53 protein-coding genes and 1 pseudogene (2 of these 54 only partly in view) are annotated in these 57,671 nt (G+C 34.3%); 38 read left to right on the top strand and 16 right to left on the bottom strand.

Annotated elements, in window-relative coordinates:
- The 11 genes in view from CHSO_RS20550 to rfbC are tightly spaced (at most 37 nt apart) and all read left to right on the top strand, a layout consistent with a single transcriptional unit that may run on beyond the window.
- Positions 1–423 carry the final stretch of a glycosyltransferase family A protein gene (locus CHSO_RS20550; RefSeq protein WP_045500315.1) on the top strand. Its footprint begins 444 nt before the window's first position, so the window shows 423 of its 867 coding nt (coding positions 445–867); its start codon lies off the left edge, out of view; its stop codon occupies positions 421–423.
- On the top strand, positions 420–1,490 hold the full coding sequence (locus tag CHSO_RS20545) for a glycosyltransferase (protein WP_045500312.1): 1,071 nt from the start codon (positions 420–422) through the stop codon (positions 1,488–1,490). Before CHSO_RS20550 ends, CHSO_RS20545 begins: the two co-directional genes overlap by 4 nt.
- 11 nt (positions 1,491–1,501) lie before the next feature.
- On the top strand, positions 1,502–2,542 hold the full coding sequence (locus CHSO_RS20540) for an EpsG family protein (RefSeq protein ID WP_045500310.1): 1,041 nt from the start codon (positions 1,502–1,504) through the stop codon (positions 2,540–2,542).
- A gap of 2 nt (positions 2,543–2,544) precedes the next feature.
- Positions 2,545–3,708, top strand: a complete 1,164-nt coding sequence (locus tag CHSO_RS20535) for a glycosyltransferase family 4 protein (RefSeq protein ID WP_232509103.1) — start codon at positions 2,545–2,547, stop codon at positions 3,706–3,708.
- Positions 3,701–4,339: a sugar transferase gene (locus tag CHSO_RS20530; protein ID WP_084221039.1), complete on the top strand. Its 639-nt coding sequence runs from the start codon at positions 3,701–3,703 to the stop codon at positions 4,337–4,339. The genes CHSO_RS20535 and CHSO_RS20530 overlap by 8 nt, the downstream gene beginning before the upstream one ends.
- Before the next feature lie 3 nt (positions 4,340–4,342).
- Complete coding sequence (locus CHSO_RS20525) at positions 4,343–4,903, top strand: GNAT family N-acetyltransferase (RefSeq protein WP_045500309.1); 561 nt, start codon at positions 4,343–4,345, stop codon at positions 4,901–4,903.
- Positions 4,904–4,905: 2 nt separating this feature from the next.
- Positions 4,906–5,922 carry a hypothetical protein gene (locus CHSO_RS20520; protein ID WP_045500307.1) on the top strand — a complete coding sequence of 339 codons (1,017 nt, stop codon included), beginning with the start codon at positions 4,906–4,908 and terminating at the stop codon, positions 5,920–5,922.
- Entirely contained in the window at positions 5,915–6,937 is a 1,023-nt protein-coding gene (locus tag CHSO_RS20515) for a GNAT family N-acetyltransferase (RefSeq protein ID WP_045500305.1), read from the top strand. Before CHSO_RS20520 ends, CHSO_RS20515 begins: the two co-directional genes overlap by 8 nt.
- A 12-nt stretch (positions 6,938–6,949) precedes the next feature.
- Positions 6,950–8,086, top strand: a complete 1,137-nt coding sequence (locus tag CHSO_RS20510; RefSeq protein WP_045500303.1) for a DegT/DnrJ/EryC1/StrS family aminotransferase — start codon at positions 6,950–6,952, stop codon at positions 8,084–8,086.
- 11 nt (positions 8,087–8,097) lie between these two features.
- Entirely contained in the window at positions 8,098–8,667 is a 570-nt protein-coding gene (locus CHSO_RS20505; RefSeq protein ID WP_045500300.1) for a sugar transferase, read from the top strand.
- A gap of 37 nt (positions 8,668–8,704) precedes the next feature.
- Positions 8,705–9,250: a dTDP-4-dehydrorhamnose 3,5-epimerase gene (rfbC, locus tag CHSO_RS20500; protein ID WP_045500298.1), complete on the top strand. Its 546-nt coding sequence runs from the start codon at positions 8,705–8,707 to the stop codon at positions 9,248–9,250.
- Between the two features lie 146 nt (positions 9,251–9,396).
- Here the strand turns inward: rfbC and CHSO_RS20495 are convergent, their stop codons facing one another.
- Positions 9,397–10,734, bottom strand: a complete 1,338-nt coding sequence (locus CHSO_RS20495) for an IS1182 family transposase (protein WP_045500296.1) — start codon at positions 10,732–10,734, stop codon at positions 9,397–9,399.
- A 158-nt stretch (positions 10,735–10,892) separates the two neighbouring features.
- On the opposite strand from CHSO_RS20495, the gene rimO reads away from it, so the two are divergent.
- From rimO to CHSO_RS20475, 4 genes are all read left to right on the top strand, one after another.
- A complete protein-coding gene (rimO, locus tag CHSO_RS20490; protein ID WP_045500293.1) occupies positions 10,893–12,194 on the top strand; it encodes a 30S ribosomal protein S12 methylthiotransferase RimO in 1,302 nt (433 codons plus the stop codon).
- A gap of 387 nt (positions 12,195–12,581) precedes the next feature.
- A complete protein-coding gene (locus CHSO_RS20485; protein ID WP_045500290.1) occupies positions 12,582–13,262 on the top strand; it encodes a hypothetical protein in 681 nt (226 codons plus the stop codon).
- A 19-nt stretch (positions 13,263–13,281) separates the two neighbouring features.
- A complete protein-coding gene (locus CHSO_RS20480; protein ID WP_045500285.1) occupies positions 13,282–14,034 on the top strand; it encodes a hypothetical protein in 753 nt (250 codons plus the stop codon).
- 1,040 nt (positions 14,035–15,074) lie between these two features.
- Positions 15,075–15,446: a septal ring lytic transglycosylase RlpA family protein gene (locus tag CHSO_RS20475; protein WP_045500281.1), complete on the top strand. Its 372-nt coding sequence runs from the start codon at positions 15,075–15,077 to the stop codon at positions 15,444–15,446.
- Positions 15,447–15,515: 69 nt separating this feature from the next.
- On the opposite strand, the gene CHSO_RS20470 is transcribed toward CHSO_RS20475, so the two are convergent.
- The 4 genes from CHSO_RS20470 to CHSO_RS20455 all read right to left on the bottom strand — a co-directional run bounded on the left by CHSO_RS20470 (position 15,516) and on the right by CHSO_RS20455 (position 20,000).
- The gene (locus CHSO_RS20470; RefSeq protein WP_045500278.1) at positions 15,516–16,280 is read right to left on the bottom strand and encodes an exodeoxyribonuclease III; all 765 of its coding nucleotides are present in this window, start codon (positions 16,278–16,280) and stop codon (positions 15,516–15,518) included.
- Positions 16,280–16,570 carry a YciI family protein gene (locus tag CHSO_RS20465; protein WP_045500275.1) on the bottom strand — a complete coding sequence of 97 codons (291 nt, stop codon included), beginning with the start codon at positions 16,568–16,570 and terminating at the stop codon, positions 16,280–16,282. Before CHSO_RS20465 ends, CHSO_RS20470 begins: the two co-directional genes overlap by 1 nt.
- A 112-nt stretch (positions 16,571–16,682) precedes the next feature.
- Positions 16,683–18,227, bottom strand: coding sequence for a bifunctional response regulator/alkaline phosphatase family protein (locus CHSO_RS20460; RefSeq protein ID WP_045500272.1), 1,545 nt, complete (start codon positions 18,225–18,227; stop codon positions 16,683–16,685).
- Positions 18,228–18,359: 132 nt separating this feature from the next.
- Positions 18,360–20,000: a S41 family peptidase gene (locus CHSO_RS20455; RefSeq protein ID WP_045500269.1), complete on the bottom strand. Its 1,641-nt coding sequence runs from the start codon at positions 19,998–20,000 to the stop codon at positions 18,360–18,362.
- A gap of 287 nt (positions 20,001–20,287) precedes the next feature.
- On the opposite strand from CHSO_RS20455, the gene CHSO_RS20450 reads away from it, so the two are divergent.
- From CHSO_RS20450 to CHSO_RS20415, 8 genes are all read left to right on the top strand, one after another.
- A complete protein-coding gene (locus tag CHSO_RS20450) occupies positions 20,288–21,514 on the top strand; it encodes an HD domain-containing protein (RefSeq protein WP_045500266.1) in 1,227 nt (408 codons plus the stop codon).
- Positions 21,515–21,585: 71 nt separating this feature from the next.
- Entirely contained in the window at positions 21,586–22,617 is a 1,032-nt protein-coding gene (lpxD, locus tag CHSO_RS20445; protein WP_045500263.1) for a UDP-3-O-(3-hydroxymyristoyl)glucosamine N-acyltransferase, read from the top strand.
- Positions 22,610–24,007, top strand: coding sequence for a bifunctional UDP-3-O-[3-hydroxymyristoyl] N-acetylglucosamine deacetylase/3-hydroxyacyl-ACP dehydratase (locus CHSO_RS20440; protein ID WP_045500260.1), 1,398 nt, complete (start codon positions 22,610–22,612; stop codon positions 24,005–24,007). Before lpxD ends, CHSO_RS20440 begins: the two co-directional genes overlap by 8 nt.
- Positions 24,008–24,802, top strand: coding sequence for an acyl-ACP--UDP-N-acetylglucosamine O-acyltransferase (lpxA, locus tag CHSO_RS20435; protein ID WP_045500258.1), 795 nt, complete (start codon positions 24,008–24,010; stop codon positions 24,800–24,802).
- Positions 24,803–24,841: 39 nt separating this feature from the next.
- Positions 24,842–25,408 carry an elongation factor P gene (gene efp / locus CHSO_RS20430; RefSeq protein WP_045500255.1) on the top strand — a complete coding sequence of 189 codons (567 nt, stop codon included), beginning with the start codon at positions 24,842–24,844 and terminating at the stop codon, positions 25,406–25,408.
- Positions 25,409–25,475: 67 nt separating this feature from the next.
- Complete coding sequence (locus CHSO_RS20425; RefSeq protein ID WP_045500252.1) at positions 25,476–26,378, top strand: LpxD N-terminal domain-containing protein; 903 nt, start codon at positions 25,476–25,478, stop codon at positions 26,376–26,378.
- A gap of 90 nt (positions 26,379–26,468) precedes the next feature.
- Positions 26,469–27,341: a succinate--CoA ligase subunit alpha gene (gene sucD, locus CHSO_RS20420; RefSeq protein ID WP_002977143.1), complete on the top strand. Its 873-nt coding sequence runs from the start codon at positions 26,469–26,471 to the stop codon at positions 27,339–27,341.
- 16 nt (positions 27,342–27,357) lie between these two features.
- A complete protein-coding gene (locus CHSO_RS20415; protein WP_045500251.1) occupies positions 27,358–28,029 on the top strand; it encodes a porin family protein in 672 nt (223 codons plus the stop codon).
- A 402-nt stretch (positions 28,030–28,431) separates the two neighbouring features.
- Here CHSO_RS20415 and CHSO_RS20410 read toward each other — a convergent pair whose 3' ends face one another.
- The 3 genes from CHSO_RS20410 to CHSO_RS20400 form a co-directional block, all read right to left on the bottom strand.
- Entirely contained in the window at positions 28,432–29,742 is a 1,311-nt protein-coding gene (locus CHSO_RS20410; protein WP_045500247.1) for an ABC transporter permease, read from the bottom strand.
- A 4-nt stretch (positions 29,743–29,746) separates the two neighbouring features.
- Positions 29,747–30,658 (bottom strand): ABC transporter ATP-binding protein, encoded by a 912-nt coding sequence (locus CHSO_RS20405; RefSeq protein ID WP_045500245.1) that lies wholly within the window; start codon positions 30,656–30,658, stop codon positions 29,747–29,749.
- Between the two features lie 104 nt (positions 30,659–30,762).
- Complete coding sequence (locus tag CHSO_RS20400; RefSeq protein ID WP_045500240.1) at positions 30,763–31,113, bottom strand: T9SS type A sorting domain-containing protein; 351 nt, start codon at positions 31,111–31,113, stop codon at positions 30,763–30,765.
- Positions 31,114–31,231: 118 nt separating this feature from the next.
- Between CHSO_RS20400 and hemB the strand changes: the two genes are divergently transcribed.
- Both hemB and CHSO_RS26050 read left to right on the top strand, forming a co-directional pair.
- Positions 31,232–32,221, top strand: coding sequence for a porphobilinogen synthase (hemB, locus tag CHSO_RS20395; RefSeq protein WP_045500237.1), 990 nt, complete (start codon positions 31,232–31,234; stop codon positions 32,219–32,221).
- Positions 32,222–32,361: 140 nt separating this feature from the next.
- Complete coding sequence (locus tag CHSO_RS26050) at positions 32,362–32,505, top strand: bacteriocin-like protein (RefSeq protein ID WP_171817673.1); 144 nt, start codon at positions 32,362–32,364, stop codon at positions 32,503–32,505.
- Between the two features lie 78 nt (positions 32,506–32,583).
- Here the strand turns inward: CHSO_RS26050 and CHSO_RS20390 are convergent, their stop codons facing one another.
- Both CHSO_RS20390 and CHSO_RS20385 read right to left on the bottom strand, forming a co-directional pair.
- Entirely contained in the window at positions 32,584–32,760 is a 177-nt protein-coding gene (locus CHSO_RS20390) for a bacteriocin (RefSeq protein WP_144428999.1), read from the bottom strand.
- Between the two features lie 67 nt (positions 32,761–32,827).
- Positions 32,828–33,124 (bottom strand): TM2 domain-containing protein, encoded by a 297-nt coding sequence (locus CHSO_RS20385; RefSeq protein WP_045500224.1) that lies wholly within the window; start codon positions 33,122–33,124, stop codon positions 32,828–32,830.
- A 153-nt stretch (positions 33,125–33,277) separates the two neighbouring features.
- Here CHSO_RS20385 and lptB point away from each other — a divergent pair.
- Positions 33,278–34,003, top strand: a pseudogene (gene lptB, locus CHSO_RS20380) (LPS export ABC transporter ATP-binding protein); the annotation flags it as partial.
- A gap of 548 nt (positions 34,004–34,551) precedes the next feature.
- On the top strand, positions 34,552–36,279 hold the full coding sequence (locus tag CHSO_RS20375) for an ABC transporter ATP-binding protein (protein ID WP_045503065.1): 1,728 nt from the start codon (positions 34,552–34,554) through the stop codon (positions 36,277–36,279).
- A gap of 139 nt (positions 36,280–36,418) precedes the next feature.
- Here the strand turns inward: CHSO_RS20375 and CHSO_RS20370 are convergent, their stop codons facing one another.
- Positions 36,419–36,883, bottom strand: coding sequence for a carboxymuconolactone decarboxylase family protein (locus CHSO_RS20370; RefSeq protein WP_045500221.1), 465 nt, complete (start codon positions 36,881–36,883; stop codon positions 36,419–36,421).
- A 165-nt stretch (positions 36,884–37,048) separates the two neighbouring features.
- The gene (locus CHSO_RS20365) at positions 37,049–37,621 is read right to left on the bottom strand and encodes a Crp/Fnr family transcriptional regulator (protein WP_144428998.1); all 573 of its coding nucleotides are present in this window, start codon (positions 37,619–37,621) and stop codon (positions 37,049–37,051) included.
- Between the two features lie 96 nt (positions 37,622–37,717).
- Between CHSO_RS20365 and CHSO_RS20360 the strand changes: the two genes are divergently transcribed.
- Positions 37,718–38,674: a helix-turn-helix transcriptional regulator gene (locus CHSO_RS20360; RefSeq protein ID WP_045500215.1), complete on the top strand. Its 957-nt coding sequence runs from the start codon at positions 37,718–37,720 to the stop codon at positions 38,672–38,674.
- Positions 38,675–38,751: 77 nt separating this feature from the next.
- Here CHSO_RS20360 and CHSO_RS20355 read toward each other — a convergent pair whose 3' ends face one another.
- Positions 38,752–39,243, bottom strand: a complete 492-nt coding sequence (locus CHSO_RS20355; protein WP_045500212.1) for a DinB family protein — start codon at positions 39,241–39,243, stop codon at positions 38,752–38,754.
- Between the two features lie 176 nt (positions 39,244–39,419).
- Between CHSO_RS20355 and CHSO_RS20350 the strand changes: the two genes are divergently transcribed.
- The 6 genes from CHSO_RS20350 to CHSO_RS20325 all read left to right on the top strand — a co-directional run bounded on the left by CHSO_RS20350 (position 39,420) and on the right by CHSO_RS20325 (position 46,847).
- Positions 39,420–40,004, top strand: a complete 585-nt coding sequence (locus CHSO_RS20350) for a hypothetical protein (RefSeq protein ID WP_144428997.1) — start codon at positions 39,420–39,422, stop codon at positions 40,002–40,004.
- 330 nt (positions 40,005–40,334) lie between these two features.
- On the top strand, positions 40,335–42,752 hold the full coding sequence (locus tag CHSO_RS20345) for a TonB-dependent receptor plug domain-containing protein (RefSeq protein WP_045500206.1): 2,418 nt from the start codon (positions 40,335–40,337) through the stop codon (positions 42,750–42,752).
- Between the two features lie 193 nt (positions 42,753–42,945).
- Positions 42,946–43,515 carry a cob(I)yrinic acid a,c-diamide adenosyltransferase gene (locus CHSO_RS20340; RefSeq protein WP_045500203.1) on the top strand — a complete coding sequence of 190 codons (570 nt, stop codon included), beginning with the start codon at positions 42,946–42,948 and terminating at the stop codon, positions 43,513–43,515.
- Positions 43,505–44,152 carry a thiamine diphosphokinase gene (locus CHSO_RS20335; RefSeq protein ID WP_045500200.1) on the top strand — a complete coding sequence of 216 codons (648 nt, stop codon included), beginning with the start codon at positions 43,505–43,507 and terminating at the stop codon, positions 44,150–44,152. Before CHSO_RS20340 ends, CHSO_RS20335 begins: the two co-directional genes overlap by 11 nt.
- 302 nt (positions 44,153–44,454) lie before the next feature.
- Positions 44,455–45,330: a tyrosine-protein phosphatase gene (locus tag CHSO_RS20330; protein ID WP_045500196.1), complete on the top strand. Its 876-nt coding sequence runs from the start codon at positions 44,455–44,457 to the stop codon at positions 45,328–45,330.
- A 122-nt stretch (positions 45,331–45,452) separates the two neighbouring features.
- Complete coding sequence (locus tag CHSO_RS20325; protein ID WP_045500193.1) at positions 45,453–46,847, top strand: decarboxylase; 1,395 nt, start codon at positions 45,453–45,455, stop codon at positions 46,845–46,847.
- Between the two features lie 111 nt (positions 46,848–46,958).
- Here CHSO_RS20325 and CHSO_RS20320 read toward each other — a convergent pair whose 3' ends face one another.
- Positions 46,959–47,618: an HAD family hydrolase gene (locus CHSO_RS20320; RefSeq protein ID WP_045500190.1), complete on the bottom strand. Its 660-nt coding sequence runs from the start codon at positions 47,616–47,618 to the stop codon at positions 46,959–46,961.
- Positions 47,619–48,023: 405 nt separating this feature from the next.
- On the opposite strand from CHSO_RS20320, the gene speB reads away from it, so the two are divergent.
- The 4 genes from speB to CHSO_RS20300 all read left to right on the top strand — a co-directional run bounded on the left by speB (position 48,024) and on the right by CHSO_RS20300 (position 51,877).
- Entirely contained in the window at positions 48,024–48,884 is an 861-nt protein-coding gene (gene speB / locus CHSO_RS20315) for an agmatinase (RefSeq protein ID WP_045500187.1), read from the top strand.
- A 69-nt stretch (positions 48,885–48,953) separates the two neighbouring features.
- Positions 48,954–49,796, top strand: coding sequence for a bifunctional helix-turn-helix domain-containing protein/methylated-DNA--[protein]-cysteine S-methyltransferase (locus CHSO_RS20310; RefSeq protein ID WP_045500184.1), 843 nt, complete (start codon positions 48,954–48,956; stop codon positions 49,794–49,796).
- 134 nt (positions 49,797–49,930) lie between these two features.
- Positions 49,931–51,205, top strand: coding sequence for a toxin-antitoxin system YwqK family antitoxin (locus tag CHSO_RS20305; RefSeq protein WP_045500181.1), 1,275 nt, complete (start codon positions 49,931–49,933; stop codon positions 51,203–51,205).
- Between the two features lie 60 nt (positions 51,206–51,265).
- Positions 51,266–51,877, top strand: coding sequence for an alpha-ketoglutarate-dependent dioxygenase AlkB family protein (locus CHSO_RS20300; protein WP_045500178.1), 612 nt, complete (start codon positions 51,266–51,268; stop codon positions 51,875–51,877).
- 1,412 nt (positions 51,878–53,289) lie between these two features.
- On the opposite strand, the gene CHSO_RS20295 is transcribed toward CHSO_RS20300, so the two are convergent.
- The gene (locus CHSO_RS20295) at positions 53,290–55,149 is read right to left on the bottom strand and encodes a CocE/NonD family hydrolase (RefSeq protein WP_045500175.1); all 1,860 of its coding nucleotides are present in this window, start codon (positions 55,147–55,149) and stop codon (positions 53,290–53,292) included.
- Positions 55,150–55,540: 391 nt separating this feature from the next.
- Positions 55,541–57,671 carry the 3' portion of a TonB-dependent receptor gene (locus tag CHSO_RS20285; protein WP_045500169.1) on the bottom strand. It continues 578 nt past the right edge of the window, so only the last 2,131 of its 2,709 coding nucleotides appear in the window; its start codon lies off the right edge, out of view — the gene reads right to left on this strand; its stop codon occupies positions 55,541–55,543.

Raw genomic sequence — 57,671 nt, 5'->3', positions numbered from 1 at the left:
ACTTATAGGATGAAAGGAGACATGGCTGAAGTAATAAGAACAGAGATCATCAGAAAATATCCTTTTCCCGTAAAAAATGAAAAATTTTGTACAGAAGGCTTACTATGGTTCAGAGTTGCTCTGGATTATAAATTTCTTTGGTTTAATAAAATTATATATATTGCTGAATACCTGGAAGGAGGATTGTCAAATAATATTTTTAAAATAAGAAAAAACTCTCCTGAATATGCTACTCTTTTTTATTCAGAGTTGTCAAAGATGCCTGTTCCTTTTACTCAAAAAATAAAAGCAAATATGAATTACTGGCGATTTGCCAGGTTCTCTCCAAAAACATTTTCAGAGAAGTGGAATAATATAAACCCTTTTCTTTCTTTGATAGGACTGCCGTTAAGTTTAATATTTTTAATAAAAGATCCTAAATGAAAATCTTGCATATTATAGACAGTCTGGGGGCGGGCGGTGCAGAAAAATTAATAGTTGATACAGTTCCGTTATTGGTAGAAAGAAGCAATGAAGTTGATGTACTTTTGCTGAATGGAGAAAAGACCCCTTTTTATGCTGAATTGGAAGAGAAAAACTGCTGTAATATATATTCACTCGGAAGATCGTTTTATAATCCATTTTATATTTTAAAAATTATCCCTTATCTGTTTAAATATAATGTAGTTCATGTTCACCTTTTTCCTGCACAATATTTTGCTGCATTAGCAAGAATTTTTTGCTGGAAAAAACAAAAATTTATATTTACAGAACATAATACTTCTAATAGAAGACTGAAAAATAATAAACTGAAAACTCTGGAGCGGTTTATCTACAGCTTTTATGATAAAATAATATGTATTACGCCAGAAGTAAAAGAAGTTTTAATAAATAAACTGGCGATTAAGGAGAATAAGTTGATCGTTATAGAGAACGGTGTTGATATTGCTAAAATAAATAATGCAAAACCACATAATAAAGAAACATTCAGATTTAAGGAAACTGATATTTTATTAATGATGGTGGCGGGTTTCCGTGAGCAGAAAGATCATGATACACTTATCAAGACATTATCTTCTTTGCCAGAAAAATATAAATTAATTTTAGTGGGAGGTGGAGAGCGTGAAGATAAACTTAAACAATTGGTTGAAGCTCTCGGCTTACAAAATAGAGTGCATTTCTTAGGAATAAGATCAGATGTATATTCTTTATATAAAATGAGTAATATTGCTGTGTTGAGCTCACATTATGAAGGGTTTGGAATTGCCGCTGTAGAAGCAATGGCTTGTGGAATACCTCTTGTTGCTTCTGATGTTGAAGGGCTTGCACAGGTAGTCTCAGGAGGAGGAATAGTATTTGAAAAAGGAAATACTGATGCTTTGAAAGAACGTATTTTGAGTTTGGAGAATGAAGCTTATTACAAAGAAATTGCTTTTAAAGGAAAGGTTAAGGCTCAACAATATGATATTAAAAAATTGGTAGATAGAACGATAGATATTTATTGTAATTGAAAAAAAGTTTAATGGACATCAACAAATACATATCCAGTAAGCCAGATTTTTTATTATACTTTATTCCCGGGCTTTTTGCTTTAATATCTGTATCCATTACAAATCCTCCGGCAGCGTATGACGATTTGTATCGTTTCTATACATTTTATAATTATTTTAAAGATTTTTCAGTCAGTGAATTTTTTACTTTTGTAAAGAATCTTCCAGATTTTCTAATTCCAATATACTTATACATTTTCAGTAAACTTGGAATTTCTGTAAATGTATTTCTGGGATTTATAACTTATACAACTGTATTGATTATTCTTAAACTCAGTTTTCTGATTTTGGGAGACCAGAAGAAAAATGTATTTTCATATTTGTTTTTACTTTCTGCTATTAGCTTTTCAGGTCTGCTTTCAGGGGTAAGAAATCTGCATAGTATTGCATTTATATATCTTGCTATTTACCTGTACCTTGAAAACAAAAGAATAAAAGCTTTAGGGAGTTATTTGATCTCGGTTCTCACCCATTTTAGCTCCTGGATGTATGTTGTACTTTTTGTATTCTTAAAATTTAAAATGCGATGGATTTATGTGGTATGGATTGCTTCATTTGTTGGACTTCTATTTCCATTTATTTTATTTCCATACCTGAAAGATGAGATAGAGTATAGCCCGATTCCTATCATTGGTAAAATTCAACATTATGCCCTTGTTAAAGATTATTATTATACCCTTACCCAAAAAGATGGTAAAATCATTTTTGCCAGCTTTTTAAAATTCAGCTGGTACATCTTTATGATACTGTTTTTGTTTTTCAAGTATAAAAGAAATAATGAAAGCGTATGGGTGAAAATTCTTTTCATTGTTTCTATATTGATGAACATATTTCTTATCCAGCTGACAGTCTTTGAAAGAATTTCACTTTTTGCTAAAATTCTTTTTGTAGTATGTCTGCTTGGAGACAGGCTGATCCCCTATAAAATTAAAAAATGGACTCTTGCCTACTTTTTATTTTTATTTGTGATTCAGATAACTTTATATATGAAAGGACTTTTATTGTTAGAATAAATATGATTAAACTTATTAGAACCTCAACAATTCCTGAATCAATGAATATTTTACTTAAAGGACAGCTTAAGTTCTTGGGGAATTCTTTTGATATCACAGCAGTTTCTGGGGAAAGCTCTTATCTGGAAGAATTAGTAGAACGTGAAAATGTTAAGATTTTTCCAATAGAGATGCAGCGTAAAATATCACCTCTCAAGGATCTTGTATCGTTGATAAAATTATATTTTTATTTAAAGAAGGTAAAACCCACCATTATACACTCTATTACACCTAAGGCAGGGCTATTGTCTATGTTAGCTGGGAAAATGGCAGGAGTTCCCATACGTATGCATACCTTTACAGGGCTTATCTTTCCAACAAGAACAGGTCCCATGCAGAAACTTCTTATAAAAATGGATCAACTCCTGTGCTGGGCTGCAACCAATATTTATCCTGAGGGAAAAGGTGTTGAATCTGATTTGAAAAAATTTAATATAACGGCTAAACCTTTAAAGGTTATTGCCAATGGAAATGTAAATGGTATAGATTTAGATCATTATAGCGAAAAAAAAATCAGCGGTAATGTTACAGATCTGTTAAAAAAAGAATTGAATATTGAAAAAGATGATTTTGTCTTTATTTTTGTTGGAAGAATTGTAGGAGATAAAGGTATTAATGAACTTATTAAAGCCTTTACAGGAATAAAAAATAGAAATATCAAGCTTTTGCTGGTAGGGACATTTGAAGAAGAGCTTGATCCTTTGGATAAAGATACTTATGAAGAAATACAAAGCAATGAAAATATTATTACAGTAGGTTTTCAAAAAGATGTAAGACCTTACTTTTTAATTTCGGATGCTTTGGCTTTTCCCAGTTACAGAGAAGGGTTTCCTAACGTAGTAATGCAGGCTGGGGCTATGGAACTTCCCTGTGTAGTATCAGATATTAATGGATGCAATGAAATTATTGTTCAACAAGAAAATGGATTGATTGTTCCCTCCAGAAATGTTGAAAAACTTCAGGAGGCCATGGAACAAATGATTAATAATAAAGAAAATTATTTGAAAATGAAGTCAAAGGCAAAAAAGATGATTGAAGAAAGATATGATCAGAATTTTGTATGGAAGGCTCTTTTAGATGAGTATAACAGATTGTTGGTAAACGAAAAAATAAACACAAATGTATAAATTGTTTTTCAAGAGAGTTATTGATTTTACTTTTTCATTAATTTTTTTAATTGTTTTTAGTCCTGTTTTCATTTTTGTAATGTTAGGGTTATTGATCGTTAATAACGGAAAGCCATTTTTCTTTCAGAAAAGAGCAGGGAAAAATGATAAAATCTTTGAAATTATCAAGTTCAAAACAATGAACGATAAAAAAGATGATAATGGAGATCTCTTGCCGGATACGGAAAGACTAACATCATTTGGTGCTTTTGTAAGAAAAACGTCTTTAGATGAGCTTCCTCAGCTTTTTAATATCTTTAAAGGAGAAATGAGCCTTATAGGACCAAGACCATTACTCCCGGAATACTTGGAATTTTATTCAGATTTTCATAAAAGAAGACATCTGGTACGTCCTGGAATTACCGGGCTTGCTCAGGTTAAAGGAAGAAATCAGATGAAATTTTCTGAAAGATTTAACAATGACGTTTATTATGTTGAGAATATTTCTTTTGGACTTGATATTAAAATAATATTTTTGACTGTAAAATCAGTTTTGTTCAAATCATCAACAATTGTAAACGGACAGACAGTAGACGAGGTTGATGATCTCGGAATAAGTAGAAATTTAAGTAAAAATCATTTTAAAAAATAAAATATGAACATCAGAGGGAAGAAAGTTGTGCTAAGAGCAATAGAAAGAGAAGATTTAGAACTGCTTCATAAATGGTCGAATGATCCTGAAATTAATTATATGTTAGGTGGATGGCATTTTCCATCAAATAAGAATGATCAGGAAAAATGGTTTGAAACATTATCATTAAATTCCAATAATCAAAGATTTGCAATCGATACTGAAGATTTAGGTCTTATTGGAATGGCCAATCTTGTAAATGTAAACTGGAAAGACAGAAACGGTTTTCATGGAATGCTATTAGGAGATAAAGACATGAGGGGAAAAGGATATGGTGTAGATACCATCATGGCTATGAACCGTTATGCTTTTGAAGAATTGGGACTTATGAGAATGAACGGTTCAATGATCTCTTATAATGAAGCATCCATCGGAGTATACACAAAAAAATGTGGTTGGGTAGTAGAAGGAATCAAAAAAAATCATTACTTCAGAAAAAATGAATGGTGGGACGAAGTTGTAGTAGGAATTACCCGTGATGATTATTTCAAACTTATTGAAGAAAATAATTATTGGAAAAAATAATAATGAATAAAGAATTTGGTTCAGACTTTCATTTTATTTATTCAGAAAAAAAACAAAGTCAATTTCTTAGCCAAAGTAATTTGACTTTGTTTTTTTCCGGAAGAGTAGCGATCTATAACCTGCTTAAATTCGGTATATCAAAATATGGCTGGAAAAAAGTAGGGTTTCCCAGTTATTATTGTCATGAAGTAGTAACATTTTGTAAGGACTTAGATGCTGAGATTACTCTTTACGAATATAATCCTCTGGAAGATCATGAAATTATTTGGGAAGATAATCCCGGATCAGTAATCGTTAATGTTAATTTTTTTGGAATCAAGAAAGCGAACCTTGATTTTCTTAAAAATACAGTGACCATAGAAGATATAACCCATGATTTATTGAGCAGTAATCAATCATCTGCAGATTATTATTTTGGATCATTACGAAAACAAATCCCTATAGGAGCGGGTGGTTTCTGCATATTAAAAGAAGGAGAATCTTTTTCAGACGATTTACAAGTTACACAAACAGCCGTACAAACCTATCAAAAGAAGTTAACAGCAATGTTTCTCAAAACAGAATATCTGGAAGGTAAATTGGAGCATAATGATCTGTACAGAAAATATTATCAAGAGGCAGAACATATTTTTGAAGACCATGCTACGGATTCTCTTTTACCTGATCAGGCAATTGCTCAGTTACAGACATACTCTATAGAGAATTTAATTGCAGCCACTAATGAAAACATTATCCTGGGAGTTGAAACACTTTTGCGATCTGAACAGTTTAAAGTAGCTAATAAAAACAATGGGTTTTGCCTTATTCTTTATTGTGAAAACCAAGAAATAAGAGATCAATTAAGAGAATATCTGATTAAAAATAAAATTTTTCCGGCTGTTTTATGGCCTGATCAAATTTTTGAAAGAGATAAAAACTTACAGAATAGAATATTATGTGTTCACATGGATTTTAGATATTCTTCTGAAGAAATTAAACATATAGCTAACAAAATAAACAGTTTTTTTGAAAATGTATAGATTTGAGATTATTGATCAATTACTGCCTGAATGGAATAAAGTGGTTAAGTCCTCAAATGTCTATGATTTCCATCATACTTCATTTTATCATTCAATAGATAATACTTTTAACAGTAAACTTTTTGTAGCTTATAACGATCAGGAATTTATTGCATTACCTTTGGTTATAAGACCAATAGGAGAAACAGGTCTCTTTGACTGTACATCAGTGTACGGATATGCAGGGCCAGTCACAAACAAAGAAGATTTTAATTTTGATCCAGAGTTCAGCTCTTTTTTCAAAGAATCATTTAATGCATATTGTGAAGAGAACGGTATTGTTTCTGCATTTTCTAGATTGCATCCTTTGATTGAGCATTCTTCTTTTTTTGAAGATTTTGGAAAAGTAATTGACATTAACAAAACTATTGCGATTGACCTTACTCTTTCTCCAGAGCAGCAAAGAGCTCAATACAGAAAATCAAACAAATCTGAAATCAATCAGCTGAAAAGAAAAGAGTTTTATGTGACTGAAGCTCAAGACCAAAATGATATTGATGCTTTTGTTTCCATTTATTATGAAACAATGGAACGTGTAAATGCTTCTCCGGGGTATTTTTTTACAAAAGAATATTTCAATTCTTTTCTTAAAAATGATAACTTTGACAGTAAATTGCTCTTGGCTAAATACAATGAAGAAGTTACTGCCGGCGCAATCTTTACAATGACAAAAAAAATAATGCAGTATCATCTGGCGGGAACCACTGAACAGTATATAAGAGAAACTCCAATGAAATTAATATTGGATGAAGCTAGATTGTTGGGAAATAATGCAGGTATGGAAGCTTTACATTTAGGTGGCGGCGTAGGAGGAAGTGATGAAGACTCACTTTTTAGATTTAAATCCGGTTTCTCTAATAAACAATGTGAATTTAAAGTATGGCAATATATTATTAATGAGAAAAGATATAACGAGCTGTCAGAAAAAATAGGTAACAAAAACAGTAGCTTTTTCCCATTATATCGCAGTGAATAAAAATACGTAAACATGAATAATAAAATCTGGCTTTCCTCACCACATATGGGAGGCAACGAGCAAAAATATATCAACGAAGCATTCAAAGAAAACTGGGTTGCACCGTTAGGTCCTAATGTGAATGGCTTTGAAGAAGATTTAGAAAATTTTTTAAATAAAAACGTAAAAGTTGCAGCTCTATCTGCAGGAACAGCGGCCATTCACCTTGCGTTAATTGAATCAGGTGTTCAATACGGCGATGAAGTGATCTGTCAATCTATGACATTTTCAGCATCTGCCAATCCTATTGCGTATTGCGGAGCAACTCCTGTTTTTGTTGATAGTGAAAAAGAAACCTGGAACATCTGCCCAAAAGCATTAAGAGAAGCTATTGAAGTCAGGATTCAAAAAGGTAAAAAACCTAAAGCTATCATTGTTGTTCACCTATACGGAATGCCTGCAAAAATGGATGAGATTACTGCTATTTCTAAAGAGTTTGGAATAGACCTTATTGAAGATGCTGCGGAAGCTTTAGGATCAACATATAAAGGACAGGCTTGTGGAACTTTCGGGCGTTTCGGAGTTTTGAGCTTCAACGGAAATAAAATTATAACGACTTCAGGTGGTGGAGCATTAGTATGCCACACAAAAGAAGATCAAGATAAAATTGTTTTTCTATCAACTCAGGCGCGTGACAATGCTCCTCACTATCAGCATTCTCATATCGGGTTCAATTACAGAATGAGTAATATTGTGGCCGGAATTGGAAGAGGCCAGATGGAAGTATTGAAAGATCGTATAGAAGCGAGAAGAGGAATGCATAGCTTTTACGTTGATATTTTTAAAGATATTGACGGAGTAGATGTTTTCTCTGAGCCAAATACAGACTTTTATTCCAACCATTGGCTTTCTGCAATTATTGTTAATCCAGATATTACAGGAAAAAACCGTGAAGATCTAAGGCTTGCATTTTTAGAAGATAATATTGAATCAAGACCGCTTTGGAAGCCTATGCACTTACAACCTGTTTTTGCTGACGCTCCTTATTATGGAACAAATATTTCTGAGAAATTATTTGAGGATGGATTGTGTCTGCCATCGGGATCTAATCTCACAGAAGAAGAAAAAGAAAGGATTGCAACTATAATCAATAAGTTTTTTAAAGGTTAATATTTTTTCTGATGAATTATAGAAGGTTTGGGAAAATTATTTTTGATTGTGTTTTATCAATTCTTTTATTATTTCCCTTATTTCCTCTATTAATTCTCTTATTTATAATATCAAGCCTGGATACCCGGTCTAACGGCGTTTTTTTTCAAAAAAGAGTTGGGCAGAATGGAAAGGTTTTTATTATCTATAAATTAAAAACAATTGACCCCCAAAAAGGAAAAAGTTCCCCAATAGGATTAATACTCAGAAAGTATAAACTTGATGAACTTCCTCAGCTCTTTAATATTTTAAAAGGTGATATGAGCTTTGTAGGACCTCGTCCTGACATTGAAGGATATTATGATAGCCTTGAGGGAGAAAATCGGAAAGTCTTACAATTAAAACCCGGATTAACCTCAGAAGCAAGTATTAAATATAGTAATGAAGATGCTTTGTTAAAATCTCAGAAAGATCCTTTGTCATATAACGATAATATAATATTTCCGGATAAAGTAAAGATGAATTTGAACTATCTTGAAAATATTTCTTTCAGAGAAGATCTGAGAATTTTATGGAGAACAATTTTCAAAATATTAAAATAAATTTGAACCCCTATAATTAATAAGGATCCAATAAATTATGAAAATTAAAGAAACCCCACTTAAAGACTGTTATATTATAGAACCTACCATTTTCGAAGATGATAGAGGTTACTTTTTTGAAAAGTTCAACGAAAAAAGGTTTGAAGAACTTACAGGAATGAACGGGCATTTCGTTCAGGATAATATTTCTAAATCATCTTATGGCGTATTAAGAGGATTACATCTTCAGAAAGGGGAGCACGCCCAAGCAAAACTAGTTTCTTGTCTTGAAGGTAGCGTTTGGGATGTGGTGGTAGATCTTAGAGAAGATTCTCCTACATTCGGACAGTGGTTCGGAATTGAACTCACAGCAGAAAATAAGTTGCAGCTTTATGTACCAAGAGGTTTTGGACATGGTTTTTCTGTATTAAGTACAAATGCGGTATTCTCTTATAAATGTGACAATTTTTATAATAAAGAATCAGAAGGAAGTGTAAGATTTAATGATCCCGACCTGAATATAGATTGGCAGATTGATGAAAAAGACGCTGTCCTTTCAGAAAAAGACCAAAATGCCCCTGGCTTTAAAGAAAAAAACTTTTAAAGTATACTATTGAAAAGAGGCTGTCTCAAAAGACAGTCTCTTTTTTATTGCAATTTTTTGTGAGGGACTTAGTTTTGTATTTTAATTATTTAGGATTTAGTTTTTTGATGAGTTGTGGATGTATTTTTTTTAAAAAAGAGCAGATTTTACCCTGCAAGCGCTAATTTTCTTAGATTGTGAGCAATAGCAACCAGGCCGATTTCTATTTCGACTTTATTTTGTCCTCTAAGCATAAATCTTTTAAATCCTTTGTTATGTTTGATCTGAGCAAAAACAGGTTCTACATCGTGGCATCTTTGTTTTCTAAGCTTTACTCCACGTTTGGTATTAAGAAGCTTATGAGCCTTATGCCGGAGCTTTGAAAGTTTTGGATTAGAAGGTGAAGAAGTTATGGTTTTAGTTTTCTGGTCTTTATCAAAGTAATTATACTTGATATAGGCTTTGACTTTTCTCTTTTGAAGAAAAATATAATTCTCTTCTGATCCATATCCTGCATCAGTCACTATCTCCTTGGGAGTTTTACGATAAAGATGTTCAAAATTATCAATATGAGGGAGCAGTGTTTTAGTGTCCCCAGGATTAGGATGCAGCGTATAGTTAAGGATAAACTGATTCTCGGTACTGAGCTGAAGATTGTAAGCGGCTTTAAGCTGTCCGTTACCCATATGATCCTCTTTCATACGCATGAAAGAAGCATCAGAATCTGTTTTTGAATAGCTGTTCCTGCCCCGGAGAATTTCCTGCTGTTTCTCATATTTTTCAAGGTTATCCGGCCAGTTTTTTTTTGCATAATTAATCTTCTGACGGACTTTAGGACAGATTTTCTTCTTTCTCAAAGTAGAGTCTATCGTTTCTATAGCAGATTTTATTTTTTCTTTATCCATAGACTTAAAGGTTACCTCAGAAGTATCTTTCATTTCTTCCCCAGCTATTTCCTGAGTGTAATTCCACAAATCTTCAAGCTGGGACTCTATACGTTCTTTATTCTTTTTGATCGCCTTTCCCCATACAAATGTATAACGATTGGCATTGGCTTCTATTTTGGTACCATCGGTAAAAATAGTCTGAAGGCTTACCAGCCCTTCTTTCTCTAAATACACTACAATTTGTGCGAAGATCTCTTTGAGTTCTCCTTTTAATCTTTCACTTCTAAAACGGTTCAAAGTATTATGATCAGGACGATTCATGGCACTGAGCCACATAAAATGAACATTTTCTTTGAGAGCCTGTTCCAGCTTTCTGCTAGAATAAATATTACACAAATAGCCATACACCAATACTTTCAAAAGCATTTTCGGGTGATACACCGATGTGCCCCCTGGTTTATAATTACGGATTAAATTACTGATATCCAGACCGTCTATAATTTCTGAAACAATTCGTACAGGATGATTAGCTTCTATTAACTCCGATAAATTCGGAGGAAATAGAAAATTTTGCTTGGGATTGTAATCTTTAAAGACTACCTTTGAATTACTTAACACACAGCAAATTAATCAATTTGCAAATATTAGGAAAGCAAAAGCTTTCCTTTTTTTATGCTTGCAAAAAAAGACTGCCTCACTTTTGAGACAGCCTCTTTTTATTTTTGTAATCTTTACTCTTTAATATTTTGTATCTTTGCAGACTCAAAATCAAAAAGATGCGTACAAAATCGGTAGGGAAGAAAAAAATCAATGTAGTTACACTTGGATGTTCCAAAAATGTATATGACTCTGAAGTATTAATGAGCCAGCTGAAAGCCAATGGAAAAGAGGTGGTTCATGAAGACCGTGGAGATATTGTTGTTATTAATACCTGCGGATTTATTGATAATGCTAAAGAAGAGTCTATCAATACCATTTTAGATTATGTAGAGGCTAAAAATAGAGGTGAAGTAGAAAAAGTATTCGTTACAGGTTGTCTTTCCGAAAGATACAAACCAGACTTGGTTAAAGAAATTCCAGATGTAGACCAGTATTTTGGTACAAGAGATCTTCCTATGTTATTAAAGCATCTTGGTGCAGACTATAAGCATGAATTGGTAGGAGAGAGATTAACTACTACTCCTAAACATTATGCATACCTTAAAATTTCAGAAGGATGTGACAGACCATGTTCTTTCTGCGCTATTCCTTTGATGAGAGGAGGTCACGTTTCTACTCCTATTGAGAAGTTGGTTTCTGAAGCTCAGAAATTGACCAAAAAAGGAACCAAAGAATTAATTCTTATTGCTCAGGATCTAACGTATTATGGGTTGGATATTTATAAAAAACGAGCATTGGGAGATTTGCTGAAAGAGCTAGTAAAAGTAGAAGGAGTGGAGTGGATCCGTCTTCATTATGCTTTCCCAAGCGGTTTTCCTGAGGATGTTTTGGATATTATCCGTGAAGAACCTAAAGTTTGTAATTATATAGATATTCCTCTTCAGCACATCAATTCTGATCTGTTGAAATCAATGAAAAGAGGAACAACCCATGAGAAAACAGATGCACTTTTAGGAAAATTCAGAGAAAAAGTTCCCGATATGGCAATCAGAACAACCCTGATTGTAGGATATCCGGGTGAAACTGAAGAACGATTTCAGGAACTTAAAGACTGGGTAAAAGAGCAGAAATTTGACAGATTAGGATGCTTTACCTATTCTCACGAGGAAAATACCGGTGCTTATGTATTGGAAGATGATATTTCACAGGAAGTAAAAGAAGCAAGGGTAGAAGAAATCATGGAAGTGCAGTCTCAGATTTCTTGGGAAAAGAACCAGGAAAAAGTAGGGAAAGTGTTCAGATGTATCTTCGATCGTAAAGAAGGGAACTATTTTGTCGGAAGAACAGAATACGACTCTCCGGACGTAGATAATACAGTTTTGGTATCCGCTGAAGATACTTATATTTCCATCGGAGAATTTGCAGACGTGAAGATTACTTCAGCAGAAGAATTCGACTTATACGGTGAATTATTATAGAAATATAAAACATTATTAATCAGGAATAAAAGTTTTGCTTTCTGAGAGGTGAAAAATCAGATATTAATAGGATTTAACATAAATAATTTCACGCTATCTTTTTTTAAACAATTGTATTTCAATTAGTTGCATCTTTTAAATATTAAGATTTTTTAATTTTCTGTCATAAAGTATGTAAATTAAAAAATTATGTCTTAAATTTGCGGCATAAGCAATGTTTTTAAATCATATGCTATCAATAAGTTATTTATTAAAATTGGGGCTAAAACTCAAAAAATATATTTTTTTTATTTATATTAGCCTTAAGATAATAATCGCAAGTTGAGATACATTTTCCTTTTTGGAAATTTTGATGAAAAATAATGTAATTAAAATCTTTAAAAACTTATGAAAAAATTTTTATTAACAGCAACTATGCTCGTTGCCTTTACGGCTCTTTCCAAGGCTCAGCAAGGGAGAGTGGGGATTAACACGTCCACACCTGCCGCAACTCTAGATGTAGTAGCTAATACTACAGATGCTTCTAGACCTGATGCCGTTTTGGTCCCTCGTTTATCAAGACTAGATTTAGAAAACAAAGCTAGTGCATACGCTAATGGTTCACCAACTGGAGCAAGTGCCCAGAATGGTGCACTTGTGTTTGTTAACGCACTGGGTGGAACAGGAACTGGTAAGACAGTTAATATTACTGCAACAGGATTCTATTACTATGATGGTACAGACACTAATAACGTCTGGAAACCTGTAGGTGGTGGAGGTGGAACTCAAAGATACGAAGGTATCGTAGGTACTACTGCATCAGTTACTGGAGCGGCTTATACAGTTGCTAATAGTGATTTCTTTATTGTAACAGCTGCTGCTGCAGGAGTTACGATTACTTTACCTGCTGCTACTCCTGCAAATGCTGGTAGAGTAGTGGTGATTTCCAATCAGAATACATCTGCAACTACAGTTTCTGTAATATCTGCGAATGCTGTTCCCGTTGCAGGTACTGCTACTGTTTTACAATTTAGAGGAAAACAATTTGTGTCTGATGGTACAAAATGGGTTTCAATATCGTATAACTAATATTTAAAAATCCAATACAATGAAAAAAATAGTATTATTTAGCATATTTTGTTTCCTATCATCTAATTTATCTCATGCTCAGATAGCAACCAACCAAACACCTGTTTCTACAGTTACAGATGAAAATGTATTCTTGGATGCAAGTTCAAATTTTGATCCAAGTGCCAATTCATCTAATACCAATGGTAAAGGTTTAGTATATCCAAGAACTAACCTTACAACATGGGTATTTAAAACCGACAACCTTGATGGGATCAATTTTCCTACAGGTTTTGATGGGATGATTGTTTACAACACAGGAACTGGAAACACGTTAACAGGAGCTAATAATCCAAGTGTTGCTTCTACGGTAGCTCCAGGGTTTTATTATTTCTCTAACCCTATCGTAGCAGGTACTGCTACTGGTGCTGCTGCTGTTTCAACAGGAAGATGGTTACCATTAGGTGCAAACCCGAAAGTTAATATTGCTACGGCCGAAACAACTACAAATACATCAATAAACGGAAATCAAATATATGCTAAGAGAGGAACCTTTACCACTAGTGGAACTTCTACAGCGCCTACAACATATACAAATCAGGCTGCAATAGCAAGCCCAGGAAGCCTTTATAGAATTACAATTTATCAGTCAGGAACAAACAATGTATACTCAAACAGTGTATATTCATACGCGCCTGATGGTTCTTTTATAACTGGTTCACCAAGTATGTCAGTAGTTTATCCTGCAGGAACATATAACTATACTGTAGAATATACAAAAACGAACAATTAATTTTAATTAATTATAATTTATAAAAGCTGATGATTTAATTTTCATCGGCTTTTTTATTATATGCTACCAGAATATTGAAGCAAGTACCGGAATAATATTTTATATAAATCCAACAACTAACTCTTTAGCTCTTGGATTTTACTCCATAATAGATTATTCTTGAAGAAGACTCTATATATTCATTATTCATATCATAAACATTATTAGCAGATAAATTCAGAAGGAAATACCTTTATAATGAGTTTGGGAGAGTTAAATGATTAAACAATATTTTGTTGAATTTAATTTTCTTTAGAGGTATACTAAACTGCTGGATGAAATAATTAGGAGTATCTATAGAATAGTGTAAACAATTTATAGTTCTATAACCTCATTAATCATAGAAAGAAAGGATGACAGATTAAAGAGATAGAAGAAGCCGTTAAATGATACTATTTTTTTAGGTTAGCCATTAATTATATTGATCTGATCACAGATATCATCTATATGAGGCGGTTTGCATTTTGTCTTAAAAAGCTTTTTAATCTGATTCTTAACCCTTATTTTTGGCTGATAATTTTCAAAAAAAGATGTTCTTTTAAAGAATGAGGAATAAAAATAAAGTGAGATTTGAAATAATAATCTGATAAACACCAATTTTGCAATTAGTATTGTTGTTAAAATATTTTTAGAAGACCTGGTTATATGGCTCTGAAGCTATTCTATTAGTGATTTTATACTATAAGAGCTCTTAACATTTCTAGCTTTTTAAAAGCTGGTTTTATGACAATAGCTAATATTTCTTATTTTATTAATGTATTGATTATCAATTTATTGTGGTTTTTGTTTTTTGAAATTATGCATAAATTAGTTAATTAAATTAACATTTTATCAATATTTTTAACACTTTTTAACAGGTGTCTTTAAAATCCCTATTCATAAGGGATTACAAGGTTAGTTAACATATAATTTTGTTTTTGTTAACGTTTTTTAACAAATGGAATAGGGAGTTATAGGGATTCCTGATACTTTTGCCCTGTCAAAACCAATAAAAGTTCAAAATGATGAAAAGATTCATTCTCGTAATCATAATGATGATTTCAACCTTAGGTGTTTACTCTTTTACAAGTAATACCTTAGATGCGAAAAAAACAAGTTATGCATCGTACTACCACGATAAATTTAACGGTAGAAAAACTGCTAGCGGAGAAATCTTTGATAATTCAAAGTTTACTGCAGCAAACAGAACGCTTCCATTTGGAACAAACGTTAAGGTAACAAACCTTAAGAATGGTAAAGAGGTGATCGTGAGAATAAATGATAGAGGACCTTTCCATTCATCAAGATCTTTAGACATGTCTAAAGCAGCGTTCGATGAGATCGGAGATGTCAATCATGGTACTATTCCGGTCGAATATGAAATTGTCGATTAATTTTATGATTTAAATTAAAAAAAGCCAGCTGATTTCAGCTGGCTTTTGCTTTGTTAGATATAAGGATCATTATACATCTAATTCCAATAAAGCAGGACAATGGTCAGAATGAACTGCTTCCTTTAAAATAACAGCTCGTGTAAGTTTATCCTTTAAGCTATAGGATGTGAAGTTGTAATCCAATCTCCAGCCTTTATTTCTTTCCCTTGAATTTTGTCTGTAGCTCCACCATGTATAATTATCAGGTTCATTGTTAAAAAACCTGAAACTATCAATCAATTCACATTCATTGATGAAATTGGTCATCCATTCTCTTTCCATAGGAAGAAATCCGGAAACATTCTTTAGGCCAACAGGATTGTGAATGTCGATAGCCTCGTGGCAGATATTAAAGTCTCCCGATATAATAAGGTTGGGGATTTCTTTCTTTAAATTTTTGATATATTCAAGGAAATCATGACAAAACTGCATCTTAAAATCCAGTCTTTCAATATTCGAGGCAGAAGGCACATAGACTGAGATTGCAGAGAATCCATCAAAATCAGCACGGATAATTCTTCCTTCATTATCATAACTTTCGATACCACAACCGTATTCCACGTGATTGGGTTTTACTTTTGAGGCGATTCCGACCCCGCTATAGCCTTTTCTTACTGCTGAATGCCAATAACTGTGGTATCCTAGTTTTTCAAGGCTTTCGATGTCTATCTGATCGTTTCCGGCTTTGCTCTCCTGAATACAGATGATATCCGGATCAGCAGTTTTAAGCCAACCCAAAAAATCTTTGGTAAATGCGGCTCTGATTCCATTCACATTGTATGTAATTAATCTCATTAGTCTTCTATAAATATTTTAAAATTCTCGTTGTATTTCGTAGGGATAAATTCAGTAATGTCATAATCTGCTACCTGATGAATATGAAAAGGATCTTCTGTAATGATCTGCTCAACTACATTTTTAGATGGAGCGTTACAGACAATAATACCTCCGGTTCGTGGCTCTTTTCTTCCCGAAGTAATAAACAGTCCTGAATCATAATATTTTTGAAGAAAGGAATTGTGTTCTGGAATATGGCGCTCAACATTTTCAATGGTCACCTTATACGTAAGCGAAATAATGAACATATTTTTATTTTTTACGAAGATATGAACTCTTGCAGACTATAAAAAAAGAAGCGGGAAAAATCAATTGATTTTTCCCGCTTTAAACCTCAAATTAGATTAACTAAGAAAAAAACTACTTGGGTTCTAAAATACTGATAGGAATGATACATTCCTCCAATGAGATTCCTCCATGTTGGTAAGTTTCTTTATAGTAATTTACAAAATGATTATAGTTCTTAGGATAAGCAAGGAATATATTGTTTTTAGCAAAAATATATTTCGAACTTAGGTTTCCTTTTGGAAGGAAAAGCTTTTCCGGATTGGTAATTGCCCAAACATCACTGTCGTCATACGTTAAGCTTTTCCCTGTTTTGTATCGGATATTGGTAGACGTTTCTCTGTCACCAACTACTTTACTTGGCTTTTTAACGTAAACGGTTCCGTGGTCTGTTGTGATAACCAATTTATATCCGTTTTCAGCTGCTGTTTTAATAATCTTTATCAATGAAGAGTTTTCAAACCAGTTAAGCGTTAGAGAACGGAACGTTTTGTCATCACGGATAAGCTGATCCACAATATGGTTATCCGTTTTTGCGTGAGAAAGAATATCAATGAAGTTATAAACAATCACCAATAAGTCATTGTTTTTATGCTGATTGAAATCATCATAGATTTTTCTTTCAAAATCTGCGTTCAATACTTTCAGATACTTCATAGATTTGGATCCAAGGCCAATTCTTTTCATCTGATCTTCCAGGAAGTCACGTTCAAACTCATTTTTGTTTCCTTCCTCGTTATCATTAAACCATTTATCCGGGAAACGCTTTTCAATCTCTGACGGCATTAAACCTGCAAAGAAAGAATTTCTTGCATATTGCGTAGCGGTTGGAAGGATACTGTAATAATAATCTTCCGAAACTTTATTGTAATACTTCGTAAATAAAGGCTCAATCACTTTCCACTGGTCGTAACGAAGGTTGTCAACCATTAATAAAAGCACTTTATCCTTTTCAACTTCAGGCTTTACCTTTTCCTTGAAGAGCGTGTGGCTCATCAGAGGCTTGTCAGAGTCAATAAGCCAGTCTGCATAATTTTTTTCAATAAACTTAGCAAACTGAATATTAGCTTCTTCTTTCTGTGATTGTAAAAGATCTGCAAATTCATTATCTGCAACCTTGTCGAACTTAATCTCCCAGCTTAGGATTTTTTTATAATATTCAGCCCAATCCTGGTAGGTTCTCAGGTAGGATAGTTCCATAGACAGGTTTCTGAATTCCTGTTGATATTGTAAAATAGTTTTTTGTTCTACAAGATTATCCTGCTGAAGATTCTTTTTTAAGGAAAGTAATATCTGATTAGGATTTACAGGCTTTAGAATATAGTCTGCAATTTGGGAACCAATAGCCTCCTCCATGATGTGTTCCTCTTCACTTTTGGTTACCATTACTATTTTTAGAGAATTATCTTTTTCTTTAATCATAGGAATTGCTTCCAGCCCGGAAATACCAGGCATGTTTTCATCAATGAGTGTTAGGGCAAATTTCTCTGAATCCATAAGCTCCAAAGCCTCATTCACGTTGTTAACAGGGGTTACCTGATAACCTTTCTTTTCTAAAAATACGATATGAGGTTTAAGTAAATCTATTTCATCATCGATCCATAATATCTTTTCTGACATAATTTATTTTTTACATGGTTATTGTATCAAAATGTTGACCAAATCCTTTTAAATTCTCACAAATTCGAGAGTTTAAAAGTTAAATATTAGTTAAATGGAAATACCCCGTGATATTTCCCATTTTTGTAGCTTTCAATTCTTATTTTTAATATACAGTAAGGCTCTTTCCAAAACTTCATCTTTTGCGTTTTTTATTCCTTCCACACTTGGTTTTACAAGGATATCTGGAATAATTCCGATTCTTTGGGTTTCTCTTCCATCCGGATAATAAGCGCCAAGACCGGTAAAGCAAGTATCTAAGTCTGCAATTTTAAACTTGATAATATCTCCGTTAGCTCCCGAAGTATTGCTGCCAATCACTTTGGCTTTTGGATGCTGCTTAAACATCATGGTTGTAGTTTCTGCCTGGCTTTGCGTATTCTCATCTACCAAAACAATTACATTTCCCTTATAATAATCGGGATTCTTCCTGCCAATATTGTTCTTTCTGCTGTAAAATTTTCCAGGGTAATTAGTTTCCGGAAAGTTAAACTGATAATAAACAGTAGATTGGGGAAGTAATAATTCACTTAAAGGGATGATGGTAAGCTTGGGATAATTTCTAAGGTCGAAAATGATAGATTCCGAAGACTTAAAGTCTCTGTACATTTCACTCACTTCATCTTTAGCAAGGATTCCCATATTGACATAACCTATTTTCTTTTCCTCATCCAGGAACTTCCATTTTTGAGGAACAGGTACTTTCTTAAGAATAATATCTTTAATCAAATAAGTTTTAGCAGTCACCTCCATATTTTGTCCGTTTCTTTCTAACTTAACGGAAAGCGAATCATTTTTGCTAAAAAGGAGCTTATTCTTTATCTTATTTACTTTTCCCCAGGAGTTGGAAGCTGGAATATATTTTCCAAGACTGTTAACCATCTGCGGAATGGTTTTTCCATTCACATCATAAATAACATCACCAATGTTGAAGGGCACTTTCTCATGAAATCGGTTGTCATTAATTTTTGTAATGATTAATTTTCCTTCTGCATAGGAGTATTCTATCGGAAGTTTTCTGTTTCCATATAGATGATGGCTAATGAGGGATGAAAAAAGATAAGCGTGTGAATCATCAGTCTTTGCTACCAATTCGGCTAAAGTTAATTGATAATTGTTATCATTATTCACAGTGGTGAATTTTGGAATCATTTCGGTGAGAACGTCATTCCAATTTTGATCCGTTTCATATTTATAAGGAAAGAAATATTCCACATAGTTCCAATATCTGAACAGTTCTAATAAGCTGACCTGTTTAGAAGTAAATGGCGAGCCATAAGAATTTTCATTTTTGAAAAAAATTTTTCGTCCTCCCTTTCCTATATAATGATGGTTACCCATATTGCGGTTGTTTTCAATATAGTGCAGTTTTTGAGAAAGGGCTGAAGTAAAGATGTCGGAATTGTCCATCCAATTCAGATCAAAATTTTTCAGGAAATAAGTCTTATCGGTTTCCTGTAGACATTCTGTACACTCATTAATTTTTCCAAGACTAGCAATCCAATTGGAGTACAGATTGTTTAATGCAGCTTTGTCATTGATTCTTTCAAGCTCGTTGATCTTTTTAAAAAGCTGCTGATCCCAATTCAGATTCCCTTTTGCTACATGAGGATGATAATACTTTAAGAATCCCCAAACTCTGCAGAGGGATTCCAGTTTTTGATTTTCAGATAAAACCTGTGCGGAAAAATGTAGACTTAAAAATAAAAAAATGAAAAGAGAATATTTTCTCATCAAGAGGATTGAGTTTTCTCAAAGATAAGTGATTAATGTAACAATAACAAAGGGTTTTTTGATGAATTATTTTATGAGGGAAGCTGGGAGTTGGAAGAAGGAAGTTACTGGAGGTTGTTAATACTAAAAGTCAATATATATTAGTATTCAGAAGATCAATGGTTCATCCTTGTTTGTTGTACTCAATAACTTCCAGCCTCCCACTTCCAGCTTCCATCTATTTAATACTAATTTAATTATCCTCAAATTTAAAATTCCTAACTTTGTTTACTCATACAGACGTTTCAATGCAGAATAAGCTAAAAATTATCAACGATCCTGTTCATGGATTTATCAAAATTCCTCACGAAATTTTATTTGATATTATTGAACATCCCTACTTTCAAAGATTAAGAAGGATTGGCCAGACCGGTCTTTTGAACCTGATTTTTCCGGGAGCTACCCATACAAGGTTTCATCATGCCCTGGGAGCGATGCATTTGATGTTTACAGCTTTGGAAACCTTAAAGCAAAAAGGAGTTAAAATTTCTGAGGAAGAGGAAAAAGGAGCTATGTTGGCTATTTTAATGCATGATATTGGGCATGGACCATTTTCTCATGCTTTGGAGAATATGCTGATGGACGACTGGCATCACGAAAAACTGTCTTTATTACTGATGAATAAACTGAACGAAGAATTTAACGGTCAGTTATCTATGGCTATTGAAATGTTTCAAGGGAAATACCACAGAAAATTCTTTAATCAGCTGATATCATCTCAATTGGATGTAGATAGGTTGGATTATCTGAAAAGAGATAGCTTTTTTACAGGAGTATCAGAAGGAAATATTAATACCCAAAGAATTATTTCCATGATGAATGTATGTGAAGAAGGGGAGCTGGTGATTGATGCAAAAGGAATTTACTCTATAGAAAATTTTTTAACAGCCAGAATGTTCATGTACTGGCAGGTGTATTATCATAAAACATCTGCGTTGGCAGAATTTCTGTTGGTGAAAATTCTTGAAAGAGCAAAATATTTAATTTCTCAGGGAATTGAACTTCCGGCAACAGAGAATCTGAAATATTTTTTATACCGCGGAAAGAGTGCTGCAACAGATGAAGACATAGAAAGGTTTACCAGTTTAGATGATAATGATGTGATTCAGGCTATGAAAGAGTGGCAGAATTCTGATGATTTCGTTTTATCCTATTGGTGTAAAAGTGTTATCCAAAGAAACCTTCCGAAGACTATTATCTCATCGCACCCTTTTGATGGGAAGATTATTGAAGAAAAAATAAAAATTACCAATGAATTTTTTGGAATTGATAACGGGAAAGAATTGATTCATGAAATAAAAAGAAAACTTTTACCTTACGATACAGAAAAGCAGCCGATTTATTTATTGCAGAAAAATGGGAAAAGAATGAAGCTTCATGAGTCAGAAGATCAGCTTTTATCAGGGTTGATGGTAAATAAAACCACTCGTTATATTCTTATGTTTCCAAGGGATATCTCTCGTTTGGATTCTTAAATAATATTAAAATTGAATATCTGAAATCAAAAAATGTTTGCAAATTATAGAATTTCTTATCTTTGCAGAATATGGAATTCACAGCTTCGCAAATTGCAAGTTTTATTGACGGAAAAATAATAGGTGATGAAAATGCACTTATTACAGGGGTTTCTCCAATTGAAAATGGAGAATCAGGGCATCTTTCTTTTATAGCACAAGATCGATTTTCTCATTTTTTAGATACCTCAAGATGCTCCGTAATCATCGTTTCGGAAAAACTTCTGAATAAAAACAGTTATAACCCTACCTTAATTGTAGTAAAAGATGCCTATTTATCTTTTCAGGTTCTGATGAACTTATATCAGGAGATGAGAGGAAGAAAAGAAGGTATTGAAGATGGTTCATCCATCCATGATTCAGCTATAATAGGGGATCAGGTTTATATAGGAGCATTTACATATGTTTCCGAGAAGGCTAGAATTGGTGATGGGTCACAAATTTATCCACATGTATATATTGGTAAAGGTGTAAAAATTGGTAAAAACTGTAAAATTGACAGTGGAGCCAGAATTTACGATTACTGTATCATTGGAGATAACTGTGTTATTCACTCCAATACTGTAGTAGGAGGGGATGGTTTCGGGTTTCAGCCCACTGCTGAGGGATTCAAAAAAATTCCACAGCTTGGAAACGTAATCATTGAAGAAGATGTAGAAATTGGATCAAACTGTAGTATTGACAGAGCAACAATTGGCTCTACTATCATTGGAAAAGGAACAAAAATCGATAATTTGATTCAGATTGCCCATAATGTGAAAATAGGACAGAATAATGTAATTGCAGCACAAGCCGGAATTGCAGGTTCTACTACAATCGGAGACTGGAATCAAATTGGAGGTCAGGTAGGAATTGTTGGACATATCAAAATCGGAAATCAGGTGAAGATTCAGGCTCAGAGTGGCGTGAATTCAAGTGTTAACGATAGAGAAACTTTATATGGTTCACCGGCAATCAGCTACAATGACTATTTAAGAAGCTATGTTCATTTCAGAAATTTACCTGGAATAGTCAACAGAATAAATAATCTTGAGAATAACTCAAAAGATAATACTAATGAGTGATATGCAAAAAACGCTTCAGGAAGAGGTAACTCTTTCTGGAATAGGCCTTCATACTGGTAAAGAAGTAAAACTTACCATCAAACCCGCAAAGGAGAATACGGGATTTGTATTTGTAAGAACCGATTTAGAGGGACATCCTCAGGTTGAAGCTGATGTTAATTATGTAGTAGCAACAGAGAGAGGGACAACATTAGAAAAGCTTGGCGTAAAAATTACTACCTGTGAGCATCTTTTAGCTGCTTTAGTGGGTTGTGACATAGACAATGCAGTGTTGGAAATGGATGCTTCTGAGCCGCCTATTTTAGATGGATCTTCAAAATATTTTGTAGAAGCTATCGAAAGTGTAGGAGTAGTAGACCAGAATGTTGCCAGAGAATATTTGGTGGTAAAAGAAGTTCTTACCTACAGTGATCCGGCTACGGGTTCGGAAATCACCATTATTCCTTCAGATACTTACGAAGTAACTACTATGGTAGATTTTGGAACTAAAGTCTTAGGAACTCAAAATGCTACCCTTAAAAATATTTCCGAATTTAAAGATGAAATCTCTTCAGCAAGAACATTCAGTTTCTTACATGAATTGGAAATGCTTTTAGATCATGGATTAATCAAAGGAGGCGATATCTCTAATGCGATCGTTTATGTAGATAAGGATCTTACTCCTGAAACAACAGAAAAATTGAAAAAAGCCTTTGGTAAGGATAATGTATCCATCAGACCAAATGGTATTCTTGACAATCTTAACTTAAATTACCCGAACGAAGCGGCAAGACACAAATTATTAGATGTAATTGGCGATTTAGCTTTAGCAGGAGTGAAAATTAAAGGTAAGGTAATTGCCAACAAACCAGGTCATTTTGTAAATACTCAATTTGCAAAAAAATTAAACCGCCAGTGGAAATTGCAGAAAAAGAAAAACGTTCCGGATTTTGATTTAACAAAAGAACCGGTATTCGATATCAACGGAATCATGAAGCTTATGCCTCACAGACCTCCGTTCTTATTAATTGATAAAGTTCTTGAACTTTCAGACTCTCATGTAGTAGGGTTAAAAAATGTAACAATGAATGAGCCTTTCTTCGTTGGGCATTTCCCAAAGGAGCCTGTCATGCCTGGAGTACTTCAAGTAGAAGCATTAGCTCAGACAGGAGGTATTCTTGTATTGGCAAGCGTTCCTGATCCTGAAAACTATTCTACCTATTTTATCAAGATTGATAAAGTAAAATTCAAGAGAAAAGTAATTCCGGGAGATACCCTTATATTCAAAATTGAATTGATAGAGCCTATAAGAAGAGGTATTGTACACATGCAGGGGTACGGATATGTAGGAGACACAGTGGCAGTAGAAGCAGAGCTTATGGCTCAAGTTGCAAAAAATAAAGTTGATTAAATGATTCATCAATTAGCAGCCGTAGATAAACGTGCGAAAATCAGCAAAAATGTAATTGTAGAACCATTTACTACAATTGCAGGGGATGTAGAAATTGGAGAAGGAACATGGATTGGTCCAAATGTTACCATCATGGATGGAGCAAGAATAGGAAAAGATTGTAAGATTTTTCCCGGGACTGTAATTTCTGCAATTCCTCAGGACTTAAAGTTCGATGGTGAAGATACACGAACCATTATTGGAGATCATACTACTTTAAGAGAATGTGTAACAGTAAATAGAGGAACAAAAGCTTTAGGTTATACCAAAGTAGGAAGCAACTGCCTTATTATGGCTACTTCCCACGTTGCCCATGACTGTATCATAGGAGATAATGTGATTATTGCCAATGGTTGCGGTATTGCAGGACATGTTGAAATCGGAGACTTTACTGTAATGGGAGGTTTATCTGCCGTTCAGCAGTTTGGTAAGATCGGAAAACATACAATGATTTCAGGAGGGTCTTTAATTAGAAAAGATGTTCCACCTTATGTGAAAGTGGCAAGAGATCCAATTTCCTATGCTGGTATTAACTCAGTAGGTCTCAGAAGAAGAGGTTTTTCCAATGAGAAAATCTTTGAAATTCAAAAGATTTACAGAGCTATTTTCCAAATGAAGATGAACGTTTCTCAAGCATTGGCGTATATTGAAAAAGAAATGCTTCCTACAGCTGAAAGAGATGAAATTCTTCAGTTTATCCAAAACTCTCCAAGAGGTATTGTAAAAGGATACGGGACAGGAAAAGACAGCAACTAAAAGTGCTAAGAATTAAGTAAAAAAAGATAATATATATTAATGGCAACAAGTAACGATATTAGAAAAGGTCTTTGCATCGAATTTAGCAATGATATTTTTAAAGTAATTGAGTTTCTTCATGTAAAACCAGGAAAAGGACCTGCTTTCGTAAGAACAAAATTAAAATCTGTGACAAACGGAAAAGTATTAGATAATACATTCTCTGCAGGCCACAAAATTGAGGAAGTAAAAGTAATCACAAGAAAGTTCCAATATCTTTATGATGATGAGAACGGATTCCACTTCATGAATAACGATGATTTTTCTCAGCTATATTTAAATAAAGAAATGATTGAAAACTCAAACTTGATGAAAGCAGGTGAAGAAGTAACAATCATTTTGAAAGAAGCAGATGAAACTCCACTTTCTGCTGAACTTCCACAGTCTGTATACCTGGATGTTATTGAAGCTGATCCGGGTGTAAAAGGAAATACAGCTACCAATGCTCTTAAAAACGCAATCGTTGAAACAGGAGCACGAGTAATGGTTCCTTTGTTCATTGAACCGGGAGACAAAATTAAAGTAAGCACCGAAGACGGTAGTTACTTAGAAAGAGTAAAAGAATAAATAAAATTTACATAAATTCGGTTTGCATTAGCAGTCCGAATTTTGTTTTATAAGAAAATCTATTGTTATGAGATTCCATTCTCCGCAAAAGCTTAAAACGATTGCCAATTTGATTGGCTCCAGATTTGTTGGTCCTGAGGATTTTGAAGTATTGGGTTCCAATGAAATTCATATGGTAAAACCGGGCGAGATTGTGTTTGTGAATCATCCCAAATACTACGATAAGGCACTGAACTCTGCCGCTACCATTATTTTGATTGATAAGGAAGTAGATTGCCCTGAAGGTAAGGCGCTTCTGATTTCGGATGATCCTTTCAGAGATTTTAATAAAATCAATACTCACTTTACAAGAATTTATAATTTCACAGAAGAACTTCATGATGCTGAAATTGGTGAGGGAACAAGAATTCACTCCTCTGCAGTAATCGGAAACAATGTGAAAATTGGAAAAAATACTTTAATTTTCCCGAATGTAGTGATTGGTGATAGAACTGTTATCGGAGATAATGTAGTAATTCAGTCTAATACGGTGTTAGGAGGTGACGCTTTCTATTACAGGAAATTGGATGGAAATTTTGACCGTTTGATTTCAGTCGGAAATGTTGTGATCGAAAATAACGTGGAAATAGGAAATGGATGCACTATAGACAGAGGTGTTACAGATTCTACAGTGGTTGGAGAAGGTTCTGTTTTAGACAATCAGATTCAGATAGGGCATGACACTATAATCGGGAAGAAATGTTTAATAGCTTCTCAGGTTGGAATTGCGGGATGTTGTGTGATTGGAGATGGAGTAACCCTATGGGGACAGGTGGGTATTGCTTCAGGAAATAAAATTGAGAGCGGATCTGTACTTTTAGGGAAAACCGGAGTGAACAGAGACCTTGAAAAAGGTACCTATATCGGAATGTTTGCTGAAGATTTCAAGACTTATCTGAAAAAAGAAGTAAAACTGAGAAATCTCAAATAAACAATTCCAAAGGTTTTGTCCAAAATCAAAGAAATTTAAGTAAATTTGTGAGCATTAATAAAATAATAAATAAATTAAAACAACAATAAAATGTCAATTTTAGTAAACAAAGATTCTAAAGTAATTGTACAAGGATTTACAGGGAACGAAGGTACTTTCCATGCTGGGCAGATGATTGAATACGGAACAAACGTAGTAGGTGGTGTTACTCCAGGAAAAGGAGGAAGCGAGCACTTAGGAAAGCCAGTATTCAATACAGTAGCTGACGCTGTTGAAAAAGCAGGAGCAAACGTAAGTATTATTTTCGTACCACCGGCATTTGCAGCAGACGCTATCATGGAAGCTGCTGAAGCAGGGATTAAAGTAATTGTATGTATTACTGAAGGTATTCCTGTAGCTGATATGGTAAAAGTAAAATCTTATATTGCTGACAGAGACTGCAGATTAATCGGACCAAACTGCCCTGGAATCATTACTTCTGAAGAAGCTAAAATTGGTATTATGCCAGGTTTTGTTTTCAAAAAAGGTAAAGTAGGTATTGTTTCAAAATCAGGTACCCTTACTTACGAAGCTGCTGATCAGGTAGTAAGAGCAGGTTACGGTATCTCTACAGCGATCGGTATTGGTGGTGACCCAATTATTGGAACTACTACAAGAGAAGCGTTGGAATTATTCATCAACGATCCTGAAACTGAAGCTGTTGTAATGATTGGTGAAATTGGTGGTGGATTAGAAGCTGAAGCTGCTAGATGGTATAAAGCTAGTGGATCTACTAAGCCGGTTGTAGGATTTATCGCTGGACAAACAGCTCCAAAAGGAAGAACAATGGGACACGCTGGTGCTATTGTAGGTGGTGCAGAAGATACAGCTCAGGCAAAAATGGAAATCATGAGAGAGAATGGTATCAACGTTGTTGATTCCCCTGCTGATATCGGTGCTACTGTTGCTAAGATTCTAGGATAATATAAAACCAAATAATATGAAAAAACTTTTATTAGCCTCAGCTTTAACCCTTTCTGCTTTATCCTTTGCACAAGTGCAGTGGAAGAATACAAGATTCGGACTTACAGCGGGATTAAACTATTCCAGAGTATCTAATGCCCACAATCCTTCAGGCCCAAGATACACCTTTCAAGGTGGAGCTTTGGCTTTAATTCCCGTAGGAAAGGCAAACCAGTTTTACATTCAGCCCGAAGTTCTATACTATGGAGGCGGAGAAACAGGTAAAGATAGTGATGCTAAGAATATGGATGGTTATAATGCAGTATATGCTAATAACTATCTGAGTGTACCTCTTTATTTCAAAGGGTACTTTTCAGAAGCAGAATCTGAATTCTTTGGACTATTGGGACCTAGATTTAACTTTTTGCTGAGCCAAAATGTTAAAGATGTTCCTGCAAACAGACCTTATTATGATCCGGATGTTACTGATCCTTCACAGCCTTCAGGAGTAAATGGAAAAGCAAACAGTTTTAACTGGGGCATAGGATTAGGAGTAGGATATAGCTATAAGAGACAACTTGAAGTAGCTTTAAAATATGACTTAGGTCTTGGGGATACTTATCCTGGCCTTAAAAAAGAAACCAAAGGTACTGATAAGAAAAAGTCTGAACAGGTGATAGCTCTTACCTTAAGCTATATATTCAAATAAAACATTTTATTCAGAATATAAATAAAAATCCCGGAAAGCAATTTCCGGGATTTTTTTGATTTAAAAATGCAGGGAATATTATTTAATTGATATATCTTCAGAATACTAAGAATTGTGATAAACCAATGAGGAAACTATTGGATTATCCATTTGCTTAGAAAGAATCAATGCAATTGATTCCATCTTTGCTTCCTTAAAAAGTATGCCATAAAGATGCTAAAACTTTGCGTCAAAATTAATATTGCTTGTATTACCAAAATAACCGGAATTGGGAATGAACCTAAATATTTCTGATCTTTTTGTTACTCAGGAACTCAGATGAAATCTCTTTCAAAATAAAAAGAGCAAATTCACACCTCTGTAAATTTGCCCTTTTTAAATCTATATTTTTAGCTTTCTGAACTAGCCTTTAATCCACTTCCAAAGCTCCTTTAATGTAGCCTTATTTCCATACATCAAAATTCCTACACGATAGATTTTTCCGGCAAGGAATATCATAAAGACAGTGGTCGCCAATAATAACACAATAGATAAAGCAATCTGCCATGCAGGAACTCCGAAAGGTATTCTGGCAATCATGGCTACCGGTGATGTAAATGGAATAATAGATAACCAGAAGCCCATTGGACCATCAGGATTATTCATTAATGAGAAGCTTCCATACATTCCCAGGGTTAATGGTAAGATCGCAAATAAAGTGAACTGCTGAGTTTCCGTTTCATTATCCACTGCAGATCCAATAGCTGCATAAATGGAACTGTAGAAAATATATCCTAAAAGGAAGAAAACAATGAACACAAAAATAATCAGCGGGAAATTCAGTTCCAATAAACTGTGGGAAATCTGAGTTGCAAGTTGTGCCATATCCAGTTTATTTGCAATTTGCTCATTGGCGCCCGGAACATTCTGTTGAAGAGGAGAGAATCCGGTATTTAAAACCAAAGCCCCAATCACAGACATGGTAATCCAGATCAGAAACTGGGTAAGAGCAACCAGGGTCACTCCAAGGATTTTACCCATCATCAGCTCAAAGGGTTTTACAGAAGAAATAATAATCTCTACAACACGGTTGTTCTTTTCCTCCAGAACGCTTCGCATTACTCTTACTCCATAGATAATAATAAACATGAAGGTAACATACATCAAAACCATACTAAGTCCTGATTTAACGCCAAAAGTAAGGTCAGAATCCTCTTTGTTGTTATCTGCAACATTTATGGTCTTCAGGCTGAAACTTTTATCAAGATCATTCAATTGAGTTTCCTGGATTCCCAATTGTTTGATTTTCTCTTTTTTAACAACATTGGTAATGTCGGAGACAATTTTTTGTTTGGTATCAAAGCCCATTTTACTATTGATAACCAGTCTGGCCCCCGTTTCAAGCTCTTCGTAATTCTGGCCTTTTAATTCTGGCAAAATTAAAATTCCGTCCAGAGATTCGTTCCCTTTTAAATTGTTGATTTTGGAATTTTCATCTGCCGCAGAAACGAATACGTAGTTCAGTTTGTCATTAGACTTTAATTGATTGATGAATAAACCACTTTTGTCAACAACCTCAATAATACTGTGCGATTCATTGGCTTTAAACATTAATCCGATCACTGCACCAAAGGCAATAATCATAACAGGTGCCAATAAGGTTAATATGATAAAGGATTTTTTCTTAACCTGTGTAAGAAACTCCCTCTTGGTAATTAAAAAAATATTTTTCATAAAATTAAGAATGGTTACTTACAGCGTTAATAAACACTTCATTCATACTAGGAATTCTTTCGTCAAATGATCTTACCTTCCCTACATGCACAAGATCAAGAAGGATATTATTCTGATCCGCTTCATTTTTCAGGTCAAAAGACACCAGGCTGTTTTCGTTGGAAAAGTTGAAGATTTCATATTTATTTCGGAAGCTTTCCAGCTGTTCATTGTTGACTTCAGAAAGGGTAATTCCAAAAATATTTTTCTTGAATTTTTCTCTTACATCAAAAACTCTTCCATCAATAATCTTTTTGGAGTTGTTAATCAATGCCACATAGTCACACATTTCTTCTACACTTTCCATTCTGTGGGTAGAAAGAATGATTGTGGTTCCGTTATTCTTAAGATCAATAATCTGGTCTTTGATTAAGTTAGCATTTACAGGGTCAAAACCTGAGAAAGGCTCATCAAGGATTAAAAGATGAGGTCTGTGAAGTACTGTTACCACAAACTGAATTTTTTGAGCCATTCCTTTAGACAATTCGGAAAGTTTTTTCTTCCACCATTGATCGATGTTCAGTTTGTCAAACCATTTTTTTGCTTCATTCAGAGCGTCATTTTTACTCATCCCTTTCAATTCCCCGAAATAAAGGATCTGGTCACCTACACTCATATTCTTGTACAGCCCTCTTTCTTCAGGCATATAACCGATATCTTTGATGTGGCTTGGGTTTAACTTTTGTCCATTAATTAGGATCTCTCCGGAGTCTGCCTGGGTAATTTGGTTAATGATACGGATAAATGAAGTTTTTCCGGCTCCGTTGGGCCCTAAAAGTCCGTAAATACTTCCTTTAGGAACATGGATGCTGAAATCATCCAATGCGACCTTTTTTCCGGTATTATAGGTCTTTCTAATATGTTCAGCTTTTAGCATTAAGTTGTTTTTTACAATTAGTATAAAAAAGTCCTTAAAGTTACAGAAATATTAAACGAGATTGATATAAAAGAAAAAATCCTGATGATTATCAGGATTTTAATTTATTGTTTCACGATTTGAGTAACTTTTTGCGTATTGTCGCTCAAAATATAACGAATCAGATATTTTCCGGGTTTTAATTTTTCAATATTAATCTCTCCGGAGTTCATATTGACTGTATAGTTGGCAACTTGCATACCCAAAATAGAATAAAAAGTCACACTTTTGATTCTTAAAGAAGAATCTTTTGCCTTAATGATAAGGAAATCCTTAGCCGGATTTGGATAGGCAAGCAAAACACCATCATCTGCCTTCTGAGTGATGGAACCCGGCTCTCTAAGCTGAGCTTGTAAATTGTTGGAAAATCCAACAAAAGTGCCTGCAAATAGAATTAAAAGTAAAAGTTTTTTCATCAAATTTATAATTTCTCGAATATATATAACAAATATAACAAATTCTACAATTTCATACAATAGTTTTTTGTATAACTTGTAGTAAATTTGTAGAAACTTATTCAAAAAGTATTCCAAAATGATACATTCAAGAAATAGAAGACTTAGAGTTAATGAATCTATCAGAAGTTTGGTAAGAGAAAATGTGCTTACAACTGATGATTTTGTAATGCCGATCTTCGTAATGGAGGGCGAAAACATGCAGGAACCGATCCCGTCGATGCCGGGAATTTTCAGGCGAAGCATAGATTTAACAGTAAAAGAATGTAAGGAATTATTTTCTTTAGGCGTAAAAGCTGTCAATTTGTACATGAAGATATCCGAAAATCTGAAAGACAATACCGGAAAAGAAGCATGGAACAAAAACGGATTGATGCAGAATACAATCAAAGCGATTAAAGATGCTGTTCCGGGAATGGTGGTTATGCCTGATGTTGCTTTAGATCCTTATTCAATCTACGGACACGACGGAATTATTGAAAACGGAAAAATTTTAAATGATGCTACCAATGATGCATTGGCAAAAATGTCAGTATCTCATGCAGAAGCAGGGGCAGATCTTGTGGCTCCAAGCGATATGATGGATGGCAGAGTTCAGGTAATTCGTGAAGCATTAGAACAAAGCGGATTTACAGATGTTGGTATCGTAAGCTACGCGGCGAAATATGCGAGTTCTTTCTACGGGCCTTTCAGAAGTGCTTTAGACAGTGCTCCAAAAGAAAATATTGAAATTCCGAAAGATAAAAAAACGTATCAGATGGATTTTCACAACTCCCGCGAAGCTTTGAATGAAGTATTTAAAGATATTGATGAAGGAGCGGATGTTATTATGATTAAACCGGGACTTCCTTATCTGGATATCGTTGCTAAAGTACGTGAAGCTATTGATCTTCCGATTGCTGTTTATAACGTAAGTGGAGAATATGCAATGGTGAAAGCAGCAGTTCAGAACGGATGGCTGGATAATGATAAAACAATCATTGAAAACCTTACATGTTTTAAAAGAGCCGGTGCAGATATGATCTTTACTTATTTTGCTAAAGAAGCAGCAATGATTTTAAATAGATAAAAGAATTTCCAATACATAAAAAATAGACTGTCAGTAAGGCAGTCTATTTTTTTTAGCAAGATTTTTAAAACATTTTCAGAATAATTCTTTATATGGAGAATATTCTTATATTAGAATTCTAAAAATTAAAATAGGTAATTATGAAAAATTTAAAGAAGATTGAAAGAAACCAATTGAAAGGAATTAAAGGAGGAGAAATAATCATTGATGACCCAAATTGCGGGACATTGTGTAAAGGTATTTGGCATCCATGTACAATCAACCATGTAGCTTGTCCGGATTAATTCAATATAAAAAATAAAAAATGCTGTTTCACTGAGACAGCATTTTTATATTAGTTACTATTTGGAGATGGTTTTTATTTATCTTCCCTGACAGAAAGGATCATCAGGACGTATTGGATTGTCGGGATGGTCTAAAAGACAAATTTTTGTTGGGCATAGATACCATCCCGGAAAGCAGTTTCCATTTTTATCTGGATAGGTATAATAATAACCTCCTTTGATTTGTTTTAAATCTTTTTTTGTTAATTTATTCATGGCTAAGATTTTTATCAATTAGTTATTCTAAATTAATAAAAATATATCACATGGTTTTGATATTTAATTATAACCATGGTTTTCTTCCATGAACATAGGTGTCATCAAACTGTTTGTCATCCATACAAAGATAGATGATGCCTTCAATAAAAGGGATAATAGAGGCAACCCCACAGGTCACAATATTCAGAACTAATTGGATAATGCCTTCTTTGGTATACCCAAGATAAAATTTATTTAAACCCAGCCAGCCTACAAGAATACCTAATAGGGCTGCAGGAAGTTTTTTTTCTGAACGGTAAGGGATATTTGTCTGTTGTTGGTTTCCTGTATTTTCTGTTTTTGTGTAACCGTAATTTTCCATTTCTTAGTATTTGTAATTGATTGATATTTATATAATAAGTAGGTTGGAAATATGAAAAGTTACATATACTGAATGTGAAATCTTTTCACATTTTAGATAAACAAGTTTACATTAAGATATCAGTGAAGTTTATATTTTTGATATATTTGCCCTATGATTTTACGCGGAGAAAACTTAATCAAAGAATACGGTCCTAAAAAAGTTGTAAAAGGCGTTTCTGTACAGGTTCAGCAGGGAGAAATTGTTGGTTTGCTTGGTCCAAACGGAGCAGGAAAAACCACATCGTTTTATATGATCGTAGGGTTGGTTAAGCCTACTTCAGGAAAAATTTTCCTGGATAAACAGGAGATTACTACAGATGCCATGTACCGAAGAGCCCAAAAAGGAATCGGATATCTGGCACAGGAAGCTTCGGTTTTCAGAAAACTGTCTGTAGAGGAAAACATCATGGGAGTATTGCAGCTCACAAAACTTTCCAAACGTGAACAGCAAATTAAATGTGATGAACTGATTGAAGAGTTTTCTTTACAGCATGTTCGTAAAAACAGAGGAGATCTTCTTTCCGGAGGAGAAAGACGTAGAACTGAGATTGCCCGTTGTTTGGCTACAAGCCCAAATTTTATCCTTCTGGATGAGCCTTTCGCCGGGGTAGACCCTATTGCGGTAGAAGATATTCAAAAGATTGTAAGAAGTCTTGTAGATAAAAATATCGGAATTTTGATTACCGACCACAATGTACAGCAGACGCTTGCGATTACCAATAAAACGTATATTATGTTTGAAGGAAAGATCCTTAAAGAAGGTCTTCCGGAAGACTTAGCCAATGATCCACAGGTAAGAGAAGCTTATCTTGGAGAAAACTTCGTATACCAAAGCATCTTAGATAAACCCAAGAAGAAAAAATACGCCTACAATATCTGGGCAGGTAATTTTGATTCAAAAACTCATTTGCAGGGATTTGTTGATGAAAACTTCAAGGAATATGATAATCTGAGACTGATGCATGGTTTTGAAGATGTCAGTTTTGCTTCATTAGGCAACTCCGAGATCGAACATATCTTTAGCGAAGTAGTGGATAAAAACGCTAATAATTCATTTGTTTTCCAGAAAAAAGAAATCAATTCACAATATTCCTTGGAGCAGGCAGAAGCTGAATCTAAAAAAATAAGCCAGCCGGAGCTTCATTATCTTACGACGTATATGTATGAAGGATAAAATAAATCCTGAGATGGATATTTTGGTCTCCTGATAAGCTGTAAAATAAGCAATAAATATTTGCTAAAAACCATAATAAAAACGTACCTTTTCTTTTCGAAACGGTACGTTTTTCAGTTTAAATATTTCCTATGGCAAAACCATTCAATAGAACAGTTACTTTATTCGGGATTTATAAACAGCTTGTTCCATTCATCAGACCTTACCGATTAATGATCTATGGAACATTGTTTCTTACTTTTCTTGGAGCTCTGGCAGCACAGGTGAACCCTATTGTCCTGAAATATACAGTAGATGAGGTGACCAAATTGACCCATCTTCCACATCCGATGACGGCAGGAATTCACATCCTGATCATCATCTCCATTATTTTACTGGGAAAAGAATTATTGAATATTTTCATCAACTTCGGACAGAAGTTTTACGGGGAAAAAATAAGGATCAATGTCAGTTCTGTTTTAGCACAATCTGCAATCGACAAAATCTTAACCTATCGTGTAGCTTACTTTAATGATGAAAATCATGAATCAGGAAAATTACAGATCAGGATAGATCGTGGAATTGAAAGTTTAACAAAACTTGTACAAAATTTCTTCATTGATATTCTTCCGCTTTTTTCCAATGCAATCATTGCGCTCATCATTATGTATATGCAGAATGTGTATGTGGGAGCAGTTTCTACGATCATCGTTCCGATCTATTTTTACATAAGTTCATTACAGGCCAAAAAACTGAGCGGAGTACGCCGACAGCTTAGAAATCAAAGAGAAAAGAAAACTTCCGGCCTTTTGAATCTGGTAAACTCCATTATGGTGATTAAAAGTTTTGTCCGTGAAAAATTTGAAGGTAAAAAACAGTATGACCTCCAGATGCAGCTGATGGAAAGCCAGATGTTCACAAGAAGAACCAATTTTATTTATGACGGATTAAAAACCTTCATTGAACAATTCGGGGTGGTTCTAATAATTCTTCTAACAGTTTATCTGGTATTGGATCAGCAGATGACTATTGGTGCTATTATGCTTCATATTATGCTGTTCAACAACGTATCGGCACCCATCCGTCAATTGCACAGAATTTATGATGATATGAATGATGCAATGATTTATGCAGAAGGTTATTTTGATATTCTTAATGCCGATAATGAAACAGAACCGAACGGAGATTTTGTAGAGAGAAAAATTAAAGGAACTTTTGAGCTTAAAAATGTAAACTTTACTTATCCTAACGGAGCGCATGCTTTACATGATGTTTCCATGAAAATTGAAAACGGAAAAACAACCGCATTGGTAGGATTAAGCGGAGCTGGAAAATCAACAATCATTAATCTTCTGTGTAAATTTTATCTGCCGGATTCAGGAGAAATTTTGTTGGATGGAGTAAATTTAAACGAATATGATAATACATTTCTGAGAAGTGATCTGGGGCTTGTTCTTCAGAAAAACCATATTTTCCAGGGAAGTATTGAAGACAACATTCGTTATGGTGATATGAATGCCAATTTTGAAGAAATTCAGGCCGCAGCAAAAAAAGCATATCTTCACGATCAGATCATGGATCTTCCTACCGGATATCAGCACGACGCTACCCAGCTTTCAGGAGGACAGCAACAAAGAATTGCTATTGCAAGACTGTTTCTGAAGAATCCGCCAATTATATTCCTTGATGAACCCACCGCAAGTCTGGATGCCATTGCAACAGAACAGATTAAAAATTCTTTAGATGCCATCAAAGAAGGGAGAACAGTGATCATTATTTCCCATTCATTATCTCAAATCTTGGATTCGGATACAATTTATGTGATGAAGAAAGGACGAGTAGTAGAGAATGGAACGCATGATGAACTTTACAACAAAGAAGGAACCTATCGAGAAATTTTTGATGCCTCGGCACGAAGCTTAAATCTCGATAAACTGGTGAATACTCTTAAAGAAAATTAAAAAGAAGCGGTCTCAATGTTATCTGTCTAAATCTTTGTTCTCCTGAATGATTTTAAAGTTCAGGATTTAATATTTTTCACTTCATTTAGATAGGATACGTAAATAAATTTGAGACAGCTTCTTAAAACTTGAGATCCGGTTATTGTGCTTTTTCAGGAACCTGATAACTTCCTACATTTGCTCCGAAGGCAATATTGATTCTGTTGTAACTATTAATTGCAATGACCGCCATAGTGAGATCTACTATTTCAGTTTCTGAAAAATGATGACTTACATGAGAATAGATTTCATCAGGAATTTCTTTGCCATTTAAAGCAGTTAAGCTTTCAGCCCAAAGTAATCCAGCTTTTTCTTTATCTGTATAAAATGAACATTCTCGCCATGCACTTACCAGAAATATTCTTTGTTCAGTTTCACCTTTTGCTCTAAGCTCTTTGGAATGCATGTCCAGACAAAAAGCACATCCGTTCATCTGAGAAACCCGAAAATAAAGCAGTTCTAAAAACTGATTATCCAATGAGGAGTTCTGTACCTGAAATCCCATGTTATGAAGCGCATTTACAGCCTTGCTTCCGATTGCGAATGCATTGATTCTTTGTGACATAATATTTGTTTTTTTTGATTAATTATGTGACAAATGTAGAAGAGAATATTTCAGTTTTTTTTTACAAATGATAAATAATATGTGGAAAGATTTTTGAAGCTGAATGCTGGAAGTTACTATTAGGTAGATGATTATATTCAGTCTTTAATAACTTCCTTCTTTCCTTTAAAGCTTTTGTGCCCTGATTCGGCTTAAAGAAACCTGAGTTATTCCAATATAGTCTGCAAGATCTCCAAGGCTGATACGTTGAATAAGTCCCGGTTGCTGTTTCATGAAATTATAATATCGCTTCTTTCCATCGTCTTCCAGCATTTCACTAATTCTTCCCATCATATTTACAGGTGCTTTTGAATAGAGCTTACTGAAAAGAGTTTCCGCTGTATGATATTTTTTACATAAATCCATAATAATGTCTCTATGAACACGAAGAATATCAGTTTGTTCCAAAGCCACAATCATATATTTTGATGGTTTACCTGTAAGAAAGCCACTCAGTTCAGCAAAGAAAGCATTTTCGGCAAAAAATGTCATAATAAAATCTTTATCTCCATTATCAAAAAATAGTTTAACTAATCCTTTTTCAATAAAATAAAAATATTTACAGGTTTCATCTGCTTTCAACAAAAAGTCTCCTTTTCTGTAAGTTTTAGATTCCAGATGAACCAAAAGCTCCTTCATTACAGGTTCTTCCGGTATCAGGATTTTTTCTATAGTTTGAATGAAATGAGAGTGATGCATAAGACCGATCTTTTTTGTAAAAATTAAAATTAATGAAAAACCTTCTACATTTATAAACTGTACTTCAAAAAAGAATTTTAGTTTTGCTAAAGCAATATGAACGACCACTATCTAAAAAAACTTGACCGCGTAACAGCTATTCTTACTCAGCTGCAGTCTAAACCTGTAGTAAGAGCTCAGGATCTGGCTGATAAATTCGATGTCAGTGTAAGAACTATTTATCGGGATGTAAAAACGCTGGAGAATGCAGGAATTCCAATTGTTGGAGAAGCAGGAACAGGCTATTCTCTAATGGATGGTTACAAACTTCCACCGGTGATGTTTACCAAAGAAGAAGTATTAAGTTTTATTACTGCTGAAAAGCTGATGCAGAAGTTTTCCCATCAGAGTTTGGGAAATCACTATCAGACTGCCATGGAAAAAGTACGTTCAGTGTTGAGGTATTCGGATAAAAATCTGATTCAGAATGTTGAAAAACAGATTGATGTTTTTAATTTTCACTCTCAGCAGAAAGAAGAAGATTCCCTGAAAAATGTAATTCCCATTATTCTGGAAAGTATTGCAGAGAAAACACAGCTGAATATTGAATATCAAACAGTAGACTCAAGAGTAACCAACAGAACCATTGAAGCAGTAGGGATTTTCTTTGAATTTAATTTCTGGTATATCATGGCTTACTGTATGCTGAGAAAAGATTTCAGACAGTTCAGAGTAGACAGGATTCTGCAGATTTCCAAAACACAAACTCCTTTTTTACAGGAATACGGTCAGATTAATGATTACAGAAAGTCACATGGGAATAAAGTCAAAGCCAAACTTTTGGTAGATAAAAAAATAATGGCTCATCTTGTAAACTCCAAAAAATATTACGGTCTGGTAGAAGAAGTTGAAACGGATCAGGGAATGGAGCTTACTTTTGAAACAGAATGGATTAACGATGGATTCCCTCGTTGGGTCATCACTTTTGCAGACTATGCTACCATTCTTGAACCGGAAAGCCTTCGGATAAGAATGAATGAAATTCTAGTCAAAATGATGGAAAGACATCAATAAAAACCTCAGCAGAGAACTACTGAGGTGGATTGACTTTTATTGGTAAATAGATGAAATGGTTTATTAAATTGTTTTTATTAGAATCTCTCCCAGAAGAAAGGTGGCTCAATTCCTAGAGCTCTTAAATAAACATATCCCTGTGCACGGTGGTGAATTTCATTGTCTATGAAATAAAGGATATTCTCATATACCGGGAACTCATATTGTCCGAACAAATTAAAAGTCTCCTGAAAACGTTCTTCAGTAATTTGCCTGAAATAATGATTGATTACCTCAGTTTCTTCATCCCATTTTTTCAGGATTTCCTCTTTAGTTTTTGGATTAATCCCCTCCTCACTGTATGCTTCCATATTGTTTTCAACAATTCCTTTTAGGGCAACTCCACCAATATTAAGAAGTTCCGCTGCCATTTTAGAAAAAGGTCTCATTCCACCAATTGAAAATTCAAATAATTCTTTTTCAGGAAAAGCATCAATTACTCTTCTTGTCAGGTTTCTGTGCCCTTGCCAATCTTTTAATAATTGCTCAGTAGTCATGAATTGCTTGGTTGCAGTTGCTGTAGTTGTCATAATGTATCGTTTTTGTTTGTTATTGTTGATACAAAGGTAAGAGCAGGTGATGACAACAGTTTGTCAGTAGGATTTTTGCTGCTGAAAAAATATTTTATTTCTTTGCTAAAATATTGAAGACTACTTTTCCGTTTAAGAGAAGTATATTAATAAAAAGAAAATGATTATTTAGAATTATGAAGAAGTATATTTTGCCTGTTATGGCCACTTTTTTATTAGTATCATGCAATAAAATTGAAGAAAAAATAGACCAGACGGTTCAGGAAACCAAGGACAAAGTACAGCAGAAAGCGCAGGAGGCGGTAGAAGAGACTGTTAAAAAAACAGTGAACGAATCTATTAATTCATTGACTAACTCTGAGGATGTGAAGTTCAATACTGTTTTTCCTAATGCCGGATCTGATATGATCTCAGATGAAAAAGGGAAAAGAATAAAACTTCCTACAGGTACGGAAGCCTATATCTTTAAATACAAAGCAGACATCGCTGTAGTACTTCCTTTTTTAGAAAAGCAGGTTACTTCAGATGAAGGAAAATCAGATAAAACAGCAAGAAAAATTGATGGACAAAGCATCATCAGTAAAATAACCCTTCTTTCAAAATTTCTTCCTGATAATACCTTTGATACTAGTTTTCTAGAAGACATTAAAACCGATAAAAGTATTCAGTATTATAAGCTGAAAAGATTTCCTAAGAGTAGTACGATTATCTACAACCCAAAAAATCAGACCATCATACAATACGTAGAGGTAAATAAATAATTTGTATTGGCCGGCTTTTGCCGGCCATTTTTTATGGTCATTGCGAGCCATAGGTAAAGCAATTTCAACCTATTGAAATTACTCGTCAGAAAAAATAAAATCATGCTTATTTGTGATTTCAGTTAATTATTTTTCGTATAGAATAGAAAGTTGTTGCTGTGTTTCTTTTTTAGATTATGAATAAGCAACTTTATACTTTTTAAATCAATTCTTGTTTTTGTAAATCAATAATGTTTTTACTTAGTTTGTGGTTAAATTTTCATCATATATTGTATTTTTATGTTTTGTGTTTAATTTTTTTCTAAATTTATTTAATTATTAATACTTGACATGAAAAAGAAAATCTTTAAAAAAAAAATCTATGCATTAGTGCTAAGCGGAGCTGGTACTATGGCATATGCTCAGGAAACTGTAAAAGAAAACAATATAGATGAAGTTGTGGTTACTACGGGGAGAACTAAACCCAGAACCATAATTACCTCTGCAATTCCTATTGATAATATTTCAGCTGTACAGCTGAAATCCACAGGACAGGTTACTTTTGATAAAGCTTTGACATATGCTGTGCCTTCTTTTAATTCATCACAGCAAACTGTTTCTGATGCAACGGCTCACTTTGATCCCGCAGATTTAAGAGGGTTAGGGCCTTCCAGAACATTAGTGTTGGTTAATGGGAAAAGAAAAAATCAAAGTGCTTTAATTTATGTAAATGATACACCGGGAAAAGGTGAAGTAGGTACGGATCTGAAAAGTATTCCATCTGCTGCCTTACAGAATGTAGAGGTATTGAGAGATGGTGCGTCTGCACAATACGGTTCTGATGCTATTGCAGGAGTGATCAATATTATTCTTAAGAACAGCGTTGGAAAAAGTACAGTCAATCTTTTTTCAGGGATTACTTCAAAAGGAGACGGCTTTAATATCGGAGCAGATTTTAATACAGGAATCAGAGTTGCAAAAAATGGAAGTTTGAACCTTACATTGGGGTATTCTTCCCAAAATAAAACGAACCGTGCGGGATCTACTACAAAAGATGGGCTTTTTGGAGTAGAGAACGCCTGGACGCAAGCTAATCCTGGTTTAGGAATGACTATAGGGCAACCGGAGACAAAAGTTGCCAATATGTTTGTGAATTTTGAGTTGCCAACAGGTGAAACAGGTAAATTTTATGCTTTTGGAGGTACAACTTATAGGAATGGAACTAGTTATGGTTTGTATAGAACACCTTATTGGGTAACTTCAGATTTTGGTTTATTAACTCCAAAAGGACAGCCTTATAATGGGTTTCAACCAGAATTTAAAACAGATGTTTATGATTATAATTTAACCTCCGGTTGGAAAGGCATGTTTGGAAAATGGAGTTTTGATGGGAGTGCAACCTTTGGTTCTAATGCAGTAGATTATGTTGTAGGAAATACCATTAATACATCTTTGGGTGCAAATTCACCAACCCGTTTTAAAGCAGGTGGTCATCAGTTTAGTAATATTATAGGAAATATAGATATCAACCGAAATTTTGGTACGTTTGTTTTAGGAGCAGGTGTTGAAGTACGCAATGAAAACTATCAGGCAAAGGCAGGAGAAGAAGCATCCTATATAGGCACTGGTGCAGAATCATTTCCAGGGCTGCAGCCTCAAAATGAAGTCAATAAAAATCGTCAAAATATGGGTGCTTATATTAATGCTGAATGGGATGTTACGAAAAACCTGTTGCTTGGAGGAACTGTGAGATATGAAAACTTTAGTGATTTTGGAAATAATGTTTCCTGGAAAGGAAATGCAAGATATAAGTTGTTAGATGATAAATTAGTTTTCCGTGGATCTGTTTCTACAGGATTTCGGGCGCCTTCATTACACCAAATTTATTATTCCAATGTTCAAACCAAAATTACAGGGAATACGGTAGCTAATCAGGGTACTTTTAATAATGACTCTCAAATTGTAAGATCAGATCTTGGGGTACCAAAATTAAATGCTGAAAAAGCCTTTAACATTACTGGGGGATTTGCTGTGAAACCTTTTAAAAACCTTACTATTACAGCAGATTACTATAGAATAAAAATTAAAGACAGAGTCCTTTTCTCAGGAGATATAGGTTACAAAACCGGCGCTCCGGGGAATCCGGATACAACCAACCCTGTAGAAGTAATATTAGACAATAATAAAATAACCTCCTTGAAGTTTTTCACCAATGCGGTAAATACAGTTACTCAGGGAGTAGATTTTGTCGCTAATTATACTTCCGCTATTGGGAAAGGAAGATTGGGAATTATTGCTGCTTTCAATTATAACGAAACTAAAATAGTAGATAATATTGCCGTTCCACCTATTTTGGCTGAAAATGGTTACTCAGAAAACTTTTTTGATAGAAAAGAACAATCCAGAATTACCTCTGCAAGGCCAAAAACAAAAACTATTCTTAGTCTTTCGTATGACATTTCAAAGTTTAACTTTAATCTTAATAATACTTACTTTGGTTCTGTTACTTGGCAGCATGCCACTGATCCTGCCAAAGATCAGACATTTTCTGGTAAGGTAGTTACAGACATCGTTTTAACATATAAAATCACGAATGACCTTAAAGTTTCCGGAGTCGTAAATAATTTATTTAATATTTATCCGGATATAATAGACAGCAAAGGAGATGTAGTAACAGATCTTGGAGGAAGATTCAAATATCCTTGGGAGGTCAATCAGTTTGGATTTAACGGAACAACCTTTCAGCTCAATGTTAATTATACTTTTTAATCTGTAAATAAAAGGTTGGTATTTGTGTTACCATTCTTAATAAAGGCAAAGTAATCTCAAAAAGATATAAACTTGTATATCCAAATATTAACTGACATTAGATATTAATGTCAGTTAATTATTTTTATATGGAATAGGAAGTTATTACTAAATTTTACTTTTCACATTGTCCAAAAAAAGGTATTTTAGTACTATGAAAATTTATACAAAAACAGGAGATAAAGGGCAAACAGCGCTATACGGCGGAACAAGAGTTTCCAAAGCCAGTGCAAGAGTGGACAGCTACGGAAATATAGACGAACTGAATTCTTTCATCGGAATAGCAAAAAGTCATATTGAAAATGAAGAAGTGCTGAGACAACTGAAGAAAATTCAGTTTGATTTATTCACGGTAGGCTCAGAAGCAGCTACACCAGTAGATAAACTGATGTTGGCAAACGGAAAATCACGTCTTCCCATTATTATTTCAGAAACGGAAATTGAAGAATTGGAACAATGGATGGATGCTTTTGATGAAAAACTGGAACCCCTTCAGTATTTTATTCTTCCCGGCGGTGGAAAATCAGCAACGTTTTTACATGCAGCAAGAACTATCTGTAGAAGAGCAGAACGTTCATTGGTATTCTTAAATGAAGCTGAAGAAGTGCGTCCGGAACTCATTAAATATTTAAACAGATTATCAGATTATCTTTTCGTATTGGCAAGATATATTTCAAAACTGAACAACGAACCAGAAGAATACTGGAACCCGAATGAGAGATAAAGTATTACTTTTCATCAACGGAGATGCTCCGAAATCTTTACCTCATCCTGAAAATTATGATTTGATAGCCTGTACAGATGGTGCTTTTCACTATCTTAAAACAATGGGCTTTCCTTTATATAAACTGGATTTTATTTCCGGTGATTTTGATTCCCATTCCGGATCAGATGAAGATATGTATCAGGATAAATTTATTCTTACTTTAGATCAGGATAAAACAGATTTTCATAAGGCGTTGGAAATTATTTTAGAAAAAGGGTTTTTAGAAGTTGATGTTTTTGGCGGAAGTGGAGGAGAACAGGATCATTTTCTTGGGAATCTAACGGTTGCTTATGCCTTCAAAGACCGTATGAAAATTAAATTCTATGATGAGTTTTCCGAATATTATTTTATTCCTAACGATTTTAAGTTGAAAGGTGTAAAGAATAAAATGATTTCTCTATATCCTTTTCCATCAGTGAATAATATAACAACTAAAGGCCTTAACTGGCCTTTAACAAACGGAAGTTTGAGTATTGTCTCAAGGATAGGAACCCGTAATTTCGCGATTGAGGATGACGTTTCTGTACAATATGAATCTGGAGATGTGTTGTTTTTTGTAGGGTTAAACGAAATAGAATATCCAACGATCTATTAATAATCTAAAAGATCGTTATCAATAGAAACGGGCTTTAGCCTGTTTAATAAAAATGAAATAATGTCCTTTGGCTTTAGCTAAAACTTAAAATAAATCTTAAACCACAAAAGTCAAAAAAGTTTAGAACACTTAAGCTTTTTTAAGTGACTACTAACTGTTTGAGGAGTATACTTAAGTTCTGAAAATTTTTGATTTCCTTCTTAAGTGTACTTCTTTTTACAAAATATTTTTAAGCTTACTTAAATGAACTAAAGTGTTTTTAAAATAAACTTTCGTACCTTTTGTGGTAAACCAAAAAACTATTGAATACATTAATCAAAATACCTATTACTATCCTTTCATTATGTTGTATATTCTCATGTAAAACACAACATTTTGAAACCCCGGAATATGGTAAAAATGAAGCGGAAAAAGTATTTGAAATCAAAAAAGTTCACAATTTCCGTGCAGTAGGCAATATTAAAAATACTGAAGGGCGAACTTTAAAAGAAGGAATATTCTACAGAAGTGCACATCTTCATAAGCTTAAAAAGAAATCTTTTGATCAGATCGGGCAATTAGGGATAACAGAAGTTATAGATTTAAGAAATTCAAAAGAAATTTCTCAGAGTCCGGATCAAATTCCAAATGGGATCACCTATAAAAAATATTCTGCTTTTGAAGATGAAGGAGACCAGTTGTCACAAGCAAGAAAGTTGGTTTTGAAAGGGAAAGTAAATGCTTCTGATGCCGACAAAAGAATGATCGATTTCTATCGTGAATACGTTACGGAGAATCCGGAGATCATAAAAACGATTATTACGGAGATTATGGAATCAGAAAAACCGATTCTTTACCACTGTACTGCGGGCAAAGACAGAACAGGAATTGTTACCGCCTTAATCCTGATGATATTGAAGTTTGACAAAGAAACTATCTATAATGAATATCTCTTATCCAACAACTTCAGAAAGCCTTTGGTAGAGAAAAGATTACGATTAGCCAATAACTTACATTTCCTATATCCGAAAATGGATTTACAGGTTCTGGAAAAGCTAAGTTGGATAGAAAAAAGGTATCTTGATGCAGCTTTTGAAGAGATCAATAAAAAATATGGTTCTATAGATGCTTATATTCAGCAGGTATTGGGGATTTCTGAGGTTAAAAGAGCGCAATATATTCAAAAGTTTACCCACTGATTATCAGGGGTAAATTTTCATAAACCATAATATTGGGGGATTATTTAAAATTATAATAATTTTAACATCTAAAAATCAAACTTTTTTAGCAATTTTGCATTTCTTAATTCACTTGTTTAGAAATGAAAATAAAATACTCGGAACTTATTGATCAGACGTTATATTTTCCTACGGAGGAATTTAATGTTTCTGAGAACAATTTGTTGTTTCACGATGTTCCATTGATGGACGTTGTTGAGCAATTTGGCACTCCGCTAAAGATTAGCTATTTGCCGAGAATTTCTCAAAATATTCAGAAAGCCAAAAGCTGGTTTAAAGAAGCTTTTGAAAAAACTGAATATAAAAAGAGTTATACCTACTGTTATTGCACAAAATCCAGTCATTTCAATTTTGTATTGGAAGAGGCTTTGAAGAATGATATTTCAATAGAAACGTCTTCTGCCTATGATATGGATATTGTAAAATCTCTTTATGAAAAAGAGAAAGTAGATAAAAACATTGAAGTGATCTGTAATGGATTCAAAACGGATGATTATCTGACAAAGATTTCAGATATGATTAACAGCGGTTTTGAAAACATTACTCCGATTCTGGATAATTACCGTGAATTGGATAAACTTACAGAAAGTATAGATTCTACATTCAACATCGGGATTAGAATTGCTTCTGAAGAAGAGCCGAAGTTCGAATTTTATACCTCAAGATTAGGAATCGGATATAAAGACATCATTCCATATTACAGCCAAAAGATCGCAGAACACCCGAATGCAAGATTGAAAATGCTTCACTTCTTCATCAATACGGGGATCAAGGATACTTCATATTACTGGAACGAATTATACAAATGTCTTCGTGTTTATGCACGTTTGAAAAAAATTGCTCCTGAAGTAGATTCATTGAACATTGGCGGTGGATTTCCAATTAAAACTTCTTTGAACTTTGATTACGATTACCAGTATATGGTAGAAGAAATCGTTTCTCAGATCAAAAAATTCTGTGAAGAAGAGGGAGTAGAAGAACCCAACATCTATACTGAATTCGGAAGCTTTACCGTTGGAGAAAGTGGAGCAAACCTTTATAAAATCATCTCTCAAAAACGTCAGAACGACAGAGAAAAGTGGAATATGATTGATTCATCTTTCATGACAACGCTTCCTGATACATGGGCGATTTCAAGACACTTTATCATGCTTCCACTAAATCGTTGGGAAGATACTTATGAAAGAGTATTCTTAGGTGGTCTGACGTGTGATTCAGATGATTATTATAACTCCGAGCAACATACGAATGCTATTTACCTGCCAGTTTTCAGCGATACGAAGCCTCTGTATATCGGATTCTTCCATACAGGAGCTTATCAGGAAACTATTGGAGGGTACGGTGGAGTACACCACTGTCTGATGCCTCAGCCAAGACACGTCCTGATTCAGAAAGATGAAAATGGTGAGTTACAGTATGAAATTTTCCGTGAAAAACAGGAACCTGAAGATGTATTGAGACTTCTTGGTTACAAATAATTCTACTATCAATAGAAACGGGCTTTAGCCTGTTTACAAAAAATAATAACAATTGGCTTTGGCCAAAACTGATACAAAACAAAAGCTCTCAGATTCTGAGAGCTTTTTTAGTTAAAAATATTTTGAAATTTTATCCAGTTCAAGGTCTTCATAATCCGAAACCACGGTGTCAGCCAATGTATAATCCTGATTTTTAGAATGCGGACTTCTATACGCAGCACAGAATATCTTAGCTCTGTGTGCAGCTAGTATTCCATTGGTAGAATCTTCAATCACCATACAGTTTTCAACAGGTTCGCCAGCCATTTCAGCAGCCAGAAGAAATACTTCAGGATGAGGTTTTGATTCTTTTAAATCTGCACCACTGATCTTTCCGCTGAAATATTTTTCCAATCCGAATTTATCAAACACCATATTGATGGTCGTCATGGTAGCAGAAGAAGCTAAAATAAGCTTGATACCATTTTCATGGTAATGCTGAATAAGGTTTCTTACTCCGGGAATCAGATCAAACTCATCATCATTATAAAAATAATCTTTAAAATGAGACCTTTTGATTCCTGCAATGGATTCGTAAGTATGATTTAAATTAAATTCCTTAATCAGAGTTTCTGAAACCCTTTTGGTGGAAGCTCCGGTAAATGAAGTGTATAAATCTTCGGAAACTGCAATTTCCAATTCATCAAACGTTTTGAAATAGGCTTTTCTATGCAATGGTTCGGTGTCTACAATTACCCCATCCATATCGAAAAGAACAGCTTTTAAAGACATATTCTAAGTTTTTCACAAAAATAGGAAATTGAGTTGAAAGGGGAAAGTGAATAGGTCGTTAGGGGAGTGTCAGTTTATAATCGATTGATTTTTTAGATAGGAAATAAAGTTTAATAAAGCAGGAAGCCAGAAGAGGGAAGCTGGAAGTTATTGTAGCGTAAATTTTACTGTAACTAGGATAAATAAATTGAAAAATGTTAATAAAATTGAATTCAAATTATTCTTTTGCGCTTCATGACTTCCTTATTTCAGCCTGCAGCTTCCTAAGAGATATAAAAATACTTACTATTGAGTTCGGATTAACCGGTAATTATCATTCACAAACTCTACTTACTCTTATTCTACAACTCACAAACTCTTCGTATCTTTGCCATCAATTACAATACTAAAATTTTTAAATAAAGCATGAGAACATACGCAGGAATTCCCGAGGAAAACGCAACGTTAGAGAATTCGAAAGTAATGTTGGTAACAGTTCCTTATGATGGAACTTCAACATGGGGAAAAGGAGCTGATAAAGGTCCTGAATTATTCCTAGACGCTTCTGAAAACATGGAACTTTATGACATTGAAACTCAAACTGAACCTTATCTTCAGGGAGTATATCTAGCTGGAGAAGTTTCTGAAAATTCAACTCCTGAAGCAATGACAGAAGCTGTTTACCAAAAAACAAAAGAGCTTTTGAATAATGAAGGAAAAGTATTCACTCTATTTGGTGGTGAGCACTCTGTTTCTATTGGTTCTATCCGCGCAGTAGGAGAGAAGTTTGAAAACCTTACCGTTCTTCAATTGGATGCTCACACAGACTTACGTCCTGAGTTCCATGGTTCTACTTCAAATCACGCTTGTGCAGTGTTTGAAGCTAACCAGAAGCATAACCTAGTTCAGGTGGGAATCCGTTCTATGGATGCTGAAGAAGCTCAATATTTACCGGAAGGAAGAGTATTCTTTGCTCACGAGATTGCCAATAACGAAAATTGGGTGAATGACGTATTGGAACAAGTTTCAGGAAACGTTTATATTACGATTGACCTTGATGCTTTTGATCCTTCTATTGCACCCTCTACAGGAACTCCTGAACCAGGTGGATTACAATGGTATCCAACACTGGAATTATTGAGAAAAGTATTCGAAAAATGTAACGTCGTGGCATTTGATATTGTAGAATTAATGGATTCTCCAATGGCTAAGCCAACAGCTTTCCTTGCGGCTAAGCTATATTACAAAATGCTTGCTTATAACGATATTTATAACAACAATAACTAATATTCCGCAAGAATCGGATTTTTTCTGTCATGTATTCTTTGGAAATTTGTGAGATAAAAACAGAGTAAAATGTCCACACAAAGTCAAATAGATTACAACAGAATTGCTAAAGCGATAGAGTATATCCAGAGCAATTTCAGACTTCAGCCAAGTTTGGAGGAAGTGGCAGAAAATATTCACTTGAGTCCGGCCCATTTTCAGAAGATTTTCACAGATTGGGCAGGAACAAGTCCGAAAAAATTTTTACAGTTCATCAGTCTTGAACATGCTAAAAATTTATTGAAGGAAGAAAAAGCAAGCATTTTTGATACCGCTTATGAAACTGGACTTTCCAGTACAAGCAGATTACATGATCTGTTTGTAAAAATAGAAGGAATGTCTCCGGCTGAATATAAAAACGGAGGAAAAAGTCTTGTTATTAATTATAGTTTTTCAGAAAGCCCATTTGGAAATATCCTGGTAGCTTCCACAGAGAAAGGAATCTGCTATATGGCTTTTGAAAACGACAAAGAAACAGCATTAGGGAATTTACAGTATAAATTTCCTAATGCTTCTTTTTTTGAGAATCAGGACACGCTTCAGAAAAACGCTTTGTCTATATTCGATAAAGACTGGACAAAGCTCAACACTATAAAACTTCATTTAAAAGGTACCGATTTTCAGTTAAAAGTCTGGGAAAGCTTATTAACCATTCCTATGGGAAAACTGTCCACATACGGTAGTCTTGCAGAGAAAATAGGAAACCCTAATGCCTCTAGAGCTGTGGGAACAGCTATTGGAAATAATCCTGTGGCATTTCTTATCCCTTGTCACCGTGTGATCCAATCTACGGGACATTTGGGTGGTTACCGATGGGGAAGCGATAGAAAACAGATGATTGTGGGCTGGGAGAGTTCACAGATCTATTCATAAAACTCATTTTTTATAAAATATTATTTCTATTGACTCTGTTTTGTTTATTGATAAAAACCCTTCAGGAATTTATGTTTTATCTTATCTTTGATTAAAGGTATTGCATTTAAAGAAATGCTGTTTTAACAAGCTCCATGAATTTTAAAATTACAAATGGCAAGAGGTTAATCGCCCTTGAATATGATTTCAATCAATATAGTGAATGCCTGACAATAGGAAAGGAACCTGCTCTTTTTTTATGGGATGACTGTGATGATCCGGGGGATGAAAATATGGTACTGTTTTCTATAACCCAGGAAAATCAGAACCGTATTAATAGAGCACTTGAGAGGGTCAATTTTAATATAGATTATACGGATAGAGTAGAAGAGTTGTTTCAAGCTTTGCAACCCCTGTTAGGATTAATGCAAAATGGAAATTATAAATTAAGTTTTTCTGAAGATAAAGCATGGTCTGTTTATCAGAATTCTGCTGTATTTGGAGAAGATAGGCTTGATAGAAAAGACGTGGAAGAAGAGATCAGGAAGTATGATAAGAAATTATCACAAAATCTTATCTATAGCTATGATCCCTATATTGTTTACGAAGATACATGTCATTTTAATGTATACGAATATCCTTTTATTGCCTGGAAATCTGAAAAAGAAATGGATAGAGATCTTGTAAAACATTATACAGATCTTATCTTATCAGGAGCAAGACCATTTGCTGTTATTCTGAAGGGAGAATATGAAGAAGATAATTATTTCCACGAATATATTCTTGACGGTCACCACAAGCTTTGTGCTTACAGAAACCTGAAAATAGAACCTCTGTTTGCCATTATTGAGTTTTTTCCGGAAGAGGAATCAGAAATAAAAATGGATATGGAGCGTATTTCTCAAATATTGTATCCTTGGCAGTTTAATCATTATTACGATACCTGGAATGCCTATAGCAAACGGGATTATTTACAAAAGAATCCGGACAGCTTACTCAAAAAACATTTCAAAAACGGTTTGGTTACCTTTCTTTATCCTGATGACAGAAAAAGAGCAGAAGTATTTTATATCAATGATGTAGAGGATGGTGAATATAAATACTGGTATAATAATGGTGATTTGTGTATTTTGGGGAATTATGCACTTGGTAAAAGGATAAACAAGTGGATATATTACTTTTCAATACGTGAAATAGATGAAAATGCCTCGCCTTTTGTGGCAAAAGAAGAATATATAAAATACGAATATATTTATAAAGATGGCTATCCATTGATTGATAAAAGATGGGATGAAGAAGGAAAAATTATGTGGATAAATGATGCTAAATGTTTTGACGAAGAAAGGATTCATCTCACTGATGATATGATTGAGGAATATTCCACAGAAAGATACAGAAATGTATTAAAACTGAAGAAAATAAAGGAATAAGGCCCTTCTGAAGGCTTCCTGTTAATAAAATAGTTTTTACCTTTTATAAAAAATAAGAAGATGCTCAGCTTGTTCGAAGATTTCTCAGATTATCCCATAAACATACTTCCGCATGACGGAACCGTTCATTACTATGGAAAGATCTTTTCAAAAGAAGAGACTGATATTTATTACGATTATCTTTTCAATCAGATTCCATGGCAGCATGATGAAGCTGTGGTTTTCGGAAAATTAATTCTAACCAAAAGAAAAGTAGCCTGGTTTGGAGAAAAAGCTTTTGAATATACTTATTCCAACAGAACAAAATATGCAAAACCATGGACTCCTGAGCTCTTGAAATTAAAACAAAAATGTGAGGAAGTTTCAGGAGAAACCTATAATTCCTGTCTGCTTAATTTATACCATGATGGTAGTGAAGGAATGGCTTATCACAGTGATGGAGAAACGGATCTGAAAAAGCATGGAGCCATTGCCTCTATTACTTTCGGAGCAGAAAGAAAGTTTTTATTTAAGCACAAAACAACCAAAGAAAAGGTTGAAATATTCCTGGAAAACGGAAGCTTACTGATTATGAAAGGAACTACCCAGGATAATTGGCTTCACAGGCTTCCACCCACAACAAAAGTAACAACTCCACGAGTAAATCTTACTTTCAGAACGATTGAGGAATAAAAGCTCACACAGAGTAAGCAAATTATGCAGGTTTTACCATAATCATCTGTGAAAATCTGCAGTTAAAAATATCTTACAGTTTATTCTCATTAGCCTTGTCAAGGTTTTAAACCTTGACAAGGCTGCTTCCCCTAACAAAACCCCCCAAGAGTAAACCTTACTTTCAGGACCATTGAAGAATAAAAACCTCTCACAGATTGAGCAAATCACGCAGATTCTAACGCAATCATCTGTGAATATCTGCGGGATCTGTGGGAAATAAAGTTGCTTTTTATAATAATTGCCTATGAAATCAATCCAATCATATGACGGATAAAAGCTCTCACAGACTGAGCAAATCACGCAGATTCTAACGCAATCATCTGTGAATATCTGCGGCATCTGTGGGAAATAAAGTTGCTTTTTATAATAATTACCTATGAAATCAATCCAATCATATGACGGATAAAAGCTCTCACAGACTGAGCAAATCACGCAGATTCTAACGCAATCATCTGTGAATATCTGCGGGATCTGTGGGAAATAAAGTTGCTTTTTAGAATAATTGCCTATGAAATCAATCCAATCATATGGGGGATAAAACCTCTCACAGATTGAGCAAATCACACAGATTCTAACGCAATCATCTGTGAAGATCTGCGGCATCTGTGGGAAATAAAGTTGCTTTTTAGAATAATTACCTATGAAATCAATCTAATCATATGACGGATAAAAGCTCTCACAGACTGAGCAAATCACGCAGATTCTAACACAATCATCTGTGAAGATCTGCGGTATCTGTGGGAAATAAAGTTGCTTTTTAGAATAATTACCTAGGAAATCAATCCAATCGTATGGCGGATAAAACCTCTCACAGATTGAGCAAATCACACAGATTCTAACGCAATCATCTGTGAAGATCTGCGGCATCTGTGGGAAATAAAGTTGCTTTTTATAATAATTACCTATGAAATCAATCCAATCATATGACGGATAAAACCTCTCACAGACTGAGCAAATCACGCAGATTCTAACGCAATCATCTGTGAATATCTGCGGTATCTGTGGGAAATAAAGTTGCTTTTTAGAATAATTGCCTATGAAATCAATCCAATCATATGACGGATAAAAGCTCTCACAGATTGAGCAAATCACGCAGATTCTAACACAATCATCTGTGAATATCTGCGGCATCTGTGGGAAATAAAGTTGCTTTTTATAATAATTACCTATGAAATCAATCCAATCATATGACGGATAAAAGCTCTCACAGATTGAGCAAATCACGCAGATTCTAACGCAATCATCTGTGAATATCTGCGGCATCTGTGGGAAATAAAATTATTCTTTTATAACAATTATCAGCGAAATCGGCTTAATCAGGGAGATAGCCAAAAACAAAAAACGCTGTTCAGATGAACAGCGTTTGTAATTTATTTCAAGATTTCAGCTTCAATAGAACTGTCACCGTACAATTTAATAAAGGCTTTGGTGTAGTCTTCCTTGGAAGCAAAATTTGGATTATCCATAAATTTCTGAGGATTCAACGCAAAAAGCGGGAACCACGTACTGCTGATCTGAATCTGGATTTTATGCCCTTTTTTGAAAGTATGAACTACGTCCTGAAGTCTGAAGTTAACTGCTGTTTTCTGTTCAGGAACCAAAGCTTCTCCTTTTTCTTTAGTATTTCTGAATCTTGCAGGCATAATTTCACTTCTTACCATCTGGTGGTAGTTTCCGTAGATTACACCGTCTTTCTTTTCTGCCGGTTTGAAATCTTCAGGATAAACATCAATCAGTTTTACCGCAAAGTCAGCATCAGTAGAAGAAGAGGAAATATTCAGTTTGGCCATAATTTCTCCGGCGAAAGTAATATCTTCTGTCAGTACATCTGTGGTAAACGTCAATACATCAGGTCTTCCTACAGCAAATCTCTGATCTTCCGACATATAATTTTTAGGAGTAAATCCATTAAAATCTTTTAAGTGATCAGAACTTAAAACCGGATTGTTCGGGTCGCTATAATATTCTGAATATCCTTGTCCTGCAGCCTTTTTTAACGTTTTATCAGAAAGATAGAAGTTTACTTTCTGTGCGTTCTTAGGCGGATAAGATGCAAATTCTTTCCATTGTTTTGCTCCGGTGTCATACATCAAAGCTTCAGGAAGTCCTGCATCTTCTTTGGTGTTGCCTTTCAGATAATGACTGAAGAATTTTGTTTCTACATTTTTCTGGTAATATGTGGCAATGCTGTCTCCGAAATAAGTTTCACTGTGGAAATGCTTTCCTTGTTCCTGAGACCATCCACCATGAGAGAAAGGTCCCATTACGATGGTGTTTTTAGCCTTTGGACTTGTCTTCTCAATCGTTTTGTAGATATTTAACGGTCCTGCGAGATCTTCAGAATCAAACCAGCCTCCTACAGTCATTACGGCATGATTGATATTCTTCAGATGAGGAAGAAGGCCTCTTTTTTGCCAGAATTCATCATAATTGGTATGATTCATAATTTCTGTCATGAAAAAATTATCTTTATAGTACTTCTCATAGCCATCTTTTAAGGTTCCCATATCTCTGTAGAATTTTAAACCATCTTCAGAGGTTTGTTTAATGAAAGAATCCATATACCATGCTTTTTGTTCAGGTTTTGTCTTCTGAACTCCAAAAACAGGAAATGTTCTGAAATAGCCCAGCATAAATCTGCCGTTGTGAAGAAAATCATCGTTCCAGAAATCAGAAATAGGTGCTTGTGGAGAAGAGGCAACCAATGCCGGATGCTGTGCTAATGTTCCTACCGCGGTATAAAATCCGGGATAAGAAGTTCCGAATTGGCCTACCTTACCATTATTATCTTTAACGTTTTTCAAAAGCCAGTCGATGGTATCGTAAGTATCTGTACTTTCGTCAACATCTTTTTTAGTTTTACGTTCTACCTGAGGAGTCATATTGGTGAAAGTTCCCTCACTCATATATCTTCCACGTACGTCCTGGTACACAAAAATATATTTGTCTTTCATCAGGTAAGTGTTAGGTCCCACTTTGGTTTTATACTCATTTTCCCCATAAGGAGCAATGCTGTAGCAGGTTCTCTGCATCAGAAACGGATATTTGTTCTTGTTTGAAATATCTTTGGGAATATAAACAGCCGTAAAAAGCTTCACCCCATCACGCATGGGAATATAAAATTCCTTCTTTGTGAAATTATCTTTAACGAAATTGTCTTTTTGTTCCGTATTCTGAGCCTTTCCAAGAATGAAAAGAAGAATGAGCACAAGTGAAATATGGGTTTTCATAAGTAAAATTTGCGGCTAATTTAGAAATAAAAATACTTTCACGGTATCTTCTTATATAAATCTTCCTTTAAAAGTGCATTTGTTTTTGATTTTTTACTATTGATTGTGGAATTTGTGGTTGATGTAGAGATAGGGCCACCCTTCAAAAATTCTTTGAATTCTTGACACCCCTGCCTTGGAGGGGAATGTGTAGTCTTTCGACTGGAATATTGGTGAAAATCGGAGATTTTCAGTAAACTTAACTGTACTTTTAAAACAGCTAATAGTTGCATTAAAATAACTAAAGTGTTCAAAACCTTTTGTGACTTTATGGTTAAAAAAGCCTGTAATTAACCAATAAAAAAGCCGGATCATTTCCGGCCATTTACTAAAGTATATAAAAGGATGGTGTTTATTTCTTTTTCGGTTTTTTACCGGCAAATTTATTCAGCTTCATACTAAGGGAAAACATGATGTATCGTTTAAGGATCAGATCTTCACGGTCTTCAAAATAAGAATCGGTAATGGTTCTTTTTACGCTTTGATTTTGATTCAATACATCATAGACCTTTATTTTTGCTGTCAGCTGTTTTTTGTAGAATGAATATCCCAGACTGGCATTCCAGAAATAGAAATCTTTTTTAAATCCGGGAGCAATATTTGAATTGGTGTTATAAGAAAAATCATTTCCAATGAAGAATGCTTTTTGGAACAGATAATTTGTTAGTTCTACCTTTAGAGACTGGGTAGTGGTATTTACGCTGTTGACATTATAGTTGGTATAGTCGGAAAAGCTATATCCAAGGCTATAAGAGGGTTTTATGGTAAATATATCTTTGATTTCATAATTCAGATTAAGTCCCGGATTAAAGTTGTAGGCTCTGCTTTTAAATGCTTCCCCATTGATAAATCCATTATTATACGTATAATTCATACTGAACCTTGGAGCAATTCTCAATTTATGGTCATTCCATTTAAATGTTTTGGCCAAGCCAATATTGAAATTGAAATTCTTATTTCCGCTTATATTGCTGTAGGTGATGATCTGTCTTCCGGAATTGTCATATTTGGAATAATTGATAACATCATTATTTCTATAGGTAAACCCAGCTGTAACATGGTAATTTAAATTCTTAACCATGTCATAACTGTTGAAAGTAAGATTAGTTTCATTAATCCATGTGTTTTTAAGATCAGGGTTTCCGGTATTGGTAATTAAAGGATTGGATTCATCCTTATAAGGAATCAATTTTCCGGGATCAGGAATGGTGAAACTGGAAGAGTTGGATAAGATTAATGACTGCTTGTCTGTAAAAGAATATCGGAAATTGGTTGAATATTTGGGGAGGACAAAATTTTTCTGAAGGTTGTACAGCTGCCCGTTAAAAACTGAATTGACATTCATGTCTGAAATATCAGCATTGACGGTAGCCCAGAGACCGAATTTCTTTTTGTAAAGATAATAAGATAACTCAGGCGTAAACTGATTCATTCTTTGATCCATACTATTGGAAAGACGGGTGTTATACTGAGAATATTGTCCTGTAACAGGATCAAAATCATTAAAATCCCTTATGTCTCTGGTTAATTTTGAGTTGTATTGCAGCGTGATGCCAATTGTTGCAGAATCTGAGATGGGTTCTGTATATCGGGCCATAAAGCTGTAATTATTATCCTGGGAACGGGTCTTCTGCAGCTGATTACGGTTATCAGTAGTTATACCGGAGTCCTTATAAAAGGAATTTAGAGACTGATTGATGTTTTCATTAGCAGATTCTGTAATAGAAGTATTGACCATGGCCATGAACGCTCTGTTCTTTTTCTTAAAGTTCCTGAAAAAATTAATGTTGGGGCTGAAAGTATTAGATTCTCCATTGATGTGAGTAATATTTTTACTTTCATTCAAAAGTTTATCATCCTTTAAAGTTGAAGATACAGATTGCCCTGAACCGAATGTTTCTGATTTTGAAAATGAAGGTGCAATGTAAATATTGGTCAGTGAATCCAATTTTATTCCTACAGAGCTGTTGAAATTATATTGTCTGGATTCATTCTCATTACTGCTTTCAGAATCTGTTTTTAGAGTAGAATCTGGAAGAAGTGTAGTCTTTGAGGCTTTGGAACGGGTCTCATTATTAGAATCTGTATATTGGAGGCTGAGATTGTCAAGGTTGGCATCATTTCCAAGTTTATCATTGTAATTCAAACCAAAGCTGTTAAATTTTTGAATTCCACCTCCTTGCTGACCTGCGCTGCCTCGTCCCATCGTATCAAAAATCTGATCTCCTGAACTGCTTTTGGAGTTGATATTATTGGCGGAGGCCAAAACACTGATTTTGGTCTCTCCTTTAAAATAATTTAAGAATACATTTCCTTCATACCGTTTATCAGAACCATATCCAGCTAGAATTTTTGAAATAAGACCTTTGTTTTTCTTCTCATCAATATTGAAATTAATCGTGGTATTTTGAGATTTTGGAGCTCTCTTGGTAAGTTCCTCCTCTTTAGTCTTCGTAGTGGTAAATTGAATATTTTTAATGATA

The organism is Chryseobacterium sp. StRB126 (assembly GCF_000829375.1).
In the GTDB taxonomy this organism is placed as follows: Bacteria; Bacteroidota; Bacteroidia; order Flavobacteriales; family Weeksellaceae; genus Chryseobacterium.
Note: the sequence above shows the minus strand (reverse complement) of the source record. Positions and strands in the feature narration are given on the sequence as shown.

Excerpts from the sequence above, each read along its gene's own strand:
- CHSO_RS20545 (WP_045500312.1), top strand. The coding sequence starts at position 420 with ATGAAAATCTTGCATATTATAGACAGTCTGGGGGCGGGCGGTGCAGAA.
- CHSO_RS20540 (WP_045500310.1), top strand. The coding sequence starts at position 1,502 with ATGGACATCAACAAATACATATCCAGTAAGCCAGATTTTTTATTATAC.
- CHSO_RS20535 (WP_232509103.1), top strand. The coding sequence starts at position 2,545 with ATGATTAAACTTATTAGAACCTCAACAATTCCTGAATCAATGAATATT.
- CHSO_RS20530 (WP_084221039.1), top strand. The coding sequence starts at position 3,701 with ATGTATAAATTGTTTTTCAAGAGAGTTATTGATTTTACTTTTTCATTA.
- CHSO_RS20525 (WP_045500309.1), top strand. The coding sequence starts at position 4,343 with ATGAACATCAGAGGGAAGAAAGTTGTGCTAAGAGCAATAGAAAGAGAA.
- CHSO_RS20520 (WP_045500307.1), top strand. The coding sequence starts at position 4,906 with ATGAATAAAGAATTTGGTTCAGACTTTCATTTTATTTATTCAGAAAAA.
- CHSO_RS20515 (WP_045500305.1), top strand. The coding sequence starts at position 5,915 with ATGTATAGATTTGAGATTATTGATCAATTACTGCCTGAATGGAATAAA.
- CHSO_RS20510 (WP_045500303.1), top strand. The coding sequence starts at position 6,950 with ATGAATAATAAAATCTGGCTTTCCTCACCACATATGGGAGGCAACGAG.
- CHSO_RS20505 (WP_045500300.1), top strand. The coding sequence starts at position 8,098 with ATGAATTATAGAAGGTTTGGGAAAATTATTTTTGATTGTGTTTTATCA.
- rfbC (WP_045500298.1), top strand. The coding sequence starts at position 8,705 with ATGAAAATTAAAGAAACCCCACTTAAAGACTGTTATATTATAGAACCT.
- rimO (WP_045500293.1), top strand. The coding sequence starts at position 10,893 with ATGCGTACAAAATCGGTAGGGAAGAAAAAAATCAATGTAGTTACACTT.
- CHSO_RS20485 (WP_045500290.1), top strand. The coding sequence starts at position 12,582 with ATGAAAAAATTTTTATTAACAGCAACTATGCTCGTTGCCTTTACGGCT.
- CHSO_RS20480 (WP_045500285.1), top strand. The coding sequence starts at position 13,282 with ATGAAAAAAATAGTATTATTTAGCATATTTTGTTTCCTATCATCTAAT.
- CHSO_RS20475 (WP_045500281.1), top strand. The coding sequence starts at position 15,075 with ATGATGAAAAGATTCATTCTCGTAATCATAATGATGATTTCAACCTTA.
- CHSO_RS20470 (WP_045500278.1), bottom strand. The coding sequence starts at position 16,280 with ATGAGATTAATTACATACAATGTGAATGGAATCAGAGCCGCATTTACC.
- CHSO_RS20465 (WP_045500275.1), bottom strand. The coding sequence starts at position 16,570 with ATGTTCATTATTTCGCTTACGTATAAGGTGACCATTGAAAATGTTGAG.
- CHSO_RS20460 (WP_045500272.1), bottom strand. The coding sequence starts at position 18,227 with ATGTCAGAAAAGATATTATGGATCGATGATGAAATAGATTTACTTAAA.
- CHSO_RS20455 (WP_045500269.1), bottom strand. The coding sequence starts at position 20,000 with ATGAGAAAATATTCTCTTTTCATTTTTTTATTTTTAAGTCTACATTTT.
- CHSO_RS20450 (WP_045500266.1), top strand. The coding sequence starts at position 20,288 with ATGCAGAATAAGCTAAAAATTATCAACGATCCTGTTCATGGATTTATC.
- lpxD (WP_045500263.1), top strand. The coding sequence starts at position 21,586 with ATGGAATTCACAGCTTCGCAAATTGCAAGTTTTATTGACGGAAAAATA.
- CHSO_RS20440 (WP_045500260.1), top strand. The coding sequence starts at position 22,610 with ATGAGTGATATGCAAAAAACGCTTCAGGAAGAGGTAACTCTTTCTGGA.
- lpxA (WP_045500258.1), top strand. The coding sequence starts at position 24,008 with ATGATTCATCAATTAGCAGCCGTAGATAAACGTGCGAAAATCAGCAAA.
- efp (WP_045500255.1), top strand. The coding sequence starts at position 24,842 with ATGGCAACAAGTAACGATATTAGAAAAGGTCTTTGCATCGAATTTAGC.
- CHSO_RS20425 (WP_045500252.1), top strand. The coding sequence starts at position 25,476 with ATGAGATTCCATTCTCCGCAAAAGCTTAAAACGATTGCCAATTTGATT.
- sucD (WP_002977143.1), top strand. The coding sequence starts at position 26,469 with ATGTCAATTTTAGTAAACAAAGATTCTAAAGTAATTGTACAAGGATTT.
- CHSO_RS20415 (WP_045500251.1), top strand. The coding sequence starts at position 27,358 with ATGAAAAAACTTTTATTAGCCTCAGCTTTAACCCTTTCTGCTTTATCC.
- CHSO_RS20410 (WP_045500247.1), bottom strand. The coding sequence starts at position 29,742 with ATGAAAAATATTTTTTTAATTACCAAGAGGGAGTTTCTTACACAGGTT.
- CHSO_RS20405 (WP_045500245.1), bottom strand. The coding sequence starts at position 30,658 with ATGCTAAAAGCTGAACATATTAGAAAGACCTATAATACCGGAAAAAAG.
- CHSO_RS20400 (WP_045500240.1), bottom strand. The coding sequence starts at position 31,113 with ATGAAAAAACTTTTACTTTTAATTCTATTTGCAGGCACTTTTGTTGGA.
- hemB (WP_045500237.1), top strand. The coding sequence starts at position 31,232 with ATGATACATTCAAGAAATAGAAGACTTAGAGTTAATGAATCTATCAGA.
- CHSO_RS26050 (WP_171817673.1), top strand. The coding sequence starts at position 32,362 with ATGAAAAATTTAAAGAAGATTGAAAGAAACCAATTGAAAGGAATTAAA.
- CHSO_RS20390 (WP_144428999.1), bottom strand. The coding sequence starts at position 32,760 with ATGAATAAATTAACAAAAAAAGATTTAAAACAAATCAAAGGAGGTTAT.
- CHSO_RS20385 (WP_045500224.1), bottom strand. The coding sequence starts at position 33,124 with ATGGAAAATTACGGTTACACAAAAACAGAAAATACAGGAAACCAACAA.
- CHSO_RS20375 (WP_045503065.1), top strand. The coding sequence starts at position 34,552 with ATGATCTATGGAACATTGTTTCTTACTTTTCTTGGAGCTCTGGCAGCA.
- CHSO_RS20370 (WP_045500221.1), bottom strand. The coding sequence starts at position 36,883 with ATGTCACAAAGAATCAATGCATTCGCAATCGGAAGCAAGGCTGTAAAT.
- CHSO_RS20365 (WP_144428998.1), bottom strand. The coding sequence starts at position 37,621 with ATGCATCACTCTCATTTCATTCAAACTATAGAAAAAATCCTGATACCG.
- CHSO_RS20360 (WP_045500215.1), top strand. The coding sequence starts at position 37,718 with ATGAACGACCACTATCTAAAAAAACTTGACCGCGTAACAGCTATTCTT.
- CHSO_RS20355 (WP_045500212.1), bottom strand. The coding sequence starts at position 39,243 with ATGACAACTACAGCAACTGCAACCAAGCAATTCATGACTACTGAGCAA.
- CHSO_RS20350 (WP_144428997.1), top strand. The coding sequence starts at position 39,420 with ATGAAGAAGTATATTTTGCCTGTTATGGCCACTTTTTTATTAGTATCA.
- CHSO_RS20345 (WP_045500206.1), top strand. The coding sequence starts at position 40,335 with ATGAAAAAGAAAATCTTTAAAAAAAAAATCTATGCATTAGTGCTAAGC.
- CHSO_RS20340 (WP_045500203.1), top strand. The coding sequence starts at position 42,946 with ATGAAAATTTATACAAAAACAGGAGATAAAGGGCAAACAGCGCTATAC.
- CHSO_RS20335 (WP_045500200.1), top strand. The coding sequence starts at position 43,505 with ATGAGAGATAAAGTATTACTTTTCATCAACGGAGATGCTCCGAAATCT.
- CHSO_RS20325 (WP_045500193.1), top strand. The coding sequence starts at position 45,453 with ATGAAAATAAAATACTCGGAACTTATTGATCAGACGTTATATTTTCCT.
- CHSO_RS20320 (WP_045500190.1), bottom strand. The coding sequence starts at position 47,618 with ATGTCTTTAAAAGCTGTTCTTTTCGATATGGATGGGGTAATTGTAGAC.
- speB (WP_045500187.1), top strand. The coding sequence starts at position 48,024 with ATGAGAACATACGCAGGAATTCCCGAGGAAAACGCAACGTTAGAGAAT.
- CHSO_RS20310 (WP_045500184.1), top strand. The coding sequence starts at position 48,954 with ATGTCCACACAAAGTCAAATAGATTACAACAGAATTGCTAAAGCGATA.
- CHSO_RS20305 (WP_045500181.1), top strand. The coding sequence starts at position 49,931 with ATGAATTTTAAAATTACAAATGGCAAGAGGTTAATCGCCCTTGAATAT.
- CHSO_RS20300 (WP_045500178.1), top strand. The coding sequence starts at position 51,266 with ATGCTCAGCTTGTTCGAAGATTTCTCAGATTATCCCATAAACATACTT.
- CHSO_RS20295 (WP_045500175.1), bottom strand. The coding sequence starts at position 55,149 with ATGAAAACCCATATTTCACTTGTGCTCATTCTTCTTTTCATTCTTGGA.